Here is a 55,733-nt window from a genome sequence, read left to right on the forward strand (position 1 = left end):
GACCCAAGCAAATTCACAATCGGCCAAAGAGAAATCCCTTTGGCCTTTATCCCATACTAGCCAACGCATCGTCGGCGGTAGGTAGTCGGTGAAGTAATTGCCGCCCCAGATTATTTGCCTTGGTGCGATCTTCCGAATTTCATCGAATGTACGACGGTCAGGCCGCTCCTGATCCCACGCTGGCGCGCCGTAGGATTTCCAGCCGTTCTTGTCCGAACCGCCGGCCCCGTCGCCTTTGCCTTTCAAAAGCCCGCCATAGTTGATGCCATATGGCGGGTCGGTCACAACGCCGGCGACATTTGGCAGTTGACGCATCACCGTCAAGCAGTCGCCGAGGATCAAACGACAATTGCCTATGATCTCTTCGCGCTCGATCATTCGTTCTGGCCGATCCCCTCGCCGCCGCGCATGAACTTGCCTTCAGCGCTCAACAGCGCCCGCACTTGTTGCGCCGACAGGCCCAGGCGCCCCCTCACCTGCGCCATGCTCTGCCCCATCTCGAAGAGCAGCCGAACGCCTTCTGCCTGCATGGGCAGCGGCAGGCGGAACAGCTTGCGCGGGCAGATGCCTTCCGGCCTACCGAAGATTGCCAGCCTCTCAGACATTGACCGACCTTTCCGTTTCAGTGCTCTTCCCGTGAAACATTCCGGCGCTGTCCGGCCTCGGCGTGGCGGGCGGCGGCAGGTAGAAGGCGCGGAAGGAAAGCCTCAGCCAATCGCACACCGCAATGACCTTGGGCGCCGAGACGCTCTGGCCGTTGCAGATGCGGGAAATGTCGGAGGCGCTTACCCCGATGTCGACGGCACATACCCGCCAACCGCGACCGTCTTGCTCGAGCTTCACCCGCAAGAGCTTGCCCAATTCGTGATAGTCATAGGCAGCGAGCCTGACCATGCCTGACCTCCTTCTTGATAAACAAAGCCGGCTCCTCGCCGATCCAGGCGCAGAGCGCGAGGAACTCGTCGGCGCCCGGATCGCGACCGCGGGCGGCGCGAAAAACGGCCTCGACCTCGACATCGGCTTCCCTCGCCACGCGCGTCGGCGACTTGCCGCGATGGATGCGCCTGGCTTCGAGGAACAGCGCGAAGAGCGTGAAATCGACCGGCATCTGGCGGCTTTTCCTGCCATTTTCCGGCATTCTGACCGAGGAGGCGCGGCTCATCGCGGCGCCTCCTCGCCGCTGCCGATCCCGGCTTGGGAGGGTGCGGGACCGGCAAGGATATCGGGACCGAAGAGGTCGGGGCGCTGCGCATGGCGCGAGATGCCGGTGGCGCGCTCGATGTCGAGCACGCGTTCGGCCGGCACCCGCTTCCAGGAGTAGAAGGCCTGGTGGCGGATGCCCAGATGCGAGGCGAGCGCGCCCAATCCGCCAACCCTGGCGGCTGCGATTCTGACAATTTCGATCATGGCATGATGGTAGGTATTACCTACCTACTATGTCAACAGGCAATCGCTTGCAAAAAAGTAAGCAATAATTACTATGCTGCGGCATGATCGCGACGATACGCACCGACTCGACCACCCTCGGCCAGCGCCTGCGCCAGGCGCGGGAGGCCGCCGACCTGACTCAAAACGACGTCGCCGATCATTTCGGCATCAAGCGTGTCTCGGTCACGCAATGGGAGGCCGATACGACCCGCCCCTCGATGGAGCGGCTGCCTGAACTCGCCGCACTGCTCAAGACGAATGTCGCCTGGCTGCTCGATGCCTCAGGCGCGGCACCCGTGCCTGTCGTGCGCGAACCGAAGCCGAGGGCGGTACGCACGCCCATCATTCCCGGCGACGAGTTGGTTGGCGGCCGCGATCTGCCGATCTACGCCGCGGCGATGGGCGGCGAAGGCCACATGATCGTCACCTTCGAGGCGATCGACTGGGTGAAGCGGCCGGCGGTGCTGCAGAATGTCCGCGGCGGCTACGGCATCCTGGTGCGCGGCGAATCCATGATCCCCGCCTACTGGCCCGGCGACACCGCGCTGGTGAACCCGCATCTGCAGCCGGCGCGCGATTCCGACGCCGTGTTCTTCCACACTCCGCCCAAGGAGCGCGGTGACGAGGAAGCCATCATCAAGCGCCTGGTCGGCATGAACGATCGCGAATGGACGCTGGAGCAGTACCGGCCGGCGAAGACGTTTAGCGAGAGCCGAGTGGATTGGCCGATCTGCCATCGGGTGGTGGGAAAATATAACGCGCGGTGACCGGTATCTCCTGACTGCCCGGATCCGAAGAGACGCCGGAAACAGACGCCGGCGCAGCCACTCCAACATAGCTGCGCGCCTTCGCAAGGCGTCATCTTTTTGAAAAAAGCCAGCTATAGTGAGTCTCAGCAAGAGGGGGGCTTAGGTGGCAGAATTACTAAACCTATCATTCACCATCCAAATTGTGCTGGTTTCTGGCTTTTTCGCTTACAAGACGTCCGTAATAGGAAAAGTCAGCACTGACAGCACCGAGGATGTTCTATTCAAGGTTCTATCCTACGGTGCAGTGGGTAAAGTGATCGCGTTCATCCTGGCGGAACTCTGGAGAATTCAGGGTTTTGGATGGAGCTTAGATGGAACCAATTACGACATTGCACTCTCGGCTACGACCATGGCGTCTGCCATCTTTGCCGCGATGATGTGGCGCTTGTATGTTTCTCGGCTCTACAGCCAATTCATGCAATATTACGGCGTCTACCGGGACGATCACGAGCCAAGTGTGTGGAACTCAATTACCGGAGCTTCTGCTCTTTGGGATTGCGTTCATATCCACTTGGAAGACGGTAAAGTTTTAGAGAGCCATTTCCCTAAGTTGGATGCCAATCGTCCATTGCCGGGAGTCGTGCTGAATGAAGACGGTGTCTCGTTGTATGTGACCACCATCCACAGACCAGATGGTACATCAGCCGAATTTGAACAGGGTATTAATTCTGGCTTCGAGACGATTACTTATGTCCCTCGAGACCGAATTCAGCGGATGGAAATCTCCTGGAAGGTTCATCCCAAACGCCGAAGCTAACGGCGAACCTTGGGCGGGTTTCCACCGCTCCCGGAGCCTGTGGTAGGCGGCTTTTGCGACGCTTGTTCATGCCTGTGCGGTGTTGTCGTAATGGGCATCGCACTTTTCTGAGCGGGATCGATTGTGATTGACTTCGTGCCAACTATTTTAGGTTTATCTGTCATCGACGCTCTCCTTGTTAACCCTTGCTCTTTCGCGGATCCGCACCGTAAGTGCGTTCCTCGCGGATCTGCCCATTCGATTTATGCAATACCGCTTGGCCGAGGCCGCCAGCGTTCCGAGCCGCGTGCCCAGCCTTGATGGCCGCTGTTTCGGATGCCTTTTGCGTTTGATGGTTTGAAATAGTCTTGCCGTTCTGAGTTACCTTCCAGCCGTCCTTCGATGGCGATGAATGAAAGACGCTTCGCTTTGCCATTGAACCCTCCCCAGAACTGCCCAAAACTATACGCAACAATATAAACGCCAATTGCGGCGGGCACAATGGCCGCTGTCCCGAGGCTGCTAAGTTACAGGACCTCAACGTGACCGAAACTGTGCATACGCGTCCACAGAACTGGCCGCACAGTCGCTATGCAAGTGGCGCCTCGACTCCGTTGAACTGCGCCAAACGAGCTGCACCGTCTGGCGCCAAACGAGGCACTGCCCTCCCACTCCACTCGTGGACAGGGCGGGCGAACACGTACCCCGTAGACATCAAACGTTAGACGGCGCGATGTTACCGGCATGCGCCACTAGAGCTACAAGGTCATCGTGCGTCGTTCGTCTCCCCTCGTTCATCACACGCTCCCAATCACCATGAACGATGTCGAATACATATCTAATTTCCATATCGTTGTTTTCTTTTTCCATCAGGGACTTAAACGACGATTTACTGCTATTTGCCTCTACAAACTTTTTCAGTATGTTTTCGATATTTAACTCATATGCCCGAAACCGATTACTTCCTGCAACAAACATCGAAAGGTTGCTAGGTATAGCCTGTAGGGCGCCACGCCAGCTGGCATCCCCTTCCTTGTAATATGCAATCCCTAAAGGCAACAACAGACATAGGTCAATTGCTTGCTTATGCGGCCATGCCAAAGCTGCGTTCTCGATTAATGAAAGAACCCTTTTTATATCTCTGGCTTTTAGCTGGCAGCCAACGAAACTCACTTCCAGAAATTTCGCAACATCGCCGCCCGGTGCGCGCAATCCACGCTCAAGGATCCGTCGAGCGTGAACCGAAACGAAATTTGATATGTCAGGATCTGCCAACTTGTAAGTGCTTTCAAAGAATCGTTTTAGGTACTTGAAGCCGTCGAAGCCGGCACCGTACATTCCAGCTATGCTGTGCCTGAGTTGTTCAGAATTTGTCGCGAACACGAATGCGATGTTCGGCGCGCCAAACAAGTGTTTAATCCGCTCCAGCAATGCCACAGCATAGGAGGGTCGGCACCGGTCTAACTCGTCAACGATGACATAAAAAGGCAACGGCCTGTCACGGCCTATTGCCGCGACGGCACTTGTCAAACGCGTTTGGAATTCGTCCGCGGCTTTGCGCTTCTGGTTAAATTGATCGATCACCTTTTGGGTGCCCTGATCAATTACGCTCTCGATTTCGATCGTAACCTTCTCAGTGCCCGACTTAACAAGCTCTTGCACCAGAGTTGAGTTCTCTGTATCTCCCAAGATTGCGGGCTCATTCTTCAGAAGTTCATCAATCTCCTGACCAACATATTTCCTGACGGCAGTCTTCGCGACCCCGGATACAACTCTACCAAGAACTGGAATAGCACCCTGCTTGACGCCATTCCACGCACGCTGAATTGGACTGTCTTTGCTTATGAAAGGCGCTATCGCCTCGTCGATTGCAGCGAGTACTGCCACAAACGGGTCATCAAGGTAGTCATCCCGCCATGCATTGACCCTCGCAACAACGTGGCCGGAAAGTTGAAGTTGTTTCGCAAAGCAGTCCACGAAGAAAGTTTTCCCCGCTCCCCAATCCGCATCGATATTAATCGCAAACGAACCTCGAGCGCCTTCCTGGAGCCGGGTCCGCACCTGCCCGGCGATAAATCTTTCAAGAAAGTCAGCATCGCCGCGACGGTTGAGAAGATCGTTACGCCAGATTTCGTTCAAATCAGCCATGCCATCCCCATAATAAAGTTTCGCATCGTCCATCAACACCGGCCCCTCAGCCAGCACTTCAAAGTTCGTCTTCCACCGTTAAGTGGAAAAGAAAAAGAAGCCGCTTACGCCGTAGTCGTAGATCTCGACCTCGCTACCATTCACGGTCACCTCAAAGTGTGAACTGGATCCGTAATCGTAGCCGTCATAGTGGCCGTTCGAGCCGGGTTGCAGGTCGATGTGGCAGCTTTCTCCATAGTGGTAAAGGCTAGGTAGCGAGCCATCAATGTGACAACTGCTTGAGTAATCGTAGCCGTTCACTTGGCCGCCGCGCACCGTCACGTCTACGTTTACATATTTCGATTCGGCGTAGGAATATATCGACGTCACGTTGCGCTTGGAGAAGTCACTCAGTGCGATCGCGGCCACTGCCGCCCTTACGTGAGGTTTCAAGCTTATTCCTCCCTATCGTTTTGAGCGCCGCCAACCTGCAGCCACGGCTTCCGCCTCCGAGCAGAACCACCTCTCCCCTTTGGCCTGGTTGATGATAGTCACGCTGTAATATTTCTGCCCGGGCACATGGTAGATTCGCTCGCCGTCCGCCGAAATGTTGCCCTTGATGTTACAGCCGGCATTGCCGCCATCGAGCGCGAAAGTTGGTGTCGGCGTCGTCGGCACGTCGTCGCTGTGCTGCGCCCGCCAGTCCCAGGGCGTCTGGAAGGTGCCAACCCATAGGCCCACCTGCGCCGCCTGCGCCTTGGCCTGTTGCGCCGCATAGGCGCCGTTGCTGTATTTCGGCCAGACCAGCGCCTGCCCGTGCTCGACCATCCAGGCGGCCACATCGGCCCTGTCGGCGCGCGTGCAGGTGCCGACAAAGCGCCCGTAGCGATCCCATGTCACGAATGCGCATTGCACCGGCCTGGAAGCGGCAAGGAACTTGTCCAGCGCTTCGGCGGAGCGGCGGCCGCAGGGATATTCGAAGCCCTTTGCGTCGTCGCAATATTGCCGGCTCTCCGGCGCGTCGATGCCGTTGAAGCGAACGCGCTGTCCGTGGATCTCGATCGTATCGCCATCGATCACCGAGGCGACGCCGGCGATCGCTACCGGCCTCGGCTTGATGATGTTCTGCAGGTTGATTTCCGGCAGCGACCCGCTGTTGTGCATGACGAACTGCGTGACCAGGGCGGAGACGGCAGCGACCGTCACTAGCACGAGACGCAGCGGCACGCTGGCCCATCGAGTGGCGCGTGAGTGTTTCGCGCCAGTGCGGCGCCGCCACTGGTCAGAACGATTGTCGTAACCCGATCTGTCCAAGCCCTCTAACCCGCTGCCCTTATCTGAAGAGCTTCTTGAGGATGCTCCAGAAGCTGACCGTGGTCCGGTCATAAACCCGGTTGTAAGCGGCTCGCTTCGGATTTGTAATCCAGCCCATACCCCGCGGCGCTTTCAAGCCGAGCTGCTGCTTCACCATGCGCTTGACGGACGTTCGAGCGGCCAGGCTGCGTTTGATGCTTGGCTTCCGGATTCCGAACTTCAAAGCGTCCTACCTTTCACAGCCAATGCCGTCGTGGTCGCGATCCAGATGGTTGGGATCAGATCCGACAGGGACCGGACCCGCTACAACCGGGTTGTTCCCGGTACCGTTCTTGCAATCGAGGTCGCGTGTGCCGCCACCGCCTTGCTGCGCGGCGCCGACAAGTGGCATGCCGCGGTAGCGCTGGACAACCGCTGCCGATCGCTGCCCGTCGGCTTCGATATCCGTGTTGTTGCTGTTCGGATTGAATGGATCGACCGTCTGCAGAAGCGAATTGGTGTTGCTTGCGTCGCCGGACGCGAACGTCATCGCATCGTAATTATTCAAATAGTCGGCAGCACAGCCCGACAACAGCACCACACTCGCTGCGGCGAAATACGATCGCAAATCCACTGAGGTATCCCCCGACACCAATTGGCATAATGCTCCATTTGCATTTTGTTGTCGAATCCTCGTTGGACCGCTTGCTATTCGTGCCCCACTAAGGAAAGCTGCAACTCACATTGGGTTGGGGTTCAGCAATCAATGCGTCTTGGGCGATCAATATTACTCGCGAGTCTTGTGCTTACGGGGTGTCAGGAATTGCAGCCGGCCCAAGGGCCGATGTTGGCGCAAATTGGTTCGGTTTGTCAGCACGCTTACGGGTTCAAGCCCGGGACCGACGCCTATTCACAATGCGTTTTCCAGATCGATCAAAATCGTATCGCCAGCAATCGCGAGCAGCTTCACAGGATAAGCAAGAGCCTGTCAGACACGGGCGACAGCATGATGCAAAGCGCCACCGCAAACCGGCCGAGAATGTGCACCTCCACCCCACTCGCGGGCGGAGGCTTCATGACCAGCTGTACTTGATCGGGCAAGGACGGGCCAGCCGGTCACCGCAACAGGCCGTCGCTTTCAAAATCTTCCCAGCCACGCAATTTCGAGCCCGCCTCCTCCTCATCGCGCTTGTCGACAGCGTCCCGACCCTTCTTTTGCGCTCGCTTCAGGGCAGCCCTTGCGGCTGCGCGCTGGCGGTTCTCGGCGGCGGTGGCTGCGTCTTCCTCGCGCCAGATGGTGACCAGGTCGCGGTCGAGCACATCCTCAATGTGGCGCGGGTCGAAAACATGGAAGGTGATCTTTCTGGCGCGGCCGCGAAGCTTGACCGTTCTGGTCCCCGCGCTCTGCAGCCGACCGTCCTTCAGCCAGCGATGCCGTTCGCCGGACGAGATCGTCAGGATGTCCTCGGCTTCACGAGGGATAACCGGGAGGTTTTCGATGTCGCGCATGGCTTTGGACACGATAGCCGCTGCCGCTTGCACATCCGCATTGACGCCCTCTGGCAGGCGCAAGGTGAGCACCCGAGATTCGATGTGAAGCAGCTTCCTCAGAGGCGCGGGAAGGCGCGCGCGGATCTCGAGGAAAGTGCCCTTCGCCCGCACGGACGAGCCGAGCGTCGTCGCCGGAGACAGCGGCCACTCTGCCACCATCTTCCCAACTGGGTCTTTCTTTCGGCCGGCGGGCATCCTTCTAAATGGCGCTCCGATCGCGTTCGCTTCAAGGTAAAAACGTCAGCGAATTCCGCTTGGTTGCCACACTAGTTGAACCGACGGGCTGCCATTGCGTTGCAAGCGCAGGCAAGGCATCTACCCCTATTGGAGTTTCTCCTTCCGCGGAGGCTACGACCGAAACTCCTGGGTGCGCATGGATCACTTGCCGGTAAGCCCATCGGTGGCGGAGACCATTCAAGATGCCGGTGTCGATGTCGAGACCCGTAGCAGGGAAAAGCCGAGTGACCACGCACCCGCCTGGATCGACATCGGTTGAACCCGCTTACAATCACTCAAAAGATAAGGTGCTTCCGCCCTCGCCCGGTCTTTCTCGGGCAGGCCGCGAGAGCTTCCCGGCCCATCGGGACATCCAGGATCGTCTGCAGCTTCGCGAGTTGGTCGGGAAAGTTCTGCGCGAGGTATCTAACCACCCGCGCATTCTCCATCAGCTTATCGAGGTATGACCTTGCTGCCATAAGCTCGAGCGCCCACGTGCCATATAAGCTGGCACAGTACAGGAATTCATCATTCAGCGCGTCAAACTCGATTCCCATGGCAGCCAGCTGCTCGTCTGTAACGCCCAATAACCTCCTTCTCGGCCTGGACGGGTCCGCCAACTGCGATGCCGGGGTGAGTGTGCTGAGAAGTTGCGCATAGTGGAAGTTTGCCCGGTTCAGGGCGATCATCAGCCTTGTCGCTTTGAGCTGCCGTTCAGGAACCATCCTCCGCAACGAGGCGAAGACCTGGGGTGCCACATACCAATCCTGCAGGAGATCGAGGACCTCGGCAGAAATTCCGCTGATCAATGGCTTCGGTTCAACAGGTGGACACGGGGTGGTTTGCGAAGGTTTTTCGGCATTGATCCGCCTAGCCAGCGTCTTCGGCACTGCCGCGAGGCCTTCGGCCGACAGCAGGCGGCGGAACCGCTCCTGCTTCAACGGTTCTCGCATCGCTCCTGCTACCATCTCGAGCCGATCACGAGGGATCTGCGCCTCAGCCGTCAATTTGCGGGTTCGTTCGCATTCAACCTCATAGGTCTTGCACAGCCATGGACCGGTGAACAAGCGCGCGGGTTCGTACATCTTCTCCACTAGCGCGGCGTGCCTGGTGCGGCTGTTCTGCAGAACCTGGTAGGCGGCTTCCAGCCCCAAAATTTTGCCGCGTGCCTTCATGCAGCGCTCCCCACGGATGCCCGCTCAGCCAGCGCAACAAGTGGATCCAGGGACGGGAAAAGAAACGAATCCAACCTCATCCCATTGTTGACGTGGAAATCTCCCCGCATCTCGGCGATTTCATGCATCGGGACTATGAGGTAATCGCGAATGGCCAGATCGCCGGGATGCATTCGGATGAGAACGAAGATATCCGCCGGGACCTCTCCCAGGGCCTTCGAAGACCAGCGGGGATAGGCGCTGTGCGAGACGCGACAACGGGCGATCGCGATCACCGCGGTGAACTCGTCATTGATCCGGATGAGGCCCGTTCCTGAGTCCAGCGAGGCCTGCCCGCCCACCTCTTTGACCGCAATCAGCAGGTCTTCCATTACCTTGTGGCGGGTAGCTTCGAGGCGCTTGCGTAGATCGATGAAGTGACACTTCCTTGGCGGCAGGCAACCGACCAACCTGTATGCATTGAGCAGGCCTCCGAAACGCGATATATAGCGCCAGCTCGACGGGCATTCGGGCGCTGCCTTGATGATCGCATCAGACAACTTCCCCTCGCGTTTGTAGACACTGCGCAGGGCCGCCAGCAGTTCATCATCGCTCATGCGCGGGTATAGCAATTCTATTTTTTGCTGGGCCTTCTCAAACAATCTGCGATTTACGATCGGCTCAAAAGCGTTCTCAGCCCTTACCCATTGGTCCGGGGGATTCCACACCATCTTGCTTTTGAACTTGGTGCAGCGACGATTCCAGACGTTGTTGCCGATGTATTTCTCGTTGGTGAGGACGCGGCGCACCCCTTCTCGTTTCCATGGCCGGCCGAGGTCGTTCCAGATCCCCCGGGCATTCAGGTATCTCGCGATGTCGGCCTCATTTTTACGTGACCCGACAAAGAGGCGAAAGATCAGCTGAACAGTCGCTATCTCCTCTGGCGGCCCCGGAACGATGATGACACGGTCAGATTGTAGGTTTTTGTGTTCGTTGCGAGCGAGAACCAGCTTAGGGTTTCCGGACTGGTCGATCATCAGACGCCTCAGTCCGAGCCCCTGCAAGCCGCCGACGTGGAACCCCATCCCGGCCGCCCTCACCTGGCCCATGAAGACCCTCTGTGACAGCATCCGGCTATATTCTGCCGCCATGCTGCGCTTTATGGCCTTGAGCACGTCCGACCCGACGGTGCCGTCATTCCCGAATTGCTCGGCGCAAAACTCAATCCGAACGCCGGCCATCTGGCATCGATATTCGTAAGAGGCGCTTTCATCGATGTTTTGAAACCGGCCCCATCGGCTCACGTCGTAGACCACCACCGTTTCGAAATCGGCAAGCCCGTGCTCCACGTCAAACAGCAGCTTCTTGAGGCCGGGCCGGCTTTCCAGATGCAATCCGCTTCGGCCGGGGTCCTCATATGAGGCAACGATGGCGTAACCCATGACTTCCGCATAGCTGCGGATTGCTTCCCTCTGGTTATCAAGGGAATAAGTCTGGTGCTCGGTGGACATTCGCAGATATTGCGCCGCACGAACCACCGTCCGCCTCGCTTGAGGTTGGTTCGGGCCGCTGAAAGCTTGTCTATCGCTTCGCGTCGTCGTATCGAGCCTTGTTCCAGCGATTTTGCCACCTACCGGCTCCCTTGAAATAGGCCCGCGGGCGTGGCTGACAAGCTACGGAGACGGCATGCGCCGATACGTTGGGGTGATCCACAAAGAAAAAGACAGCGACTTCGGGCTGTCTTTACCCGACTTCCCGGGCGTGGTCACAGCCGGCCGGACGATGGCCGAAGTGCGCCGGCTCGCCGAGATGGCGCTCGCCTTTCATGTCGAAGGGCTTATTGAGGACGGCGAACCGGTTCCGGAGCCGATGCCGCTCGAGCATGCCGTGGTAGAGAGCGACGTGTTGGCCACAGTCCTGGTCCGTCTGCAGCTACGGTAAATCACCCGAGCTGAAAGCCCGCGCGTCTTTCGGCGCCCCAGAGCCTGTTCCGTCGCACTCCACGCAGCGCGCGCTAACGCCAGGACATCTACGATGATGAGTGCCCGCAGGGCAGCAATGGCCGTTGGAGCTTCGCCAGCTTGGGCAATCGAATATCATGCCGCTGCCGCCGCAGCGTTGGCACTCCGTTTCGGACAACGCGAGTTCCATGTCCCCACCCGTCGGCGACAGCGCCGCAAACCCCAACGTAAACTTCGGCTGGCCCCGCCAGCCAGCTGCAAACATTAGAATAAGGCAATTAAGGTTGTTCTAAAGCTTGCCGCGTCATTTGCCGGCATAGTTTCTCCTAAGCTGGCCGCAGCAGTATGAAAGGCATCATACGAGCTGCGTGGACGTTTGCGTTTTGGCCACCATGCTGTTCAACAGCCGGGAAACCATGACTCACTTCGTGAGCGGGCTTTGCCGCCGTTCCGCCGCAATGCGAGACCACTGCGGCCGGGTACGCCCCTGTTTCTTTTGGTCTTTGGGGCTTCGAAGGAGTTCTGGAGATGATGATCAAGAAGGTTTTCGTGGCGGTGTTGATGACCGCGGTACTTGCCGGATGCGAGACACAAACCGAGGGCCAGCAGCGGGCCACCACCGGCGCGCTGATCGGCGGCGCCGGCGGCGCCCTGGTGGGTCAGGCGATCGGCGGCAACACCAAGTCGACGGTGATCGGCGCTGCGAGCGGCGCCCTGCTCGGCGCCGTCGTCGGCAGCGCCACCACCCCGCAGCGCCGCGGCGAGCAGCTGTGCCGCTACCAGGACCGCTACGGCCGGATCTACACCGCGCCGTGCGACGACAGGTATTACAACGGCGATTATTGATCGTAGTCTGACCGGCGGGAGACCGGCGCTTCAGCGCCGGCTCCTTCGGCTTGTCATTCTTTTGCACGGTTTGCGGGATAAGAGGGTTTCGCGGCGGGCAGGAAGAGGTCGAGAATGACAAGCCTTGCCGGCGCCCTGAAAAATCGTGGAAAACATGCGGTGAAGCGGCTGATCGGATACGACAGCCGCAACTGGTTGCGCATCCGCCAGATCGAAGCTTTCACCACCTTCCTCGAAGCGGCCAACCGCAAGTCGCGCGACGTGATCGAGATCTCTCCAGGCTGGAACCGCTATTGGCGGGCGCTCTGTCCCGACTATCGCTCGGTCGACTTCCCGGAATTCGACATCTGCAAGGATCGTACCGATGAGCAATATTCCATCGTCATCGCCGACCAGGTACTGGAGCATGTCCAGCGCCCGCAAGCGGCGGCCGCCAACATCCACGCCATGACCAGGCCAGGCGGCTGGGCGATGGTGGCGGCGCCCTTCCTGTTTCGTGTGCATGCCCGCCCGCACGACTATAGCCGCTGGACGCCCGCCGGGCTGAAGCAGTTGATGGTCGAAGGCGGCTTCGCCGAGGACGACGTGCAGGCGTTCGGCTGGGGCAACAAAGCGTGCGCCAAGGCGCATATCGGCGGCCCGGTACGGGCCTACGGAGTGTGGCGAGATCTGAGCAACGACGAAGAATATCCAGTGATGGTATGGGCCTTCGCCAGAAGGCCTGGGTAACCTCGACCGGGGATAACTAGTCGAAGTCGGCCATATTGATCGTTCGCTATTAGCGAAGTTCGCGGGCCGCGGCCAACGCCATGATGCGCGTGAACTCAGCCAAATTGGCCTTGGCCGCGCTCTGTACGCATTCATCTTTAGAGTCTTCCAGACCTAGCTGCTGCCGGATATCGGCCTGGGCGGCTTCGGAAAGCGACCAGCCAAGAGGAATTGCGACATGGCAGCGCTTCAACCGAAGCTTAGCCTGCAAAACCTGCAGGCAGGCTGCTGACTTCGCCGCGCAGCCCTTGGCGCTTTGACTCACCAGTTGGTCGACGCTCTGGCGTGCTTGGTCCGCCCGCGCCTCGCGCGTGCCGCCATAGGCCCTGATCGGGGACATGAGTTCGGCAAACGAGATTGCCGGGGGTGTCGGCCCGGCGGTGGGGCCGGGACTGGGCCTCGTAACAGCCTCGCTCCCCTCGATTCGAATAAGTACGACCAGGAGCGGACTTTGCCCGGTGGCGCCTGCTCGCATGGCATCGACCAATTCCAGCGCTGTCGTAAGGCCCGAATTCTCGAAATACCCGCCATCCACTGCTCGCCATTCCCCTTCCGGGCAAGGAAGAGTAGCAGCGGGCGTAATCAGCGGGAAGCGCGCGCTGACCATCGCAGCGCCGATCAGGGTAGGGTCGCGACGGGGCGCGATGTCCGCCAGGGTCAGCAACTTGTTGCGGAGTTCCAATGGCGCGGCGGCAACGGCAGCCGGGGATAGGCAAGTCGCCGATCCTAGAGCCTGCGCGGGCCAGAAGCGCAGATGGCTTATTCCAATCCTGTGGCCGCTGGTGACATCCGTCGCCAGCAGGATCAGCGCGGGCTGGTCGCCGCTGGGTCCGGGCCATGCCGCCTTGAAACTGTCGTCCTGCAGCCAGGTTTGGGGCTGGCCGTCGTGGAGCAAACCACTGAACAAGGCCCTGTCGTGAACAGTGAAGTTCCCCTGCTCTGCCCAGACTAGGCCAAGACGCCGCTCAAGACCCGTGGTTCGATCACCCCAAGGGCGCTGGAGCGTTTCGGGCGAAGCCTTACCGCTAGTGCGCCATAGGGAACCGGGAAAAAAGCGCATTGGGAGATCGGCGAATAGGAAGCCCCGCAATGTTGGACCGAGGAGATCGGTGCCCATGGCCTGCACCGCCGGGGATCGCGCCGACGCGAAAAGAGCGATCGAGGCACAGTCGGGACCGACTGCGGGCAGAACCGGTGCGGCAGCCGAAAGTGCCGCGCCAAGACTGCCGCCGGACACGCCGATGCTCGCGAAATGATAGCGCCGAAACGCGCTGCATTGGGTGCGCAAGGCTTCTATCGCCAACGCGGTCATATAGCCGGCGCGCGCCCCGCCGCCCTCGGCGACCACGACGAACGCGACCGGGTTGTCGCGCCGCTGCGGGCTCGTCAACCATTGGCCGAATGCCTGATCGGCCGCAGGTGGAAGCGCTAGCGATGGCTCGAGGCGGTAGGCGATCTCGTGATTGTCGTCGAGATCGAACCAAGACAGCAGAAACGCCCAGCCGAGTAGGAGGGCGATCAGGGGAAGCCTGAGCAGCAGGCCGAGACGCCAGATCATAACGATCACGAATGCCACTACCACCAGCCATCCGGCTATCAGCGCGGCCGGCGGCGGCTCGACAGCAAACCCGAAGGATCCGATCGAGAACGGCACCAGCAGGAAAAGGAGGACCGGCATGCCGAGTGACCAGGCCTCTTCGGGGAGGCTGCGCGCAAGGGCTCGATCATGGCCCGAAGCAGACAGGGGCGACAGGGCATGAACGGGCATGAAGATCGCGAGCAATGCGAACGCAAGGCACATGATGATGAAAAACCAGCCGGCCCAACTCGAGGTGCCCGCCTGCCAGCATGTATAGGAGGCCGACAGCAGAGGAGCCGCGAACAGTATGCCGGGCAACCAACGCGCCCCCTGATACTGTCGCCGGAGCCCTTCGTCGATCGCGTCCATTGCCAGCGTCCGGAGCATCAGACCCAGGAAGGCGCAGGCATAACCCCATACGAGATAGGAGCCGAGCTGCAACGCCACGCCCGATTCGTTGGTCGCACGAACGGTCTCCAGGCTTTGATCCTGCTGCAGCAGGAGATGATAGACGAGCGCCACCAGGAGCGGCGCGCGCACCGTGAGCAGCAGCTTGCCGAGAGCCGGCCAAATGAAGGCGAGCAAGAGCGTCGCTCCGCAGCAGACGAGCATCCGCCCGCCGAGCGTGCCCCCGCTCGCCTTTCCGGCAATGACGGCGGCTAGGGCGAGACTTGCAAGACTGAACCAGAGTGGCCGCGACAATCGCCATCTCGACTCCTCTGGAGCCGATGCGTGGATGAGCCACAGCACAAAATCTTCGGATACCCACCGCGCACGGTCAGATAGCGACAGGAGCGGACGACGGGTCAGGATAAACACTGCGCTAAGAACCGCCCAAGGAACGCCAGCAAGTGGAAGCCAGGCGCGGATCGCTGGCGAATTAACCACGGAGGGCAAGATCAGAAGCGCCCCGAAGTATATGATTAGGGGCGGCGCCCAGAATCTCCACGACAGCGCAGACAGTTGCAGCACTACCGCGGACCGCGAGGATGGAGTTGCGCGCAGCTCAGGATGTTCACGAAGAAACTGGCGAAGGGCATTTCCGTGCAGAGTCAAGGTCTGCTCGGCCGGGCTCAGCTTCTGGGGCGAGGACCGCCCCGGATTGTCCCCGTCGTTGCGCTCATCTTTATCCATGGAGGCAAGCCTCTACACCTAAAGGTTGCCTCATCATGACGAGCATCGCCACCGCCGGGCAAGCCAATTTTGTCGAGGACGCCGAGCAACGCTTCTTTGGGCTCCGTACTCGTTGATCAAAGGCCAGAAGTGACGGATGCGGAAATGGGGCGATGACAGAGAAGACGACGGCTGAGCTTCGGCGCGACACATAAAATGAACCGACAGCGGCTTTTGAGAACCTCACTCTTCATGAATGACCGATGTGAAGGCGAAGCGTCCATAGCTGAGACTGTTTCGAACCTCAGGAGGCCATCGAAACTTCAGCCTCAAGCATCGGAACGATCCCGTTGGCATAGAGAATGACGGCATCTTCGAACTCGCCGCTTATGGGATCGCCAGTCCGGCTGAAGGCCACAACGCCGGCCGAGCAACACGCCAGTTTCTCGGCCAGTCGCAAAGCATGCTCGACATCTTGGACCTCCACCGCCTTTCCAGCGGCGATCGCTCCTTTGGGCGTGAAATCGAAACTCTGGACAACAAAATACGTCAGCAACACTGCCTCCTTCGCCGCGACAGTGTGACTCACCGGTTAGAACAAAACAAGTACAAAGCGGCACATCGATCCACAGGATCGCAGCGGCGACGCCAACCTACACAGCTTGACAATGTAGGTAGGCATCGCCTACCTTTCACTCATCGGAGTAGGCAGATGAAATCAATCCTTGATGTGCAGCAGACCTGGGGTACTCGAGCCGCTCGGGCCGTAGAGGATCAATGCCCCCGCGCAAGCGAGGTCTTCGCCCTTTCCTGCCCAGGCACCTACCGTCTCATCGACCTTGCTGCGAATGACAGCCGCGACGGTGGGGTCGCCGAGGTCGATTTTGTAGACGGCGATCATCACAGCCACTTCACCTTCGCTGATCTCCAGCTTCGAACAGATTTTCGTGCCGGCGATCGCCTGCCCGAGATAGGACATCACGGTCATCTGCTTGTCGCTGTAGGCGAGTGCCTGCCCCGCAGCGGTAAGCCAAAGAACCGCAGCAGCACACACCAGTTTCCACACGCAAATCCCCCTGCCCCTGCCTCGCGTTCGAAAAGCTACCACAGGGCCGCAACGCTCGCGAATGGGCTGCCGCACGCGGCCTTCTTCGCCGCCTTGCTGTTCTGCGCCGCCGTCACGCTGGGCGCCTTCTGACGCACCCGAAAAAGGAGACCGACCTTGCAGCAAATCAGCAGACACGCGTCCGACAAACGCCCGGCTGCCTTCCCGGAAGCATTCGTCGAAACACATCCGCGCTGCTTCGAAATGTCCGAGGCCATGCGGGACCTCTACGCCGTCAGCGGCGGCGTGAAGCCCGAAGACCTCATCCGCGCGGGTTTCACCAGCTCGGAAATAATCGAGTTCCGGGACAATGCGGCGAGGCTGGCGGTGCTGACCAGCACCAAGCAACTGACCATCCGTCCCGATCTGCTTGAGGACATGATCGAAAAGGCCAGGCATGCGGCACCGAATCGTCTGCCGCTCCCGGCGGACGCGGAACCCACGCAAGGCCTTGTCCAGGCCTGGGGCGAATACTGTGCCGCCAGGGGCGCCCTTCAGCTCGACCCTTGGGCCGGTCAGCGCGAACGCTGCATGGCAGTGCTTTCGAGCTATCTGAAGTCGCTGCCGATCCTTCCTGCAATTCGGACGAGGGTTCTGCAGGCGGTTGAGGCCGCCATGCCGAAGGTGATCCAATGATCCCGGAGCAAAAATCCCACTCAAGCAAGGCTCCCGTGATCCCGACTTTCAAGCCCGACGGATCGGCCTTCGACCTCATCGATCCCCAGCCATCCGACATCAGCTTCGGCGATATGGCCAACACGCTTTCCAAGCTTGCGCGGTTTAACGGGCTCTACCGTTGTCCCGCCTATTCGGTCGCTCAGCATTCCGTCATGGGAGCCGATGCGCTCTATCGGGAGTCCGGCGACGGCGTGGCTGCAGGCTATTTCCTCCTGCATGACGGGCATGAATATGCGCTCGGCGACATCACCAGGCCGGCGGTCGACCTCATCCAGCATCACATTGCCCGGCTGGCAGAAGAAGCTGGGGTGGAAGGTGCAGGCTTCGTCGACCGGCTGGCGCACCGGGCGCTCGCCTCGGTCAAGCGCAGCATCGATGTGGCAGTGTATCAAGCCGCCGGGCTGCCCAACATCAATACAGTGTCTCAGTATGCTCGGCAGATCCGCGAGATGGACGATCGCATGCTGGTCGCGGAGGCAACGGCTCTATTCGGCGCCAGCTCGCGCAGCACATGCCTGCCGCGCGTCTCGCTGCCTCCGCCAAAGCTGGTAGGGGCCATTGTGCCGTGGGGCGCGATGAAGGCGGAGCTCGCCTTCATCGACCGCTTGCAGCGCTATGTCGGCATTGCGGCGCGAGCTCGTTGAGGGAGACAGTGCGCAGTGCCTTTGCCGTCCAAACGAATGCTCTCGCCGGCCGAGGCCGCCGAATACTGCGGCGGCAAGTCGGTGGAATGGTTGAAGACGCATGTGAGGGTAGCGCCGACCAGGATCGGCAGCCTGGTGCGGTACGACGTGCGCGCCCTTGACAGGTGGCTGGACAGCCGGAACCAATCGGAGCCGGCAACGGGAGACGAATGGCTGGGGTTGCTCGATGAGGGTTAAGATCACAGGATTGAAGCGCTACAAGGACCGGCTCGGCATCGAGCGCGTCTATCACCGCAAAAGCGGCACGCCCATCGACCCGAAACTGACCGGCCAGGCTTTGGCCGCCGAGGTCGACCGTCTGGACAAGCTGCATGCGCCGAACGCCACCCAATCAGGAACGCTCGGCGCGCTGCTCGCAAGCTACAAGAAGTCGCCGAAATTCACCGACCTCGCTCCGCGCACGAAGTCCGACTATCAGAAATATATGGACCATCTGAAGCCGATCGCGGGTACGCCCTTGGCTTTGATCGACACCGCTTTCATGGCCAAGTTGCGGGACAAGACCGTCAAGAAGCGCCGCGGCGCCTTCACCAACCATATGATGGCTATGCTCTCCTCCGCCTTCAAACACGGCAAGGAATATGGGCTCGTGACTTCCAATCCCTGCCTGGAGCTGGAAAAGGCGAAAATCGCAAACGACCGGCGCAAAGAGAATCGCCCCTGGACTAAGATCGAGCGGGTGAACGTGCTGGCTGCCGCTCCGCTCCACTACAAGGTCCCAATCGCACTTGCTCGCTTCCTGGGCATGCGACGCGGCGACATCCTGCGCCTCCCGCGCATGGCCTATCGAAACGGCTACATCTCTTTCCGCGCGTCAAAGAACGGCAAGATCATGAAGCTGCCAGCCTTGGGTGAGTTGCGCAAGATTTTGGACGAAGCGCTGGAGACATGGCCGGTTTCAGAGATCGACGTCACGATGCTCTGCTTAAATTCGCATCGTAAGCCTTGGACAGAGATGGGTTTTTCCGCATCGATCGGCAAATTCTTCGACGACTGCGTTGCCCGGGGGCTGGCCAGCAAGGGACTTACGATGCATGGGCTTCGGCACTCGGTAGCTACCGACCTGCGCGAACAAGGCTACCGGCTTGAGGACATCAAGAATTTCCTTGGCCAGGAAACGATGGAGATGGCCGAGCATTATTCCTCGAGCGCGGACGTATCAGGGGTCTTGATCGACATGGCGAATGTGATACAAGCCGGCTCGAAACGAGAACGGGTTTTGTCTAACTCCCGCAAGAGAAGTGTCTAACCGCTTTTCGCTCGTTCGACCAAAGCCTTGAAATGAAAGGCCTTTTGGGGAATAGGTTAACGGTAGACCAGCGGACTCTGACTCCGTTAGTCCTGGTTCGAATCCAGGTTCCCCAGCCAAGCAAATCAAGCACTTGCCGAGACCAAGTGGACTTCGAAAGCTTCCAACGTCGCGTTTATGGGCGTCAAGCGCCAACTTGGCGACATAGAGTCGCCCGCGCACGGATGCCGGACCGTAGCTATGCCAGATCCGTGGCGGAGGTTGAACCCTTTTTGCGCCCTACCGCAAATAGATGAGCCCACATCTCCAATCGACAGAATGAAACACATTATCGCCGGATGCTACTTTGAGGGACGGCAACCCGGTTTTGCGGCCCTAGAAGCCAGTTGGGCTTTGGGGGTTAGACATGAGCAAAACGACTCTCATTGCTATCGCTATCCTCGCGATCAGCGTCGATTATGCCGATGCCAAGGAGCGTAAGGTCGCACCGGTTTGCACCGCGTCAAGCCGGCCCTTCGAGGTCCTGGCTGGCAAGTGTTTTCTCGTCAAAGGTTCGATGATCTATGGCGACATCGCCGATCTGTCCCAGATAATCCACTTAGGGTGGTAGTCATGGGCGACAGCGCTCGGAAAATTAGCAAAAACTTGAATTCCCTTTAAACGAGGAGCATCGTTAGGTCAGGGAAGGCCACCCGCGCGCAACAGGTGATTTTGAAGGGGTACATCATGGAATCTGTTTGCTTCGATCCCAGCGGGATGATCTGCATTCCATCGGTTTTCCTTGCCGTCACGTTCGCCTTTCTCGTCGCGACGCCGTTTGCGGCTGCGCGGCTGCTCGTTTTGAGGATGCGCGCACGCTCGGGACGATCCGGCGAAAGCTCCGTCGGCGAAGTCTTATCAGCCGGAAGGCTCCAGCCCGCTTAAGAGGGGGCCGCGGACAAACTCAATATCGGTGCCGACCCGGCGGGCAAGGCGGCGAAAGCGCAAGAGCCAAGGCCGCGGACGGTATCTGATCGACCAGGCGGTTGTTCGGGCTCGATCGTGGTCGCCGTGGCGATCTCACTTACCGTCATGGCTTTGAAGGCCGGGTGACGTGGCTGATCAATGAGCTTATATTAGCAACTTCTTGTATTAAAAGCTCGGCAAGATCATAATAGCGGCGCGCGTACGAGGGGCTTTGAGGGAGGTTCCGATGCGACCGATCCTATTGATCGCCGCCGCTGTTGTCGCGTTCTTCATCTGGGACGACTCGGCAAACAAGAGCGCCTATCGGATTGCGTTGATGAAGACGGTTGACCAGGTCGAGAACTTCCAAGGCCCTGTTCGCGTCACCTGGAATTAGAGCGTTTCACCGTTTCACGGAAACGGCGAACCGCTCTATCTCTTTGTTTTGACGCAATTCCGGACGGAAAACCGTTACATACTTTTCCTGGAATTGCTCTGGTGTTGCAAACCGCTCCGGGGAGGCCGAATGCCGCGGCTGCGACCTGCGCAGGTCGCGAAGTAAGTGTCAGCGAGCCGGGACGCTCACCGCATAAGAAGGGCTGGCGCAAGATTGCGCGCCTTATCCTAATCGCCGGCCGCGCCGGCGTGGCGCATCATGCGTAGGAAGCTCATGGAGATGTGGGCGCGCCTTATATGCCCGATCGATTCCCAGTCGCCGATCTCGGCCGCGGCCAGGACCTCCTCCATTTCGCGCCGGAACGCGGTGAACTCCTCCACGAGCCCCAGCTGCGGCATCATCTTGAGGACGACGCGCGCCACCTGGAAATACAGCCTCTCGCTGATCTCGCGCAGCGGCTGGTTCCCGGTCATGCCCGACAGTTCGGTGAAGAAATCCATGTTGAGCTGCAGGAAGGCGCGCTGATCCGGATTGAGCATGTCGGAATCGCAACGTGCGATGAGCGCCCGGATCCGATCGAGGTCCGCGGCGGTGCGCGGAATCGGCGAGAGCTTGCCGACCAGAAGCGCCAGTTCTAGGCGCAGATGATAGACCTGCTGCAATTCCTCGATGTCGACGTCGGTCACGATGGTGCCGACGCCGTGGACGGATTGAACCAGGCCTTCCGACTCGAGGCGCGCAAGTACGCGCCGGACCGGCGTGCGGCTGATCTCGAATTCCTGGGCGAGTTCCTCCTCGGAGAGCCGGCTTCCCGGCGGATAGTCGAGCAGGCAAATGCGGTCGCGCAGGATCAGGTAGATGCGTTCGAACCGTTCTCGCGCCGAAAGTGGACGCGGTGGCGACGCGGCCATGGTCGCGGGCGAGGCATCCGTATCAAACGTCATCCAGCCTCCAGGACGGCGTGCAGGAACTGCCGCGTCCGCTCATTCTTGGGCGCGCCGAAAAGCTCGCTCGGCGGCCCCTGCTCGCAGATCTTGCCCTGGTAGAAGAAGCAGACGCGATCGGAGAACTCCTTGGCGAAGCCCATCTGGTGGGTGACCATGAGCATCGTCAGATCATGCTCGCGGCCGATCTGCCTTATCACCTGCAGCACTTCGCCGACAAGTTCCGGGTCGAGCGCCGACGTCACCTCGTCGAACAGCATGATCTTGGGCCGCATCGCCAGCGCCCTGGCGATGGCGACGCGCTGCTGCTGGCCGCCGGAGAGCTGGGAGGGATAGTGATCCTTCTTCTGCGACAGCCCGACCATGTCGAGAAGCTCGGCCGCGCGCGCCTCGGCGTCCGCCCGCTTCATGCCGAGCACGGTGATCGGCGCCTCGATGCAGTTGGCCATGGCGGTCATGTGCGGGAAGAGATTGAAGGACTGGAACACCATGCCGATCTTCGCCCGGATGCGCCGGATGTGCGCGAGGTTGGCGGGCACCAGTTTTCCGTTCTGCTGCATATGCGTCAGCGGCTCGCCTTCGACCCAGATGACGCCGTCATTGATGGTTTCCAGCGTCATCAGCATGCGCAGGACAGTGGTCTTGCCGGAGCCGGACGGACCGATGACGGACACCTTCTCGCCGCGCGCAATGTCGAGGTTCAGGCCGTCGAGAACGGTCAGCGCGCCGTAGCGTTTGGAAACGTTGTCGAAGCGGACCATCGGTTGCTCGGTCATCGTACGGTCCTTCTGTTGAGCAGGCGTTCGAGGGCACGGATGAGCGCGGCCGACACGAGGCTCATCGCCAGAAAGAACAGGCCGACCAGCGTGATCGGCTCGGTGTAGCGGAATGTCTCGGAGCCGATGATCTTGGCGGTCTGCATCAGTTCCAGCACCGCGATCGCCGAAAGCAGCGGCGTTTCCTTGAACAGCGCGACGAGATAGTTGCCGAGCGCCGGCACGATCGGCGGGATCGCCTGCGGGATGATGATGTCGCGAAAGGTCGTCCAGGACGAGAGATTGAGCGCGATCGAGGCTTCCCACTGGCCGCGATGGATGTTGTCGAAGCCCGCACGATAGACCTCCGAGCAGTAGGCGGCGTAGTGGATGCCGATGGCGATGACGCCGGCGGTGAAAGCGTCGAGCACGAGGCCGAATTTCGGAAAGACGAAATAGATGAAGAAGATCTGGATGAGCAGCGGCGTCGAGCGGATCAGCTCGACCAGCACGGAGATCGTCCAAGCCGTCCACGGCACGGCGATGCGGATCACGGCCAGGACCAAGCCAAGCGTCGCCGCGATGACGAAGCCGAGAAGCGTCGCCTCGATCGACACGACGGCAGCCTGCGCCAGCACGGGCAGGATCTGGAAGGTAAAATTCCAATCCCAGATCATGCCGCCCTCCCCCGCGCCAGGCCGAGCGAGGCCCGCCTTTCGAGGAGCCGCATCCCGATGGAAATGACCAGCGACATGGCGAGGTACATCAAAAGCACGAGCGTGAAGATCGGAATGGTCTTGAACGTGTTCTGGTTCATCTGCTGCGCCTTGAAGGCAAGATCGGTGAGCGTGATCAGCGAGACCAGCGCGGTCGATTTCAAAAGCTCGATGAACAGATTGCCCCAGGGCGGGATCATGGCGATGAAGGCCTGCGGCAGGATGATCCGGCGCAGCATCTGCGACCGGCTCATATTGAGCGCGGTTCCCGCTTCCCACTGGCCGCGCGGCACCGATTGGATCGCGCCGCGCACGCATTCGGAACCATACGCGCCGACATTCAGGCCGAGCGCCAGCACGGCGACCAGGAATGCGTCGAGCGTCACGCCGAATTGCGGCAGCACGAAAAACAGCCAGAACAGCTGCACCAAAGCCGAAGTGCCGCGGAAGATCTCGACATAGACCGTCGCCAGCCATCTGAGCGGCGCCGGGCCATACATGCGCGCAAGCGCGGCAAGCACGCCCATGACGACCGCGAGCAGGCTGCCGAGCACGGCTATCTCGACGGTCAGTTGCGCGCCCTGCAGCAGCCCCGGCAGGAACAGCCTGTAAGAGGCTTGCGTCGCCAGCACGCCGATCACGGCGAGCGCGACAACCAGCATGGCGACGAGTGTGCGAATTCCCATCTGCGCTCCTAGAGCGGTTCACCGTTTCACGGAAACGGCGAACCGCTCTAACTGTTTGTTTTCACGCAATTCCGGACGGAAAACCGTCACACACTTTTCCTGGAATTGCTTTAGAGCGTTTCACCGTTTCACGGAAACGGCGTACCGCTCTAACTGTTTGTTTTCACGCAATTCCGGACGGAAAACCGTCACACACTTTTCCTGGAATTGCTCCTGAAAAAGAGGCGGCGCTTTCGCGCCGCCAGCAGTTGGGAACCTTATTCGCCCTTGCAGAGCTGCGCCGTGGTCTTGTTCGGCAGATAGTCCTTGCCGAAGCCGAGCGGCTCGACCAGGGCGATATGCTCGGGCGACCCGATGAACTTCTTCAGCTCGGCGTTGAACGCTTCCTGCAGATCGGTGTCTTCCTTGCGGAAGCCGAAGCCGCCATGGCCCTTCACCGACTTGCCGGCGACCTCGCCGAACGGCTTGGTCGATTCGACGCCATCGGCCTTCTTGGCCATCTCGGCGATCGACAGCGCGGTGAGCGCGGCCGCATCGGCGCGGCCAGACTGGACGGCCGCGACCAGGCTGGACTGGTCAGGCAAGGTGACGAGCTGCCCGGCGGCCACGCCCGCGTCCTTGGCGAAGCCGCCTTCGACGGCGCCGGCCATCACGGCGAGCTTGAGATCCGCGTTGTCCTTGAAGGTGGAAAAGTCCTTCACTCCCTTGGGATTGCCCTTCGTCACCAGCATGGCCTCGCCGATGCCGTAGGACGGCTCCGAGAAATTGATCTCGGCGCAGCGCTTCGGAGTGATGAACATGCCGGCCGCTATGATGTCGAAACGGCCGGCCTTGAGGCCCGGAATGAGCGAGCCGAACTCGGTGAGCACGCCGTCCACCTGCTTGATGCCCATCTTGGCGAGCACCGCCTTGGCGACCTCGGGCGCTTCGCCGGTCAGCTTGCCGTCGGGCGTCGCGAAACCGAACGGCGCCTCGTTGGCGAAGCCGACACGGATGTAGCCGTCCTTCTTGGCGCGCTCGAGGGTCGTCTCCGCGTGGGCCGACGTGAATGCTGTCGCGGCGAGCGCAAGGCAAGCAGCGGCCTTCACAACCGCGCGGCGGGATATCTGTGACATGAACATGCGTTCCCCTTTGCTTTCAATGATTGTTTGGCTCGAAACGACGTTTCTCCACCACCGCCCAAGCACACAAGACGTATACAACTGATCTGGACATATCGCAAGATGCGCTGTACGAATCTTGATAAATAGCCGTTTACCTTCCGGTATACGGCTGAAACATTCAACAGTTGTGCACAATTAAGGCAATTTTCCGGGGATCGCGGCGGCAAGCCGCGTCCCGCGCGGGATCGGGAGGAAAGACGGTTTTGAGCGGGTCGGGCGGGTTCACCAAGGCGGAGTACGAGCGGCGCCTGGCCGACGTGAAGCGACGCATGGACGAGGCCGGCTTCGATCTCATCATCTGCCAGGATCCCGCCAACATGTGCTGGCTGACCGGCTATGACGGCTGGTCTTTCTACGTGCCGCAATGCGTGCTGGTCCATCTGGAGGAGGACCGCCCGATCTGGTTCGGCAGGGCGCAGGACGCCAAGAGCGCCCGCATGACCACCGGCCTGCCCGAACGAAACATCGTGCCGTTCTCGGAGCGGCTGGTGCAGCATCCCGTCGAGCATCCCTATGACGAGCTCGCCGGGCTGATCAGGGCGCGCGGCTGGGACCGGGCGCGGATCGGCGTCGAGATGGATGCGCACTACTACACGGCGCGCTGCCATGCCCATCTCGTCGGCGGCCTGCCGGAGGCGCGCTTCGCCAACAATCGCGACCTCGTCAACTGGGCGCGCCTGGTGAAATCGCCGAGCGAGCTGGCGCTTATCCGCGAGGCGGGCGCGATCTGCAGCAATGCCATGAACCGCGCCATCGAAAAGATGCGGCCCGGCGTGCCGCAGAACTATGTCATCGCCGAGATCTATCACGCGCAGATCATGGGCGTGGCCGGCGCCGGCGGCGACTATACCGCCATCTGTCCGCTGATGCCGGTCGGCGAAGGCACCAGCACGCCGCATCTGACCTGGTCGGACGCGCCGCTTCCCGACACCGGCCTTGCCATCGTCGAGATCGCCGGCGTCAGGCGGCGCTACCATGCGGCGCTGACCCGGACGGTGCATTTCGGCAAGCCGCCGGCTGCGCTTTCCGATATGGCCAAGGTGATCGTCGAAGGCGTCGACGCCGGCCTCGCAATGGCGCGGCCCGGCAACACCGCGGAGCAGGTCGAAGCCGCCTGGCAGGCGGTGCTGCGCCGGAACGGGCTGAAGAAGGAAAGCCGGGTCGGCTATCCGGTCGGCCTCGCCTACCCACCGGACTGGGGCGAGCGCACCGTGAGCCTGAGGCCCGGCGACAAGACTGAGCTTCAGCCCGGCATGTGCTTCCACTTCATGGCCGGCGTCTGGCTCGACGATTTCGGCGTCGCCATTTCGGAGTCCTTCGTCGTCGCCGAAGCCGGCGGCGAGCGGCTCTGCGACGTGACGCGCGATCTCATCGTCATCGACTGACCACTAAGGCTCCACAACAGGCAATTCGAGGATACAGAATGGATCGCAATCCCTTTTCGGAAGCCGAGATCGCCGGCCGCCTGTCGAAGGTGCGCAAGACGCTGGCCGAGCGCGGGCTCGATGCCGCCGTCTTCGCCTCGCCGGAGAACACCTTCTATCTCACCGGCCTCGACCATTGGGGCTATTTCGCGCCGCATCTTCTCATCGTCCCGCTCGACCGGCAGCCGGTGCTCGTCACCCGGTCGATGGAGAAGGTGACGATCGAGAACCAGGTGAAGGCGGCGGAGTTCCGCGGCCATACCGATAGCGAGACGGCCGCGGATCTCGCCGCTCGCGTCCTTTCCGAACTCGGCCTGACGGGCAAGCGCATCGGCCTCGAACACTGGACCTCGGGCCTCAGCCACGGCCTCGCCCTCAAGCTCGAGGCGCAGGCTGACGCCAAGTGGAGCGACGTCTCCGGGCTGGTCGACGGGATGCGGCGGGTGAAGAGCGCCGAGGAACAGGCGCTGATGCGCCGCGCCGCCAAGGTCACCGATGCGGCGGCGCAAGCCGCGATCGCTGCCGTCGGCGACGGCGCCGCCGAGCAGGAGGTCGCCGCCCAATGCGTGGCGGCGATGGCGCGCGCCGGCGGCCACGCGCCCGGCTTCGGCCCGTTCATCCGCCCCGCCGCCCGGCTGGGCGAGGAACACACGACATGGGGCGACGGCGTCTATCGCCGCGGCGAGCCGGTCTTCGTCGAACTGTCCGGCTGCGTCTCGCGCTATCACGCGCCGCTCGGCCGGCTGATCCGGATCGGCACCATCAAGGACGAGGACGCCGCCATGGCCGAGGTGACGGCCAAGGCGTTCAACGCCGTCGTCAAGACGCTCAGGCCCGGCGCCAGGGCGCGCGAGGTCTACGCCGCCTGGCAAAGCGTGGCCGACGAGGCAGGCCTGTCGCACTACCGCCGGCATCATTGCGGCTATCTCGTCGGCATCGGCCAGCCGCCGTCCTGGACGGGCGGCAATTCGGTTACGGGCTTGCGGCACGATTCCGATCTCGAGATCGAGACCGGCATGAGCTTCCACATCCTGTCCTGGCTGATGGGCACCGGCCGCGGCGACGACTTCATCTCCAACACCGTGCTTCTGACCGAGACTGGCGCCGAGGTGCTGACGCGCACGCCGACCGGCCCGATCGTCCGCTAGACCATGACCATGCGCTACTCGGCGTTTTCGATTTTCCGCAACGGCCTGTCCGGCCAGAAGAACTGGCAGCGCGCCTGGCGCGCCGCCGAGCCGAAACCAACCTATGACGTGATCATCGTCGGCGGCGGCGGGCACGGGCTTTCCACCGCATTCTACCTGGCCGAGAACCACGGCATCCGCAATGTCGCGGTGCTGGAGAAAGGCTATATCGGCGGCGGCAATGTCGGCCGCAACACCACCGTCATCCGCTCCAACTACCTGCTCGACGGCAACACCCAGTTCTACGAATTTTCGGTCAAGCTGTGGGAAGGCCTGTCGCAGGCGCTGAACTTCAACGTGATGTTCTCGCAGCGCGGCCAGATCGTCACCGCCCATTCGGCCGATCAGCTCGACGCTTTCAGCCATCGCGCCAACATCATGCGGCTGAACGGCATCGACGCCGACATCCTCGACCGCGACGAGGTGCGGCGGCTCGTGCCCTATCTCGATTTTTCCGACACGGCACGGTTTCCGATCCATGGCGCGATCCTGCAGGGCCGCGCCGGCACCGCCCGCCACGACGCCGTCGCCTGGGGCTATGCGCGCGCCGCCGACGGCCATGGCGTCGACATCATCCAGAACTGCGAGGTGACCGGCTTTGTCCGCGACGGCGACAGGATCGTCGGCGTCGAGACGAGCAAGGGCCGGATCGGCGCCGGCAAGGTCGGCCTCGCGGTCGCCGGCCACACCTCGGTGCTCGGCCGCAAGGCCGGGCTGGAACTGCCGATCGAAAGCCACGTGCTGCAGGCCTTCGTCACCGAGCCGCTGAAACCGCTGGTCGACCACGTCGTGGCCTATGGCGCCGATCATTTCTATGTCAGCCAATCCGACAAGGGCGGGCTGGTCTTCGGCGGCAATCTCGACGGCTACAATTCCTATGCCCAGCGCGGCAATCTCGGCGTCGTGCGCGAGGTGGCGGAAGCGGCCATCGCGCTGATGCCCTGCATCTCGCGCGTCCGGCTGCTGCGCCATTGGGGCGGCGTCATGGACATGACGCCCGACGCAAGCCCGATCATCTGCCCGACGCCGATCGACGGGCTCTATCTCAACGGCGGCTGGTGCTATGGCGGCTTCAAGGCGACGCCTGCCTCGGGCTGGTGCTTCGCGCACACCCTGGCGACCGGCACGCCGCATCCCTTGATCACCGCCTATCGCCTTGACCGTTTCCGCACCGGCCGCACGCTCGACGAGGCCGGCGTCGGCCCTTCGGCCTGGCTGCAATAGAGGGCAAGACAAATGCTTCGCATCGAATGCCCGTGTTGCGGCCCACGCGACCATGACGAGTTCCGCTACGGCGGCGACGCTTCGGTAGCGCGCCCGGCGCATGACGACCCCGATCCGGAAGCCTGGTACCGCTATGTCTATGTGCGCAACAATCCGGCCGGACCGCACCGCGAATTCTGGCAGCACGTGTCCGGCTGCCGGCAATGGCTGATCGTCGAGCGCGACACCAGAAACCATACCATCGCGTCGGTCGGCTTTGCCCGGGAAATGGCCAGGAAAGTGCCCGCATGAACAGAAATCGCCTCGCCACCGGCGGCCGCATCGACCGCGCGCGGCCGCTGGGCTTCGTCTTCGATGGCCGCGAGCTGGCCGGCTGCCAGGGCGACACGCTCGCCTCCGCCCTATTGGCCAACGGCATCATGCTGACCGGCCGCAGCTTCAAATATCACCGGCGCCGCGGCATAGTTTCGGCCGGCCCGGAAGAGCCGAACGCGCTGGTCACGCTCGGAACCGGCGGGCGGCGCGAGCCGAACCTGCCGGCGACGACGCTCGAACTGGCGGACGGCATGACCGCCGAAAGCCAGAATCGCTGGCCCTCGCTCGCCTTCGACATGCAGAGCATCAACGGGCTGTTTTCGCCCTTCCTTTCGGCCGGCTTCTACTACAAGACGTTCATGGGGCCGACGCGGCGCGCCTGGATGTTCTATGAGCATTTCATCCGCAAGGCGGCGGGCCTGGGTCGCGCCGGCACCGAGCCGGATCCCGGCCGCTACGAGGCACGGCATGCATTTGCCGATGTCGCCGTCGTCGGCGGCGGCCCCGCCGGCCTGTCGGCGGCGCGCGCGGCCGCGGCCGCCGGCGCGAGCGTCGCTCTCATCGAGCAGGACTTTTTGCTCGGCGGCCAGCTTTTGTCCGAGCGTCCGGACGGAGAGGCGGCCGGCTGGCTGAGCGCGATCGAGGCCGAGCTGGTGGGCTTCGGAAATGTCACCCTGATGCGCAAGACGATGGCGTTCGGGACCTTCGACGGCAACACGCTGGGGCTGATCGAGCGATGCGACGATCCGGCGGCGGAAAGCGGCGCGCGCCAGGTCTTCACCATGCTTCGCGCCCGTTCCATCGTCTTCGCCACCGGGTCCATCGAACGGCCGCTGGTCTTTTCCAACAACGACCGGCCGGGCGTCATGCTGGCGTCCGCCGCCCGGACCTATCTCAACCGTTTCGCAGTCCTGCCGGGCAAGAAGATCGTCGTCGCCACCACGAATGACGGCGCCTACAGCGCCGCCTTCGACCTCGCCGCCGCCGGCGCCGAGGTGATGGTCGCGGATCAGCGCGGCGCCCCGCCCGTTAGCCTGGCTGCGGACGCGAGCCGCCTGAACGTGGCGATCCGACCCGGCACCTTGATCACCGACCTGCGCGGCGGCCATGCGGTGAAGGCCGCGCGGCTGGCCGGGCCGGACGGCAAGCTGGAAGTTGCCTGCGATCTCGTCTGCCTGTCCGGCGGTTGGTCGCCAAGCGTGCATCTTAGCTCGCATCTCGGCGTCAAACCGGTCTATCGCGGCGAGATCGACGGCTTCGTTCCGGGCGGCTTTTCGGCAGGCCAGTTCGGCGCCGGCGCGATGATGGGACGCTTCTCGACTGTCACCGCCATCGAGGACGGCCACCGCGCCGGCGCGGAAGCCGCATCGTCCTGCGGAAAATCAAAAGCCGTGCCGGCGCCGCTCAAGCTCGATCTCGGCGAGGCGGCATCCGGTCCGTTCCGCGCGATCCCGTCCGTCGGACGCGGCAAGGCCTTCGTCGACTTCCAGATGGACGTGACCACCAAGGACATCGAGCTCGCCCATCGCGAGGGTTATGAATCGGTCGAGCACCTGAAGCGCTACACCACGCTCGGCATGGGCACCGACCAGGGCAAGACCAGCAATTTCGCAGCGCTGTCGGCCATGGCGGCGCTGCGCCAGGCGACGATCCAGCAAACCGGGACCACGACCTTTCGCCCGCCCTACGCGCCCGTCGCGATCGGCGCGCTCGCCGGCCGCGCCGTCGGCCACCATTTCAAGCCGATCCGCCGCACGCCGATGCATGACCGGCATTTGGCCGATGGCGCCGAAATGCTCGAGGTCGGGCTCTGGATGCGGCCCTATTTCTACCGCGGCGCCGGGCAGGACGTGAACGAAGCCTATGTCGCCGAGATGCGCATGGTGCGCGAAGCCGCCGGGCTGATGGATATCTCCACCCTCGGCAAGATCGACGTGCAGGGGCCAGACGCCGCCGCCTTCCTCGACCGTGTCTATGCCAACGGCTTCGCCAAGCTGCCGGTCGGCCGCGCCCGCTACGGCGTCATGCTGCGCGACGACGGCATCGTCTTCGACGACGGCACGACCACGCGGCTCTCGGAAACCCGGTTCTTCATGACCACCTCGACCGCCAAGGCGGCCGAGGTGCAGTCACGGCTGGAATTCCTGCTCGACACCGCGTGGCCGGAGCTGCGTGTCGCCGTCACCTCGGTCAGCGACGAATGGGCGGCGATGTCGGTCGCCGGCCCCAAAAGCCGCGACATCCTGGCCGCCGCCTTCCCGGGGCTCGACGTCTCGAACGAGGCGCTGCCCCATATGGGCTTCATCGAGGCCGAGTTCGACGGACGCGCGCTGCGCATCATCCGCCTCAGCTATTCAGGCGAGCGCGCCTACGAGATCTATGTCGGCGCCAGCCGCGGCGAGCGGCTCTGGAGCCACCTGCTGGAAGTGGGCGCGCCGTTCGGCCTGAAACCATACGGGGTCGAAGCGCTCGGCGCGCTGCGCGTCGAGAAGGGCCACGTCGCCGGGCCGGAGATCGATGGCCGCACCACGCTCGACGATCTCGGCCTTGGCCGCATGGTCGGCAAGCGCACCGGCTTCGTCGGCGAAGTCCTGCGACATCGCCCGGCATTTCTTTCGCCCGACCGCCAGCGGCTGGTTGGATTGGAATGCATCGAGGAGGGCAAGCGACTGCGCGGCGGGGCGATATTGTTTCTGCCGGATGATGCAGTGGCCGGCCATGGACGCGGCCGGATCACCTCCGTCACTTTCAGCCCCGAGCTCGGCCGCTATATCGGACTGGCACTGCTCGCCGGCAATGTCGCGACAGAGGGAAGCGAGGTCGTCGCCGCCTATCCGATGCGGGCCGAGATTGTTCGCGCCCGCATCGTGTCGCCCGTGTTCCTCGATCCCAAGGGAGAGCGACTGCATGGCTGAGGCTCTGTCGCTGAAAGAATTCAACCTGTCGAAGGATTTCAACCTGTCGGCGGCCGATTGCCCGATGGTCCAGATCGAAGGCTGGGACGGGACGCTGGCACGATTCGAAGCAAGCGTCTCGAAAGCATTGGGCGCGCGCCTGCCCGCAGCGGTCGGCGAGACGGTCCGCCATGCCGATGTCCTGATCGTCCGCGTTGCTCCGCGCCGTTTCTGGCTGATTTTCGAAACCGGCATAAAGCCGTCGCCCCCGACCATCGATCCCGAACTGGGCTGTTCGGTTTTGCTCGACGAAGGTCGGGTGCGCCTCAGGATGGATGGAGCGCGTCTCCAGGAAATTCTCTCGAAATGTGTCGCCGTCGACTGGTCGTCGCCCGCCGCGGCTCCCGGCCACGCCTGGCACGCGGCCTTTCACCACATACCGGTGCTTCTGTTGCGCACGGCCGAAACCGCCTGCGACCTTATCGTGCCGCGAAGTTTCATGCGCAGTCTGACGGACTGGATCGCCGACAGCGCGGCAGGGTGAGTTGCCGAGCACGCCTCAGGCCAAGACTTTCGAATTGTGTCGTGAAAGGTTGCAGCCCCGCTTCCGGTGACGGCGAAAGCCACATCCGCCGGTTTTGTACGGCTTTCAGTCTTCGGATTAACGAATCGTAGACCGCGCTGTCCTATTCTGGGACAGCGCGGATCCACTACCCATCGACCGCGCAGGCGGCTCCGGCCTTCAGGCAACCCTACCCCTAGTCGGAGCCGCCACCTTCTATATACCAGCAACGGTTGAATCAACCCTTACCAAGCATCCTTACTGGTGCATTTTGCCGATCGTTAGATTTTGAAATATCGGCGACACTATTCGTGGGTACCGGAGACATCGTCATCGATCTCGGTTGCACGCGTACTGCTATGATTTGCTTCCACCGCCCCCAGCAGCATCCACGAACCTTCCTAAAATGCCTCGCTAAACATATTAGCGATCAACAATATATTAACGGCTATGGCGCAACCTTCCCGCGCCGGGGATGAGAACCGCCCCCTGATCGACGATCCGGCACCGATGTGCCGAGACGTTCGACCGATGCGGAGCAAAACGCATGAGTGTCGAAACTGCGCTGGCGCAGCTGTTGCGCATGCTTCACCGTCGAGCCTTGAATTTGGCAACCTTGCCGGACGATGAAAGAGACCCGCACTATGACCGCATCCGCCGCTCATGCTGCGGGGCCGCCGAACATATCGGCCAGAGCCCCGACAATGCCGCCATCACAGCCAACAGCATGGTCGAGTTTACACGCGCCATGGTCGGGATCATCGAGGCGAGGCACGAGTAGGACGGCGGGAGAAGAAGAGGCGATCGGAACGATACGTCCGCAGTGCGGCGGCCGGATCCAGCTAGGCTGCCCAACAATTTCGCCTTCCGGGCGGGGTGAAAGGGATGATCCCTGCCCGCCGGCTGGCCTCGCCATGATCTCGTCCGCGGCATCACTACAGCAATTTCTCCCAAGACCTGGAACCCGCAACGCTGCGACGATCGGGTCGGCAATGTTGCAGCGCCTTGTCGCTGCGCGCCTATCCATCGGAGAAAAAATCATGACGAGCACAATTTCCCCGTTTCTCGCGGCTCTCGGATCTGAAGGCCCCCCAGCAGACCGAGCGAAAGACATGGACCTCTATGGATGGTTGATCGGAAGCTGGGAGATGGACACTGTCCACCACCTCGAAGACGGCACAATCCGGAAATGGAATGGAGAATGCCATTTTGGCTGGGTACTCGAAGGTCGAGCGATTCAGGACATCTGGATCAGGCCCAAGCGCCCGGCACCCTCCACCATGTACGGCACGACTTTGCGCATCTTCGATCCCGGGATCGGTGTCTGGCACATCATCTGGAGCGATCCGCTCGACCAGGATTATTCGCGCCAGATCGGGCGGGCCGAAGGCAAGGACATCGTGCAGATCGGCGATGACTCGCGCGGCCTGCAAACGCGATGGCGGTTCACGGAGATCACGGCCGACAGCTTCCATTGGATCGGCGAGGAAAGACCTGCCGAGAGCGATCCGTGGCAAGTGACGTATGAGCATTTCGCGCGGCGAATAAATTCGTGAGCTGATCGGTGGCGACATCATTCGGGCCGGCGGCGCATTACCCGCAATTCATGGTTGCCATCGTCCTTGCTGGCCGACGGGACCGGTAATGCCAAAATGACAAGGCGCGGCCGAGACCGCGCCCTTTCCGATCCATCAGCGCCGACGCCAGCCGTCAGCGAACGCGTGAAGCCTACTCCGCCGCCTCGTACCCCGCGATGCCCTTGATCTCCAGAAAATCCTCCAGTCCGTATTCGGCGTATTCGCGGCCGTTGCCGGACTGCTTGTAGCCGCCGAAGGGGAGGCCGGCGTCCCAGGTCGGGTAGTTGATGTAGACGTTGCCGGAGCGCATGCGGGCCGCCGCTTGGCGCGCCTTCTCGATGTCCTTGGCCTGGATGTAGGAGGCAAGGCCGAAGACGGTGTCGTTGGCCTGCTCGATCGCCTGCTCGACCGTGTCGTAGGGCATGATCGACAATACCGGTCCGAAGATCTCTTCCTTGGCGATGCGCATGTCGTGCGTGATGTTGGCGAAGACCGTCGGGCGGACATAGTAGCCGCGGTTGAGCTCGGCCGGACGGCCGGGGCCGCCGGTCACCAGGGTCGCGCCTTCCTCGATGCCGCTCTGGATCAAAGCTTGGATCTTGTCGAACTGCAGTTGGCTGACCACCGGACCCAGCTTTGTTCCCGGCGCATCGGCCGGGCCGACGGTGAATTTCTCCGCCGCCGTCTTGGCGTAGCCGGCCGCCTCGTCATGGCGCTCGCGCGGCACGAACATGCGGGTCGGCGCGTTGCAGGACTGGCCGCTGTTGCCGAAGCAGCCGGCGACGCCCTTGGCGACGGCCCGTTCGAGGTCGACGTCGGGGAACAGGATGTTGGCCGACTTGCCGCCGAGTTCCTGATGCACACGCTTGACCGTGTCGGCGGCGGCCTTGGCGACCAGGATGCCGGCACGGGTCGAGCCGGTGAAGGACATCATGTCGACGTCCGGGTGGCTGGCCAAAGCCTGGCCGACGGTCGGGCCATCGCCGTTGACGAGATTGAAGACGCCCTTCGGCACGCCGGCCTCGTCGATGATCTCGGCGAAGATGATGGCGTCGAGCGGCGCGATCTCGGACGGTTTCAGAACCATGGCGCAGCCGGCGGCGAGAGCCGGGCCGACCTTGCAGGTGATCTGGTTGAGCGGCCAGTTCCACGGCGTGATCATCCCGACGACGCCGATCGGCTCCTTGACGATCAGCGACGAGCCCTTCACGTGGCGGAACTGGAAAGTCTTCAGCACCTCCGCCATCTTCTCCAGATGCGCCTGGCCGACGCCCACCTGGCTGTCCAGCGCCATCTGGCGCGGCGCGCCCATCTCGCGCGAGACGGCGAGCGCAAGGTCCTTGCTGCGCTTCTTGTAGACGTCGATGACGCGGTTGAGGATGTCGAGGCGCTCACCGACTTCGGTGAAGCCGAAAGTGGCGAAAGCGCGCTTGGCGGCCGCGACCGCCTTGTCGACATCGGCTTTGGTGCCCAGCGAGATCTGCGCGAAGACGTCCTCGTTCGACGGATCGATGACGTCGAAATTGTTCGGCACCGCAGGATCGACCCAGGCGCCGTCGATATAGAACTGCAGACTGTGTGTCATGCTTCGCTCCCTGTGGGCCGGCGGGCTTCAATCGTGGCGAGGTGATCGTCGTATATCGTCGGAGATAACGATGCGGCGACCGCCCTGTCAAAAGCAAGAGGAGGCGATTGAGCCAGTGCGCTGAATTCCCGATGCATACCGCCCAAAAATGCGCTGCGGTTTCGAGAAAACGACATGCATAAAAGACAGTCCTGACTATCCGATCGCGGATCCAATCGTTCGATTAAATCGATCATTATAACTCGAATTATTCGTTGGAAAGATTGGTTCTGGAATGGCATTTCCCCGGCGAGCACGCCCGGAGAATTCGATTGTCTTTCCTGCCCGCCACCGCGAACGATCTTCCAAATGGCTTGAATTCGGCCAATTCTGGAAGCTCCGCCCCTATCTATGCCGGCATCGTGCCGGGAATCGTGCTCGCGGCGATGATCACCAGCGTCGCCTATTCGGCGCGCAATCTCTCCGGCCTCGCGCTGTTCAGCCCGATGATCCTCGCCGTCGTCGCCGGCATGGTCTATTCCAACGTTATCGGCACGCCCGCCCATGCCAAGGCAGGCATCGCTTTCGCGCAGCGCCGGCTGCTGCGTTTCGCCATCGTGCTGCTGGGCTTCCAGCTCACGCTCGGCCAGGTGGCGGGCATCGGCCTCGGCGGCGTCGGCATCGTCGCCGCCACGCTCGGCGCGACCTTCTTGTTCACCGTCGCGCTCGGCCGGCTGATCGGCGTCGACGCCAAGCTGGCGCAACTGATCGCGGCCGGCACCTCGATCTGCGGCGCCTCGGCGATCGTCGCCACCAACATCGTCACCGACGCGCGGGACGAGGATGTGACCTACGCCGTCGCCGCAATCACGCTGTTCGGCACCGTCGCCATGCTCGGCTTTCCGCTGCTGGCGCCCTTGTTCGGCCTTGACCAGCACGCATTCGGCCTGTGGGCCGGCGCCTCGATCCATGAGGTGGCGCAGGTGATCGGCGCCGGTTTCCAGAACGGAACGCAGGCCGGCGAAACGGCGACCGTCGCCAAGCTGACGCGCGTCGCCATGCTGGCGCCGATGGTGATCGCGCTCGGCCTGCTGGCGCGCCGCGGTGAAGCTTCCGCCGCGAAGCCGCCGATGCCGTGGTTCGTGGCGGCTTTCGTCGCGGTCGTAGCGCTGAACAGCCTGATCGTGATCCCGGCACAGATTCATTCGGCGATCGCCTTGGCCGCGCAAGTCGTGCTGACCATGGGGCTCGCCGCCATGGGCCTCCAGGCCGACATCTCGCAGTTGCGCTCGCGCGGCCTGCGCCCGCTGATGCTGGCCTTCTCGGCCTTCCTGTTCATCTCGGTGTTCAGCTTGACGCTGGTGAAGTTCGTCTAATCGTCAAACGAACTCGCCGCGACATAGATCGCGGCCAGCTTCTCGATGCCGGCCTGGTCGTCCTTGTCGAAGCGGCCGGGCAGCGGGCTGTCGAGGTCGAGCACGCCGAACACGCCGTCGGCGTCGCGCAGCAGCACGACCAGTTCCGAGCGCGAGTCGGCATCGCAGGCGATGTGGCCAGGAAAATCGTGCACGTCCTTGATCAGCATCGACATGCCGAGATCGACCGCCGTGCCGCAGACGCCTTTGCCGACCTTGATGCGCACGCAGGCGGGCTTGCCCTGGAAGGGGCCGAGCACCAGCTCTTCGTCGGACTGCAGGAAATAGAAACCCGCCCAGTTGAGGTCGGGCACCATCTGATAGATCAGCGCCGAGGTGTTGGCCGCGTTGGCGATCGAGTCGGCCTCGCCTTCCAGCAGCGCTTTCAATTGCGTGGCCAGCTCGTCGTAGAAGGCCGGCTTGTTGCTCGTGTCGATAGCCGTTGCCGCAAACATCCTGGTCGTTTCTCCGTTGCCGTTGGCAGCCCGGCTTCCGCGTCACCTGGAAGCGACGGTCTGGGCATGGCGGGCGAACGATGCCCGCAGCCGATCAGTCGGCTGTGGGGGACCGTCGATGGCAGCAAAGAAAGCAATGTCGACAGGCCGCAGAGTGGTGCGCCCGCTGCGCTCCTCGATCTCTCGAATTTCATCATGGAAAGCTTCCATGTTTCTGCTCTCCTTGCGTGTTTCTATGTACGTCGACGCGACGTAGAAGTTAAGAAGCTGGACCGCGTGTGAATTGCGGTTGCCGCGAACATCCTGGTCGCTTCTCCGTTGCAAGGGCGCTGACGCGCCCGCTACAGTCCCGCCCTCTCTGCCACCAAAGCCGCCGCCGGGGAACAGCCTATCGTGACTTCCAGCCATGCCAAGACCGCCCTGGCAAGAACGATCCGGATCGCCGCCGCCGTGATCCGGGACGACAACGGCAAGCTGCTTCTGGTGCGCAAGCGCGGCACCAACACCTTCATGCAGGCCGGCGGCAAGATCGAGCCGGGCGAGGCGCCTGCCGCCGCTCTTGCGCGCGAACTGCGGGAGGAATTGGGCATCGTCGTCGACCCTGCCGCGGCTTCGCATCTGGGCTCCTTCTCGGCGCCCGCCGCCAACGAGCCGGATGCCCGCGTCGAGGCCGAACTCTTCGAACTGGCGATCGCCGGCGAGCCGATCCCGGCGGCCGAGATCGAGGAGATGATCTGGCTGAGCCCGGAGCTCGCAAGCGGCATGAAGCTGGCGCCGCTCACCGCCGACATAGTGCTGCCGCGCTACGGCCGCCAGCCATGAGCCAGGCAAAGCCATCGCCAGGCGATGCTCCCCTCACCTTCGCCGTGCTGATCTTTCCCGGCTTTCCGATGATGGCGTTTTCCTCGGTCATCGAGCCGCTGCGCGCCGCCAACATTCTTGCCAGGCGCGACTGCTACCGCTGGGTGATCGTCGGCGCCGATGAAGGCACGGTCGAAGCTTCGAACGGCGTCGTCATCCAGCCCGGCTTCTCGGCCGCCGATGCGCCGAAGGTCGACCGCATCGTGGTGTGCTCCGGCGGCGATGCCGACCATGTCGTGGCCGACGAGGCGATGGGCTGGATCCGGAAGAGCCTGCGCGGCGGCGCGCATATTGGCGCGGTGGCGGATGCGGCGTTCTTCCTCGCCCGTGCGGGACTGCTCGACGGCCATGCCTGCACGTTGCACTGGACCAGCCAGGCCGCCTTCACTGAGGCTTTCCCGGATATCGATCTCAGGCGCGACCTCTTCGTCATCGACCGCAAGCGCTTCACCTCGGCCGGCGGCGTCGGCAGCCTCGATATGATGCTGGAGATCATCACGCGCGACTACGGCGCCGAGCTTGCGGCGGGCGTGGCGGAATGGTTCGTGCACTCGCCTTTGCGATCGAGTGTCGACCGCAAGCTGATGCCGCTGCGCCTGCGCACAGGCGTGCAGAACGAGCTGGTGCTGTCGGCCATCGCCATCATGGAGGACGCGGTCGAGGAACGGCTTGGCATGGCGGAATTGGCGGAGCGTCTGGGCGTCTCGCCCGACAAGCTCGAGCGCAATTTCCGCACCGAGCTGGGTATTTCGCCCAACGGCTATTACCGGCGGCTCAGGCTGAAACGCGCCGCCGATCTCTTGGCGCATTCGACGCTGATGGTGCGCGATGTGGCGCTGGCGTGTGGCTTTGCTTCGATGTCGAGCTTTGCAAGGGCGTTTCGCGAGGAGCATGGGCGCGCGCCTAAGGCGATGCGGCGGCATTAGCCCTTCACTGTGCTGAAACACTGAGACGCTGGCGATCGCGACGCTTCTCGTTTCCCGTCGACACGACTGCGGCATCCAGCACAACAATCGCGGAATGCCGCACAAGCTCAACGTCCTGCCCGGCTATGTTCGCCAAGAACAGGAGGCCTCCATGAGCATCGTCGTTTTCGATCCGGACAGCACCGAGGATGTGGATTTCAAGGACCGCATGCGCCATCCGGCGGCGGCCGATCCCGCCGGCGGCATGTGGCTTTCCGACACCGAGCCGTCCTTCATCGACGCCGACGCGCTGCGCAAGGGGCGGCTGGCCAGGCTGCGCGCCTGGATGCGCGAGGCGGGCTATGGCGGCGTCGTTTTGTTCGATCCCTACAACCAGCGCTACGCCACCGGCTCGCGCAACATGTTCGGCTATTTCCTGCGCAACTCGACCCGCTATTTCTTCGTGCCCACCGAAGGGCCGATCGTGCTGTTCGAATATCCGCAGAGCTACCATGTCTCGATGGTGCTCGACACGATCGACGAGGCGCGGCCGTCGAAGCTGGTCTGGTCGTCGGTGTCCGGACGCGACGACGAGACCGCCGGACCGTTCGCCGACGAGATCACCGAGCTATTGAAGAAGCATGGCGGCGGCTCGATGAAGCTCGGCCTCGACCGCTGCAGCCATCTGCAGGCGCTGGCGCTGGAAAAGCGCGGCTGCGAGGTGAAGGACTGCCAGGGCGAGATCCTGGCCGTGCGTGCGGTGAAGACGCCTGAAGAAGTGAAATGCCTGCAGGCTTCGATGGCTGGCGCTGAAGCCGCGGTGGCTGCGGTACGCGAGGCGATCAAGCCTGGCGTCTCCGAGAACGAGCTGTTCGCCATCATGTATCACGAGGTGATCCGCCAGGGCGGCGAGTTCATCGAGACCCGGCTGCTCACTTCCGGGCAGCGCACCAACCCTTGGTTCAACGAAGCCAGCGGCCGCAAGATCAGGCCGGGCGAGCTGGTCGCGCTCGATACCGACACGATCGGCTGCTACGGCTACTATTCCGACTTCTCGCGCACCTTCCGCTGCGGCCCTGGCAAGCCGACGCCCTACCAGAAGTCGCTCTACCGCATGGCGCACGACCAGGTGCAGCACAACATTTCGATCGTGAAGCCCGGCATGGCTTTCCGCGAGATCGCCGAGAAGGCTTGGAAGATCCCGGACCGCTTCGTCGACCAGCGCTATACCTCGGTCATGCACGGCGTCGGCATGCATGGCGAGACGCCCTTCATCGCGCATGCGATGGATTACGAGACCTATGGCCGCGACGGCATCATCCAACCCGGCATGGTGGTCAGCGTCGAAAGCTATATCGGCGAGAAAGGCGGCCGCGAGGGCGTCAAGCTCGAGGACGAGATCTTGATCACCGAGACTGGCACCGAGCTGCTCTCGCGTTTCCCCTATGAAGACGAGTTTTTGGAATGAGCAGTTTGAAGCTGGATGTTCATCCTGGTGAAGTGTCGCTAACCTCTTGGAATAGCTGCGGCGCTCATCGTTTTCGTCATCCTAGGGCGGAGCGAGGAGCGCCGCGACGCAGCGCAGACCCTAGGATCCATGCCGTGATATCAAGGCGACACAACGCTAACAGAATTCTGCTCCGCTGCACTCCTCGGCCGAGGTCACGGCATGGATCCCAGGGTCTCCGCGACGGAGCTTCGCTCCTGCTCCGCCCTGGGACGGCGGAAACGTTTCAGCCAATCCCCGCTACCTGCGAACCAGTCACATCTGCATGAAAACACCCATCTCCATTCGGCGCGGCACGGTGGCCGCGGTGTTCGTCGATCTCCAGGAAGAGCATCGCAAGGACAAACGCTATCTGGTCGAGGGTTTTGCCGAGCTCCTCGCCAACGTCCAGCGGCTGCAGCAGGCGGCGCGGCGCAATTTCGTGCCGCTCTACCACTGGGCCTATATCGTCGATCTCGCCGAAGCGCGGCCGTTCCATCCGGTGGACGACAGCGGCAAGTCGGTCTTCTCCGACAAGGACGACCCGCTGACGGCGATCTGCCATGAAGTGGCGCCGCAAGATGGCGAAGCAATGCTCATCAAGGCGCAGGCGAGCGTCTTCGGCAAGGGCGATTTCGCCATCAAGCTCCAGGCTGCCGGCATCGAATGGCTGATCATTGTCGGCGTGTGGACCGAAGCCTGCATCGACGCCACGATCAAGGACGCCATAGCGCTCGGCTTCCGCGTGCTCCTGGTCAAGGACGCCTGCGGAAGCGCTACCGCGGCCATGCACCAGACCGGCATCCTCAACCTTGCCAACCGGCTCTATGGCGGCGCCGTCACCAACACGCTCGACGTTTGCCGGCTGATGGCCGGCGACACGGTGAGCGTTTGGCAGGTCGAGGGCTCGGTGCCGCTGCGCTTCACCTTCGAGAACGCGGCGCAACTCTACGCCGAGCTCTGACGGCGATGGCCAGCAACCCAGCTGATCGGGGCAGCCGCGGCAAATATGCCGACCGGCTCGATCCGGAGTTCTGGGACTATATCGACCGGGTCAACAGCTGGTACCCGCCGGAGATCGTCGCCGCACCCGTTGTCGAGCAGCGCGCGGTCTACAACCGGATGTGCGTGGCGTTTCACCAAGGGCGTCCCGAAGGCGTGACCACCAGTGACGGCGGCGTCGCCACGGCTTCGCATGCCATCCCGGTCCGGCGTTACCGCATGGAGAAAGGGGCCACAGCGGCGATCGTCGTCTATTATCACGGCGGCGGCTTCGTGCTCGGCGATCTCGACAGCCATGACGACATCTGCGCCGAAATCTGCGCCGGCACCGGCTTCGAGGTGGTCTCGGCCGACTATCGCCTTGCGCCGGAGCATCTCCATCCGGCCTCCTTCGACGATGCATTTGCCGTGTTCGAATGGGTCGCCGCGACGAGCACGCTGCCGATCGTGCTTTGCGGCGAAAGCGCCGGCGGCAATCTCGCCGCCGCGGTGGCGCAGGCGACGCGGCGCCATGCCCGGCGCGCCATCGGGCAGATGCTGATCTATCCTAGCCTCGGCGGTGACGAGACCGGCCGCTCTTATGTCGAGCACGCCAAGGCGCCGCTGCTCACGCTCGCCGATATGGACTTCTACCGCCGTATCCGCTCGACGCCGGGGCAGTCGGTGGACGATCCGACCTTCTCGCCGCTCAAGGATCGCGATTTCTCCGGCCTGCCGCCGACGGTCATCGTCACCGCCGAATGCGATCCGCTGTCGTCCGACGGCGAGACCTATCGCGACAAGATCCTCGCCGCCGGCGGGCAGGCCGTGTGGCGAGAGGAGCCGCGGCTGGTGCACTCCTTCCTGAGAGCGAGGCCGACGGTGCCGCGCGCGGCAAAGGCGTTCGCGAGGATCATTAACGACATCGCCAGACTGGGTGCCGGCGATCGAGTGCTAATCTCTCCCCTTGTGGGGGAGATGGCCGGCAGGCCAGAGGGGGGCGCGAAGGATCGCGACCTTTCGGAATTCTGATCATCTGAACAGTTTGGGAACGCCATTGTGATTGGCTGAGACGCTGGCGGGACAGCGCCCCCTCTGCCCTACCGGGCATCTCCCCCACGAGGGGGAGATCAGCTGTTTCCACGCCCTGCGGAACAGCGCACAAGAACTGCGGAAAATCAAACATTTCGCTGCGGAAAGCGGACCTATCATCGCCCGGCAGGCAATGGCGCTCCGGCGGTTGCATCCCCCCACGCCCGACGGCAACTGGGGCGCGCACCGACTTTTCGTGCAAGTCGTTGCCCCAAAACCGCCGCGCGGGACGACATGCGCCAACAACAGAGGGAACGACGATGAAACTCATGCTGACCGCCAGAAAACTGCACCCGCAGGCCAGGCCGACCGCCGACGATTTCAGGAAAGGCGCGATCAGCCGGCGCGAATATCTTGCGCTGATGGCCGGCCTCGGCGTCAGCGCCGCCGGCGCGCTGGCGCTGGGCGGGCTTACCCCCTCGCCTGCCCGCGCCGACGAGCCGAAGAAGGGCGGCGTGCTGCGCGTGGCCATGAACGTCAAAGGCTTCAAGGACCCGCGCACCTTCGACGGCGTCGAGATGTCGAACGTCGCGCGCCACTGCAATGAATATCTGGTGCGCTGGAAAACCGACTTCACCTTCGAACCGTGGCTGCTCGAAAGCTGGGAGACCAGCGACGATGCCAAGATGATCACGCTGCATGTGCGCAAGGGCATCACCTGGTCGAACGGCGACACTTTCAACGCCGACGACGTGATCCACAATCTCAACCGCTGGTGCGATGCTTCGGTCGCCGGCAATTCGGTCGCGGCGCGGATGGGCGCGCTGGTCAACGCCGACACCAAGAAGCCGGTCGACGGCGGCATCCAGAAGGTCGACGACTACACCGTCAAGCTCAACCTGCCCAAGCCCGACATCTCGCTGATCGCCGGCATGGCCGACTATCCGGCGCTGATCATGCACCGCTCCTATGAGGGCGATGGCGACCCGAAGAAGGCTTTGGCCATCACCACCGGCCCCTGCGAGCTGGTGAGTTGGGATGCCGAGACGGGCGCCGAGGTGAAGCGCAAGGACAAGCCCTGGTGGAAGGGCGAGTTCTATCTCGACGGCATCAAATGGGTCGATTACGGCTCCGATCCCAATGCCATGCTGTCGGCTTTCGAATCCGGCGAGATCGACACCGATCACGAGACCGCTTCCGATGCGGTGTCGCAGACCGACCAGATGGGCTTGCAGAACTCCGAGATCGCCACCGGCTCGACGATCGTCGCGCGCTTCAATGTCGGCAACGCGCCCTATGACGACGTCAAGGTGCGCCGCGCCGCCCAGCTCGCAGTCGACAATGCGGCCGTGCTGAAGCTCGGCCTCGACGGCAGAGGCAAGCCCGCCGACAACCACCATGTCGGCCCCATGCACCCGGAGTTCGCCGATATCGGACCTGCGAAGCGCGATGTCGAGGCGGCGAAGAAGCTGCTCGCCGAAGCCGGCAAGGCCGACCACGAATATGAGCTGATCTCGGTCGACATCGAATGGCAGAAGAGCACCGCCGACGCGATCGCCGCCCAGATCCGCGAGGCCGGCCTCAAGATCAAGCGCACCGTGCTGCCGGCCGCGACCTTCTGGAACGACTGGAGCAAGTTCCCCTATTCCTGCACCGAATGGCTCGGCCGTCCCCTCGGCGTCCAGGTGCTGGCGCTCGCCTATAAATCGGGCGCGGCCTGGAACGAAAGCGCCTATTCCAACAAGGAGTTCGACGAGCTTCTCGACAAGGCGCTGGCAACGCCCGACGCCGCGGCGCGCAAGGAGATCATGGCCAAGATCGAGCAGAATTTGCGCGACTCCGGCGTCATCATCCAGCCCTACTGGCGTTCGGTCTACCGCACCTACCGCAAGGGCGTGCATGGCTGCGAACAGCACCAGGCGCTCGAGCAGCATTTCGAGACGGTCTGGCTGGAGGGCTGATCATCGCGTAGTCTGTCTGGGTGCCGCTTACAGCAGGACCCGGACAGATCACGCGGCCAGCAACAGGCGGCGCGGCGCGGCGAGACCAAGGACCTATCGGTCTGCAGGCAAAACTTGCCGTGGGTGTGCCGATTACCTCGTCACGCCTGTGCCGGACGATTGTGCAGGCACACCATGCTGTTGTCATTGAGCAGACGACCGCCGCCCACATCCGCGGACGGCGGCTCGAGCCATTCCCTACGAGAAGATCTTCGCCAGTTCGTCGATGCTGGTGCCTTCCTTGACCTGGCGCAGCTCGACATAGCTGACCGCCGTGGCAACGGAGAGCACCATGGACACCACGGCCTGAACCAGCGCGGCTCCCAGTTCGGCGAGGATCCCGCCAAAGAGGAGCAGCACCACCAGGATCCCCCACTGGATGACCATCGCGATGATGAGCAGGATCAGGAAGAGCCCGAACAGCGACCAACGATTGCCCTTGGTCAGCGCACGGCTGCGCGACATCGAGCCGAACACGCCCAGCCGTTCCTGGATGAGGACCGGAACCGACATGGACCAGCCGAGCCACAGGATGATGCCGGGAACGATCAGCGCGATCATCGCAAGCGCGGAGCCAATGCCGACGAGCAGGCCGATCGCGAGCGTCGGCAGCAGGAAGCGGATGGCAATCTGGATACAATCGCCGAAAGATGGCCGCCTTCCGTTCAGATCCTCGATCGTTGCCCGCACCAGCGACGACTGGAGCAGCAGCGTGAAGACGAAGGAAATCAGGCCCGCGAGGATGCTGAGATAGGAGTTGCGGAGCACCAGGTTGGGATCCGCCACCGCACTCGGATCGCCATTCATCACCGCTTCCATCTGCGGCTGGGTCCACAATCTGATCAGCAGCGTCGGCACGCCGGCAAACAAAAGCCCAAGCCCGACGCAGAGTCCTATGTTACGCGTAATAACGGCAAAGGTGCTGTTGAACACCTTGCCAATCTCGAATCTGCCCGGTCGTCCCAATGTCGCAGTGGTCATGTTAGTTTCCCCCGAGCCGCCGTCGCATCCAATTCGGCAACTTCAAGGTAAATTTGCCAAGATTGATGGGGCGCGTCCAGTGCACTTGCAATTGTTTGGGCATATTGCCAGTGTCGATGTCGAACCGCAGGTTGCAGGGGGAACGCGCGGGTGACAGAACCGGGCACGGCCGACGCCGAATGGCTGGCCAGGATGCACAAGCAACTGCTGGCGGACGATTCGATCCAGTTCGACCTGCCGGCGCTGGTGCGGCCGGAACCGCCGGAATGGCTGAGGCCCCTGATCGAGGCCCTGGCGAAGCTCGGCCCCTATATGATCTATCTGTTCTGGGGCGCCGTGATCACCGGCGTCGCCATCATCGCATTCCTGCTCGTCCTCGAGGCGAAAGGTGTCGCCTGGCGGCTGCCATGGCGGCGCGCGCGCAAGGAAGATGAGACGAAGGAGGAATGGCGCCCGGATGCCGGCGCGGCGCAGATCCTGCTCTCCGAGGCCGACGCGCTCGCCGCGCGCGGCGACTATGACGAGGCGGTGCATCTTCTTTTGCGTCGCAGCGTCGCCGACATCGCCACCCGCCTGCCTGACTTCCTGCGCCCGTCGCTGACGGCGCGCGACATCGCCGCCGCAAGCTCCATCCCGTCCCGTCCCCGCGCAGCCTTCAGCGAGATCGCGCGCATCGTCGAGGCGGCGCTGTTTGCCCGCCGCCCGGTCGGCGCCGAGGGCTGGCGGCAGGCGCGCGGCGCCTATGAGCGCTTTGCCTTCCGGGATGCATGGGCATGAGCGCGGAAGGAACGGAGGCAGCCGAGGCGCCGTTCAGCCGCGGGACGCTGTTCTGGGGCATCTTCGCCAGCCTGCTGGCCGCCGCCGGATTTTTTCTCCTGTCCACCTACGCTCCCGACTTCCGCCAGCCCGAGGGTGGCGGCACGCCTTTCTCCAAGGGCGGCACTGGCTACGCCGGGCTAGTCGAATGGCTGAAGCTCACCAACGGGCAGGCGCCGCCCATGGCGCGCGGCGAGAAAGACCTGGAATCCCCGTCGGCATCGACCTTCCTGCTGATCGTCACCATCGCGCCCGGCAGCGACCCGGCAGCGCTGCAGCGCATCGTCAAGCTCCGCTCGGGTAAGGACACGCTGTTCGTGCTGCCCAAATGGGTCACCATTCCGCAAGGCGGCCATGAGGGCTGGGAGACGAAGGTCGAGCGGCTGCCCAGCACGGTGGTCAACGACTGGCTCGGCCGCCTCGCCAAGGCGAAGCTCGGCGAAGACAAGCCAACGGTCGACAAGATCGATGTCGACGGCCGCAAGATCGCCGTGCCCGACGAGTTGCAATGGGTAGCCGACGATCATCCGCTGATCTCGGCGGGTGACGGCAAGGCCGTTCTGACCGAGCTCGACAACGAGCCGTTCTACATCCTGACCGATCCCGATCTCATTAACAACGCGGCGCTGAAGGACGAGCAGAAGGCGGCCGCGGCGCTCGACATGATCGCCATGCTGGAGCCCGCCAAGGGCGCGGTGATGTTCGACCTGACGCTGCACGGCATCGGCCAGAAATACGATCTCGGCAAGCTCCTGGTCGAGCCGCCTTTCCTGGCGCTGACGCTGTCGGTGCTGGTGGCGGCGGCACTTGCCTTCCTGCACGGGCTTGGCCGCTTCGGCCCGCCGCGCGCCGAGGGCCGCGCCATTGCCTTCGGCAAGCGGGCGCTGGTCGACACCACGGCGATGCTCCTGAAGCGCGCCGGGCGACTGCAAGAACTTGGCGACCGCTACGCGGCGCTGGTGCGCCAGCGCGCCGCCACGCTGCTCGGCGCGCCGCACGGGCTGCAGGGCGAGGCCCTCGACCGCTGGCTGGATTCCCGCGACAAAAGCGAGGCGCATGGCTTCACCCAACGGTTCAAAACTGTAAACGATTCCAAAACATTGGCCGGAATGCATGAAGCGGCGGAAGAGCTGCATGACTGGACGGCAAGGAGGCTTGGTGAACGTCGATGAAGTGAAGGCCCTGGCAACAGCGATCAGGGAAGAAGTGGCGAAGGCGATCACCGGGCAGCGCGACACGGTCGATCTGATGCTGACGGCGCTGTTTGCCGGCGGGCACATATTGCTCGAAGGCCCGCCGGGCACGGCAAAGACCATGACCGCGCGCTGCTTCGCGCAGGCGCTTGGCGTCTCCTACGGGCGCATCCAGTTCACGCCCGACCTGATGCCCGGCGATATCGTCGGCGCCAACATCTACAATTTCCAGACGGGCCAGTTCACGCTGACGCGCGGCCCGATCTTCTGCGACCTCTTGCTTGCCGACGAAATCAACCGCACGCCGCCGAAGACGCAGGCCGCGCTTCTCGAAGCCATGCAGGAGCATGCCGTCACCTTCGACGGCACGACGCATTCACTTGGCCGCACCTTCATGGTGGTGGCGACGCAGAACCCGATCGAGCATCAGGGCGTCTATCCACTGCCCGAGGCACAGCTCGACCGCTTCCTGTTCAAGCATCGGGTCAGCTATCCGGACGCGCAGGAAGAGCGCGCCATTATCATCCACCATGGCGGCGGCGCGGACTCGCATGACATCAAACAATACGGCATCACGGCCCAGACCGACCGCGCCACGCTCGAGGCGGCCTTGGCTACGGTCGGCGGCGTCATGTTGGTCGAGGACGTCGTCGGCTATATCGCGGCCCTTGTGCGCGGCACGCGCGAGAGCCCGGATCTGGAGGTGGGTGCGAGCCCCCGCGCGGGCGCCATGCTGGCACGGGCCGCGCGCGCCAGGGCGGCGCTTGACGGCCGCAGCTACGTCATCCCCGACGACGTCAAGGCTTTGGCCGTGCCGGCGCTACGCCACCGCGTCATCCTCTCGCCGGCGGCGCAGATCGATGGGCGCCTGGTCGAGCAGATCGTCTCCGACCTCGTCGACCAGACGGAAGCGCCGCGGTGATCTATCCAAGCGGCCGAGCGGTGTGGGCAGCGGCGGCGGGGGCGATCCCCGCCTTCCTGATAGCGCTCGCGCTGCCGCATGTCTGGTATCTCGGGCTTTTATGGATCTGCGCATTGCTCGCCTTCCTGGCGGTCGACGCGGCGGCCGGGCGCGGGCGCTCTTCCCTCGGCGCCACACTGACCGCGCCGCCGCAGGTCGGCGTCGGCGGGCGTTTCACGCTCCACATTGCGGCCGGCCTCGGCGCCCGGACGCGCCGCCTGCAAGCGCGCGTCCAGCATGACCAGCGGCTGGCGCCGGTCAACGGCACTGGCGGCGCGCTGCCGGCGAATGGCGGCACACTCGATCTCGAATTCGATGCGGTCAGACGCGGCATCGCCAGCTTCGATCGGCTCTGGCTGCGCTGGCAGGGACCGTTCGGGCTGGTCTGGAACCAGGCCGTGCTGCCGATGGACCGCAAGGTGGCGGTGCTGCCGGACGTCAGCCGCGCGCGCGACGAGGCGATCACGCTCTTGCAGCGCTCAGCGCTTGCCGACGGCCATGCGCAAAAGCGCGCCGGCCAGGGCCGCGAGTTCGAGGCGCTGAAGGACTATCAGCCCGGCATGGGCCGGCGCATGATCGACTGGAAGCGGAGCGCCCGCCACGGCAAGCTTCTGGCGCGCGAGTTCCGCATCGAGGAGAACAACAACATCGTTCTAGCAATCGACAGCGGCCGGCTGATGTGCGAGCCGGTCGACGGCGTGCCGAAGGTCGACCGGGCGGTGACGGCGGCGCTGCTCTCGGCCTTCATCGCGCTGAAGGGCGGCGACCTCGTCAGCTTGTTTTCCTTCGACGCCCGGCCGCGCGTCTCCAGCGGCGCCGTGCGCGGCTCGGCGAGCTTCACCATGATCCAGAAGCGCGCCGCCGAGATCGACTATTCGACCGAGGAGACCAATTTCACCCTGGCGCTGACGACGCTTGCGGCGAAGCTCGACCGGCGCTCGCTGGTCATCGTCTTCACCGATTTCGTCGATCCGATCAGCGCCGAACTGATGCTGCGCACCGTCGGCCGGCTGACCGAGCGGCATCTGGTGCTGTTCATGCTGATGAAGGACGTCGAGCTGGAGACGCTGGCCGACATGGCGCCGGCGGCGCCGGAGGATGTCGCCCGCGCGGTCACCGCGGGCGACCTGCTCAGGCAGCGGCAGGTGGTGATCGGGCGGCTCAGGCTGCTCGGCGCCCATGTCATCGAAGCCGACCACCAGCGGCTCGGCCCCGCACTGGTCGAGCGCTATATCCAGCTCAAGGAGGAAAACCTCTTATGACGCTGCCCGCCGGCACGGATGCCGTCCGCCAGTCCCTGGCGAGCTTCCGCCAGGAGCGCGAGGCCGACTGGAAGGCGTTCGAGGCGCTGCTTGCGCGCGTCGAAAAGCGCGCGCCGCGCGCGCTGTCGGAAGACGAGCTCTTGTCGCTTCCCCTGCTCTACCGCTCGGCGCTGTCCTCGCTCTCGGTGGCGCGCGCGACCTCGCTCGACAGCGCCTTGATCGCCTATCTCGAAGCGCTCTGCCTACGCGGCTATTTCTACCTCTATGGCGCGCGGCGATCTCTGAGGACGCGCATCGGCGACTTTTTCCTGCACGACTGGCCGACGGCCATCCGCGACCTGTGGCGGGAGGTCTGGACGTCGGTCGCCCTCACGGTGATCGGCGCCATTGCCGGCTACTGGCTGGTCGCCTCCGACAAGCGCTGGTACGACGCTATCATCGCGCCGAGCCTCGCAGGCGGGCGCAATCCGGATTCGTCCGCCGAGATGCTGCGCAGCGTGCTCTACGGCGGCGGCGACCACTTCCTGTCGGGTTTCGCCGCCTATCTCTTCACCCACAACACGCAGGTGTCGATCCTGGCCTTCGCGCTCGGCTTCGCTTTCGCGGTGCCGAGCGTGCTGATCATCCTGATGAATGGCTGCATGCTGGGCGCCATCTTCCAGATCTATGCCGCCAAGGGGCTCGGCTTCCAGCTCGGCGGCTGGCTGTCGATCCACGGCACGACCGAGCTGTTCGCGATCGCGATCGCGGGCGCGGCCGGCATGCGCATCGGCACCAGCATCGCCTTTCCCGGCGAGCTGACGCGCATGGCCGCGGCCGCCCGAGCCGGACGGATTGCGGCGACCGCCATGGTCGGCGTCGCCGTGATGCTTTTGTTTGCCGGCCTGCTCGAGGGCATCGGCCGGCAGACGATCACCAGCGACGTCGCCCGCTATTCCATCGGCGGCGGCATGCTGGCGCTGTGGATCTGCTATTTCTACCTGTTGCGGATGGTGCGGCATGGCGACCGCTAGGAATCCCGCCGCCCTCGTGCGCCCGCTGGTCACGCCGGAGGGCGTGGACCTGCGCGTGAGACTGGCGGATGCCGGCACACGGGCTTCGGGATTCCTGCTCGACGTGGTGATCATCATTATCGCCGCGATCGTTGTCAGCATCGTCGCGCTGTTCGGCCTGAGCGGCCTCGGCATGAAGGACGCCGAACCGCTGTTCATCGTCTGGATTATCTTCGTCTTCCTGCTGCGCAACGTCTATTTCATCGCCTTCGAGGCGGGCCGGCGGGCGGCGACGCCGGGCAAGCGGATGGTTGGCGTCCGCGTTGCCTCGCGCAGCGGCGCCGGCCTTAGCCTCGACCAGGTCATCGCGCGCAATCTGATGCGCGAGATCGAGGTGTTCCTGCCGCTCTCGATCCTCGCCGCGCGCGGCAGCGCCGGCGTGGCCGACACGCTGTCGACCATCTTCGGCCTGGTGTGGGCGCTGCTGTTCTCGCTGTTTCCGCTCTTCAACCGCGACCGCTTAAGGATCGGCGACCTGCTTGCCGGAACCTGGGTGGTCGAGGCGCCGAAGGTTGCCTTGCTCGAGGACCTGTCGCAGCGCAAGGACCCGGTCGCGGCTCGCTTCCAATTCAGCCCTGCGCAGCTCGACGCCTACGGCATCGCCGAGCTGCACAAGCTGGAGGAAGTGCTGCGCCGCGACGACTATTTCGCGCTGAAGGCGGTGGCGGAAACGATCGGCCGCAAGATCGGCGCCAGGGTCGAGCCCGCCGATTCCAAGGCCTTCCTCACCGCCTATTACGGCGAGCTACGCGCGCATTTGGAACGCAAGCTGCTGCTCGGGAATCGGAAGGCGGATAAGTACGCGCGGTGAGCCTGGCGATAGCTGAAAAACGTCGGCGCTGCCCCTCATTGCCCTGCCGGGCATTTCTCCCCGTATAGAGACGGGGAGAAAGATGCTGTCGCTGGCGATTTCGCCAATCTCAAACGTTGCGAGAAGGGCGGCGAGGTCGGGGCCATCTCCTTCTCCCCGTCACTATACGGGGAGAAGGAGCCGGCAGGCGGATGAGGGGCGGCGCCAGCCTACGAAATAAGGCTACGCGCCGGGCGGCTTCCGCCTACCCCACCCACTTCTCGTAATCCGACACCAGGAGGTGCAGCGGCGCCACATCCTCCTCGACATTCGAGAAGCGGCCGATCGGATCGCGGAAGACGTTGTCGGTGAGATCGTCATTGACGGTCGAGACCTCGCCGATCAGCACGTCCCTGCCTTCGGCCCAGAAGGCGTGCCAGACGCCGGGCAGCAGCGTGACGCTCTGGCCCGGATCGAGCTTCAGGAGCCCGCCCGCCGGCAACCTGGTGATGGTGCCGTCTACCGGCACCGACACTTCGGCCTTCGGATCGATGCCGCCGTCGCGGTCATGCATGAACAGTTCCAGCACCAGCCTGCCGCCGCCGCGGTTGATGATGTCCTCGGCCTTGATGTTGTGGCGGTGCATCGGCGACAGCTGGTCCTTGCGCGAGATCATGATTTTTTCGGCATAGAGCATGCCCATGCCGAGCTTCATGTCCGCGTAGCGGCCGTTGCGCACGGTGAACAGAAAGAGGCCCAGCTCGTCGAACTTCTCCTGGCCGTAGTCGGTGATGTCCCAGCCGAGACGCGAGCTGAAGATGGCCGCGGAGTCCGCCTTGTGCACCTTCATCTCTTCCGGGCTCCAGTAGGCGAAGGGCGGCATGATGTAGCCGAACGAGCGGATGAAGGCGTCGGCGTCGCGGATAATGTCGTTGATGGTCGAGCGTTTCATGGGTCTTTTCCTCCGGCCGCTGCCTGCTGAAATCTGCCAATCCGAATAGCCCAATGCCGGTCCGCTGTCGACGCAAACTGACGGCTCTGGCCCGGTGACAATCGGCCGGATCGGGACCATAAACCCAACCGGTCTTTTGATTGCGCATGTCTTTGTCCCGAAACCGCTCCACTTTCGGGAGACATGCTTTTGAACGGTGATTTTCATGCCAAGCATAGACGACCTCGACACGCCGGCGATCCTGATCGACGCGGCCCGCGCCGAAGCCAACATCATAAAGGCGCAGGCGCATGCCGACCGCCACGGGCTGAAGCTCCGGCCGCATATCAAGACGCACAAATTGCCTTACTGGGCGAAGAAGCAGGTCGCGGCAGGCGCCGTCGGCATCACCTGCCAGAAGATCGGCGAGGCCGAAGTGATGGCCGATGCCGGGCTCACCGATATTTTCGTCCCCTACAACATCCTCGGCCGCGCCAAGCTGGAGCGGCTGAGGGCATTGCATGGCCGCGTCACGCTGTCGGTGACGGCGGACAGCCATGAGACGCTGGAGGGGCTCGCCGCCACCTTCACCGATACCGGCCATCCGCTGACGGTGCTGGTCGAGTGCGACACCGGCATGGGCCGCTGCGGCGTGCAGAGCCCGGCCGAAGCGCTGGCGCTGGCGAAAGTGATCGACGGGGCCAAGGGGCTCACCTTCGGCGGGCTGATGACCTACCCGGCCGCCGGTCGCGCCGCCGAAGCGGAGGAATGGTTGAGGAAGGCTCGCAACGCACTTGCAGTGGACGGGCTTGAGTGCCGGCGCATCTCCAGCGGCGGCACGCCGGACATGTGGCGCTCGGGCGAGGACAGCGTCGTCACCGAATACAGGCCCGGCACCTACATCTATCTCGACCGCTACCAGGTCGCCAAAGGCGTCGGCACGCTCGACGATTGCGCGCTGACGGTGCTCGCCAGCGTGGTCAGCCACCCGACGCCGACCCGCGCTATCCTCGACAGCGGCAGCAAGGCGCTGTCCTCCGACACACTGGGGCTGCCCGATTTCGGCGAACTGCTCGGCGTGCCCGGCGCCCGCGTTACGAGCTTGAGCGAGGAGCATGGCAATGTCACGCTTTCGGACGGCGCGGCCTTGCGCATCGGCGAGCGCGTGCGCGTCGTGCCCGATCATTGCTGCGTGGTGACGAACCTGTTCGACCAGGTGCACCTGATCGACGGCGACAAGGTGCTGGAAACGCTGCCGGTGACGGCGCGGGGGAAGATGGGGTGAGGAGCGCCCTTACCTTCTCCCCTTGTGGGAGAAGGTGGATCGGCGCGCAGCGCCGAGACGGATGAGGGGTGCTCCAGCGGAGTGAGACGCTGGCGTTCCCTGGAACACCCCTCATCCGGCCCTTCGCTGGCTCAGGGCGTTCGAAGCTCGAAAAGCCAAGCAATTGGCTTTTCGTCCGCTACGCGGACCGCTTCTCACCCCACAAGGGGAGAAGGGGGAGCCCGTTCCGCCTGCCTTGCCGCAACCCTGCGCATCGCACTCACGCGCCGCCTGAAAATCTCCGTGCGGATCGCCATCAGGTGCAACGCGAAGAACAGCACGGTGAAGCCGAGCGCCATGACGGCTAAAGGCCGCAGCATCGAAGGATCGATGGTCGGGCCGCCGAGGCGGAAGACGGAGGCCGGCTGGTGCAGCGTGTTCCACCAGTCGACCGAGAATTTGATGATCGGGATGTTGATGAAGCCGACCAGCGTGATGATGGCGGCGGCCCAGGCGGCGCGGCCGGCGTCATCCAGCGCGCGGGTCAGCGCGATGATGCCGAGATACATCAGAAAAAGCACGAAGACCGAGGTCAGCCGCGCGTCCCATACCCACCAGGTGCCCCACATCGGCTTGCCCCAGATCGAGCCGGTGATCAGCGCCAGCGCCGTGAAGACGGCGCCGATCGGAGCCGCCGATTTCAGCGCCACGTCGGCCAGCGGATGGCGCCAGACAAGCGTGCCGAGCGCCGAGATCGCCATGATCGTGTAGCACATCATGGCGAGCCAGGCGAAAGGCACGTGGATATACATGATGCGCACGGTGATCCCCTGCTGGAAATCTTCCGGCGCGGTGAAGCTCATATAGAGGCCGACGCCGAGCAGGATGGCGGCAATCGCCGCCAGCCACGGAATGACCTTGTCGGCCAGCCCGACGAAGCGCGTCGGGTTGGCGAGGTCGATCCAGCCGGCGAGGCGTGAAGTGGTGTCGCTCATGCCGACCTAAATAGACCGGCGTGAAGTTTGGGGCAATTGGACGGTTGTCGCAGGCGGGAGCACCCTTCCCTGGATCGGCGCGCAGCGCCGAGACGGATATTGGAAGGAATGAGGCATCGGCGATCCGACGCGGTCCCGTCTGAAAAAGGGGCGCCGCCAAGCTGGAGCACCCCTCATCCGGCCGCTTCGCGGCCACCGCCCGGCCCTTCGCAGGCTCAGGGCGTTCGAAGCTCGAAAAGCCAAGCAATTGGCTTTTCGTCCGCTAGCGCGGACCGCTTCTCACCCCACAAGGGGAGAAGGGAAGAACTTACGCCGCTTCGGTCACCGGACGGCTGAGGCGACGGACTTCCTCGTCGTTGAGCAGGCCGCCGGCGCGCAGCAGGGCTGCAAAGCGGCCGTTGCGCAGCGACAGCTCGGTGAAGCCGCCGTATTCGACCACCTTGCCCTTGTCCATGAAGACGACCAGATCGGCGTCGCGCACGGTGGTGAGGCGGTGGGCGATGATGAAGGTGGTGCGGTCGCGGCGCAGCTCGTCGATCGCTTCCTTGACGCGGTCCTCAGTCTCGACGTCGAGCGCGCTGGTCGCCTCGTCGAGCACCAGGATCGGCGCATCCTTCAGCACCGCGCGGGCAATGGCGATGCGCTGGCGCTCGCCGCCCGACAGCTGGCCGCCGCGCTCGCCG

Annotated in this window: 61 protein-coding genes and 1 tRNA gene (2 of these 62 cut by a window edge); 34 read left to right on the forward strand and 28 right to left on the reverse strand. The window is 63.1% G+C overall.

The genetic code is table 11. The annotated features are described in order from the left end of the window. The 5 genes in view from QAZ22_RS22595 to QAZ22_RS22615 are tightly spaced (each overlapping or abutting the next) and all read right to left on the reverse strand, a layout consistent with a single transcriptional unit that may run on beyond the window. On the reverse strand, positions 1-378 hold the 5' portion of the coding sequence (locus QAZ22_RS22595; RefSeq protein WP_278202911.1) for a DNA methyltransferase. 318 nt of this gene lie to the left of the window's left edge; 378 of the gene's 696 nt are visible here — the first part of the coding sequence; it begins with the start codon at positions 376-378; its stop codon lies beyond the left edge, outside the window. Beyond that, entirely contained in the window at positions 375-605 is a 231-nt protein-coding gene (locus QAZ22_RS22600) for a hypothetical protein (protein ID WP_278202912.1), read from the reverse strand. Before QAZ22_RS22600 ends, QAZ22_RS22595 begins: the two co-directional genes overlap by 4 nt. Next, positions 598-894, reverse strand: a complete 297-nt coding sequence (locus QAZ22_RS22605; protein WP_278202913.1) for a hypothetical protein — start codon at positions 892-894, stop codon at positions 598-600. Before QAZ22_RS22605 ends, QAZ22_RS22600 begins: the two co-directional genes overlap by 8 nt. Beyond that, positions 872-1,162 (reverse strand): hypothetical protein, encoded by a 291-nt coding sequence (locus QAZ22_RS22610; protein WP_278202914.1) that lies wholly within the window; start codon positions 1,160-1,162, stop codon positions 872-874. The genes QAZ22_RS22605 and QAZ22_RS22610 overlap by 23 nt, the downstream gene beginning before the upstream one ends. Next, complete coding sequence (locus QAZ22_RS22615; RefSeq protein WP_278202915.1) at positions 1,159-1,407, reverse strand: Cro/CI family transcriptional regulator; 249 nt, start codon at positions 1,405-1,407, stop codon at positions 1,159-1,161. The genes QAZ22_RS22610 and QAZ22_RS22615 overlap by 4 nt, the downstream gene beginning before the upstream one ends. A gap of 83 nt (positions 1,408-1,490) precedes the next feature. On the opposite strand from QAZ22_RS22615, the gene QAZ22_RS22620 reads away from it, so the two are divergent. Together QAZ22_RS22620 and QAZ22_RS22625 are read left to right on the forward strand one after the other, a co-directional pair. After that, complete coding sequence (locus tag QAZ22_RS22620; protein ID WP_278202916.1) at positions 1,491-2,195, forward strand: helix-turn-helix domain-containing protein; 705 nt, start codon at positions 1,491-1,493, stop codon at positions 2,193-2,195. A 145-nt stretch (positions 2,196-2,340) separates the two neighbouring features. Then, a complete protein-coding gene (locus QAZ22_RS22625) occupies positions 2,341-2,994 on the forward strand; it encodes a hypothetical protein (protein WP_278202917.1) in 654 nt (217 codons plus the stop codon). A gap of 178 nt (positions 2,995-3,172) precedes the next feature. Here QAZ22_RS22625 and QAZ22_RS22630 read toward each other — a convergent pair whose 3' ends face one another. From QAZ22_RS22630 to QAZ22_RS22665, 8 genes are all read right to left on the reverse strand, one after another. Further along, on the reverse strand, positions 3,173-3,409 hold the full coding sequence (locus tag QAZ22_RS22630; RefSeq protein ID WP_278202918.1) for a DUF2188 domain-containing protein: 237 nt from the start codon (positions 3,407-3,409) through the stop codon (positions 3,173-3,175). Between the two features lie 278 nt (positions 3,410-3,687). Next, positions 3,688-5,154, reverse strand: coding sequence for a P-loop NTPase fold protein (locus QAZ22_RS22635; protein ID WP_278202919.1), 1,467 nt, complete (start codon positions 5,152-5,154; stop codon positions 3,688-3,690). Positions 5,155-5,199: 45 nt separating this feature from the next. Continuing rightward, entirely contained in the window at positions 5,200-5,553 is a 354-nt protein-coding gene (locus tag QAZ22_RS22640) for a hypothetical protein (RefSeq protein WP_278202920.1), read from the reverse strand. A 12-nt stretch (positions 5,554-5,565) separates the two neighbouring features. Beyond that, a complete protein-coding gene (locus QAZ22_RS22645; protein ID WP_278202921.1) occupies positions 5,566-6,327 on the reverse strand; it encodes a thermonuclease family protein in 762 nt (253 codons plus the stop codon). A gap of 316 nt (positions 6,328-6,643) precedes the next feature. Further along, positions 6,644-7,027, reverse strand: coding sequence for an excalibur calcium-binding domain-containing protein (locus QAZ22_RS22650; protein ID WP_278202922.1), 384 nt, complete (start codon positions 7,025-7,027; stop codon positions 6,644-6,646). Between the two features lie 482 nt (positions 7,028-7,509). After that, positions 7,510-8,103 (reverse strand): hypothetical protein, encoded by a 594-nt coding sequence (locus tag QAZ22_RS22655; protein ID WP_278202923.1) that lies wholly within the window; start codon positions 8,101-8,103, stop codon positions 7,510-7,512. A 353-nt stretch (positions 8,104-8,456) separates the two neighbouring features. After that, complete coding sequence (locus QAZ22_RS22660; RefSeq protein ID WP_278202924.1) at positions 8,457-9,335, reverse strand: plasmid partitioning protein RepB C-terminal domain-containing protein; 879 nt, start codon at positions 9,333-9,335, stop codon at positions 8,457-8,459. Beyond that, entirely contained in the window at positions 9,332-10,825 is a 1,494-nt protein-coding gene (locus QAZ22_RS22665) for a recombinase family protein (protein WP_278202925.1), read from the reverse strand. Before QAZ22_RS22665 ends, QAZ22_RS22660 begins: the two co-directional genes overlap by 4 nt. Before the next feature lie 175 nt (positions 10,826-11,000). Between QAZ22_RS22665 and QAZ22_RS22670 the strand changes: the two genes are divergently transcribed. The 3 genes from QAZ22_RS22670 (at position 11,001) to QAZ22_RS22680 (ending at position 12,850) form a co-directional block, all read left to right on the forward strand. Next, positions 11,001-11,255, forward strand: a complete 255-nt coding sequence (locus tag QAZ22_RS22670) for a type II toxin-antitoxin system HicB family antitoxin (protein WP_347566919.1) — start codon at positions 11,001-11,003, stop codon at positions 11,253-11,255. Between the two features lie 548 nt (positions 11,256-11,803). Beyond that, complete coding sequence (locus QAZ22_RS22675) at positions 11,804-12,121, forward strand: YMGG-like glycine zipper-containing protein (RefSeq protein ID WP_278202926.1); 318 nt, start codon at positions 11,804-11,806, stop codon at positions 12,119-12,121. Positions 12,122-12,235: 114 nt separating this feature from the next. Next, entirely contained in the window at positions 12,236-12,850 is a 615-nt protein-coding gene (locus tag QAZ22_RS22680; protein ID WP_278202927.1) for a methyltransferase domain-containing protein, read from the forward strand. Between the two features lie 49 nt (positions 12,851-12,899). Here QAZ22_RS22680 and QAZ22_RS22685 read toward each other — a convergent pair whose 3' ends face one another. The 3 genes from QAZ22_RS22685 to QAZ22_RS22695 form a co-directional block, all read right to left on the reverse strand. Then, positions 12,900-15,053 (reverse strand): hypothetical protein, encoded by a 2,154-nt coding sequence (locus tag QAZ22_RS22685; protein ID WP_278202928.1) that lies wholly within the window; start codon positions 15,051-15,053, stop codon positions 12,900-12,902. 832 nt (positions 15,054-15,885) lie between these two features. Continuing rightward, positions 15,886-16,137, reverse strand: coding sequence for a hypothetical protein (locus tag QAZ22_RS22690; protein WP_278202930.1), 252 nt, complete (start codon positions 16,135-16,137; stop codon positions 15,886-15,888). A 162-nt stretch (positions 16,138-16,299) separates the two neighbouring features. Continuing rightward, positions 16,300-16,647, reverse strand: a complete 348-nt coding sequence (locus QAZ22_RS22695; protein WP_278202931.1) for a hypothetical protein — start codon at positions 16,645-16,647, stop codon at positions 16,300-16,302. A gap of 156 nt (positions 16,648-16,803) precedes the next feature. On the opposite strand from QAZ22_RS22695, the gene QAZ22_RS22700 reads away from it, so the two are divergent. From QAZ22_RS22700 to QAZ22_RS22730, 7 genes are all read left to right on the forward strand, one after another. After that, complete coding sequence (locus tag QAZ22_RS22700; protein ID WP_278202932.1) at positions 16,804-17,322, forward strand: hypothetical protein; 519 nt, start codon at positions 16,804-16,806, stop codon at positions 17,320-17,322. Further along, the gene (locus QAZ22_RS22705) at positions 17,319-18,008 is read left to right on the forward strand and encodes a hypothetical protein (RefSeq protein ID WP_278202933.1); all 690 of its coding nucleotides are present in this window, start codon (positions 17,319-17,321) and stop codon (positions 18,006-18,008) included. Before QAZ22_RS22700 ends, QAZ22_RS22705 begins: the two co-directional genes overlap by 4 nt. A 15-nt stretch (positions 18,009-18,023) precedes the next feature. Then, positions 18,024-18,245 carry a hypothetical protein gene (locus QAZ22_RS22710; RefSeq protein WP_278202934.1) on the forward strand — a complete coding sequence of 74 codons (222 nt, stop codon included), beginning with the start codon at positions 18,024-18,026 and terminating at the stop codon, positions 18,243-18,245. Positions 18,246-18,255: 10 nt separating this feature from the next. After that, complete coding sequence (locus QAZ22_RS22715) at positions 18,256-19,317, forward strand: tyrosine-type recombinase/integrase (protein WP_278202935.1); 1,062 nt, start codon at positions 18,256-18,258, stop codon at positions 19,315-19,317. A gap of 45 nt (positions 19,318-19,362) precedes the next feature. After that, positions 19,363-19,436: transfer RNA gene (locus tag QAZ22_RS22720), tRNA-Gln, on the forward strand. Positions 19,437-19,723: 287 nt separating this feature from the next. Then, entirely contained in the window at positions 19,724-19,927 is a 204-nt protein-coding gene (locus QAZ22_RS22725) for a hypothetical protein (protein WP_278202936.1), read from the forward strand. 582 nt (positions 19,928-20,509) lie between these two features. Beyond that, the gene (locus QAZ22_RS22730; RefSeq protein WP_278202937.1) at positions 20,510-20,659 is read left to right on the forward strand and encodes a hypothetical protein; all 150 of its coding nucleotides are present in this window, start codon (positions 20,510-20,512) and stop codon (positions 20,657-20,659) included. 227 nt (positions 20,660-20,886) lie between these two features. Here QAZ22_RS22730 and QAZ22_RS22735 read toward each other — a convergent pair whose 3' ends face one another. The 5 genes from QAZ22_RS22735 to ehuB form a co-directional block, all read right to left on the reverse strand. After that, complete coding sequence (locus QAZ22_RS22735) at positions 20,887-21,603, reverse strand: GntR family transcriptional regulator (RefSeq protein ID WP_278202938.1); 717 nt, start codon at positions 21,601-21,603, stop codon at positions 20,887-20,889. Further along, positions 21,600-22,379, reverse strand: a complete 780-nt coding sequence (gene ehuA / locus QAZ22_RS22740; RefSeq protein WP_278202940.1) for an ectoine/hydroxyectoine ABC transporter ATP-binding protein EhuA — start codon at positions 22,377-22,379, stop codon at positions 21,600-21,602. Before ehuA ends, QAZ22_RS22735 begins: the two co-directional genes overlap by 4 nt. Further along, entirely contained in the window at positions 22,376-23,035 is a 660-nt protein-coding gene (gene ehuD, locus QAZ22_RS22745) for an ectoine/hydroxyectoine ABC transporter permease subunit EhuD (RefSeq protein ID WP_278202941.1), read from the reverse strand. Before ehuD ends, ehuA begins: the two co-directional genes overlap by 4 nt. Beyond that, positions 23,032-23,760, reverse strand: a complete 729-nt coding sequence (gene ehuC / locus QAZ22_RS22750) for an ectoine/hydroxyectoine ABC transporter permease subunit EhuC (RefSeq protein ID WP_278202942.1) — start codon at positions 23,758-23,760, stop codon at positions 23,032-23,034. Before ehuC ends, ehuD begins: the two co-directional genes overlap by 4 nt. A gap of 257 nt (positions 23,761-24,017) precedes the next feature. Beyond that, the gene (gene ehuB, locus QAZ22_RS22755) at positions 24,018-24,875 is read right to left on the reverse strand and encodes an ectoine/hydroxyectoine ABC transporter substrate-binding protein EhuB (protein ID WP_278202944.1); all 858 of its coding nucleotides are present in this window, start codon (positions 24,873-24,875) and stop codon (positions 24,018-24,020) included. Between the two features lie 251 nt (positions 24,876-25,126). Between ehuB and QAZ22_RS22760 the strand changes: the two genes are divergently transcribed. From QAZ22_RS22760 to QAZ22_RS22795, 8 genes are all read left to right on the forward strand, one after another. Next, complete coding sequence (locus QAZ22_RS22760; RefSeq protein WP_278202945.1) at positions 25,127-26,308, forward strand: M24 family metallopeptidase; 1,182 nt, start codon at positions 25,127-25,129, stop codon at positions 26,306-26,308. A gap of 38 nt (positions 26,309-26,346) precedes the next feature. After that, on the forward strand, positions 26,347-27,495 hold the full coding sequence (locus QAZ22_RS22765; RefSeq protein ID WP_278202946.1) for a Xaa-Pro peptidase family protein: 1,149 nt from the start codon (positions 26,347-26,349) through the stop codon (positions 27,493-27,495). 9 nt (positions 27,496-27,504) lie between these two features. Beyond that, positions 27,505-28,758, forward strand: coding sequence for a sarcosine oxidase subunit beta family protein (locus QAZ22_RS22770; RefSeq protein ID WP_278207909.1), 1,254 nt, complete (start codon positions 27,505-27,507; stop codon positions 28,756-28,758). Between the two features lie 12 nt (positions 28,759-28,770). Further along, positions 28,771-29,049 (forward strand): sarcosine oxidase subunit delta, encoded by a 279-nt coding sequence (locus QAZ22_RS22775; RefSeq protein ID WP_278202947.1) that lies wholly within the window; start codon positions 28,771-28,773, stop codon positions 29,047-29,049. Beyond that, positions 29,046-31,988 carry a sarcosine oxidase subunit alpha family protein gene (locus QAZ22_RS22780; protein WP_278202948.1) on the forward strand — a complete coding sequence of 981 codons (2,943 nt, stop codon included), beginning with the start codon at positions 29,046-29,048 and terminating at the stop codon, positions 31,986-31,988. The genes QAZ22_RS22775 and QAZ22_RS22780 overlap by 4 nt, the downstream gene beginning before the upstream one ends. Then, positions 31,981-32,511, forward strand: a complete 531-nt coding sequence (locus QAZ22_RS22785; RefSeq protein ID WP_278202949.1) for a sarcosine oxidase subunit gamma family protein — start codon at positions 31,981-31,983, stop codon at positions 32,509-32,511. Before QAZ22_RS22780 ends, QAZ22_RS22785 begins: the two co-directional genes overlap by 8 nt. A gap of 565 nt (positions 32,512-33,076) precedes the next feature. Further along, a complete protein-coding gene (locus tag QAZ22_RS22790; RefSeq protein ID WP_278202950.1) occupies positions 33,077-33,310 on the forward strand; it encodes a hypothetical protein in 234 nt (77 codons plus the stop codon). A gap of 331 nt (positions 33,311-33,641) precedes the next feature. After that, positions 33,642-34,085 carry a hypothetical protein gene (locus tag QAZ22_RS22795; RefSeq protein ID WP_278202952.1) on the forward strand — a complete coding sequence of 148 codons (444 nt, stop codon included), beginning with the start codon at positions 33,642-33,644 and terminating at the stop codon, positions 34,083-34,085. A gap of 172 nt (positions 34,086-34,257) precedes the next feature. On the opposite strand, the gene QAZ22_RS22800 is transcribed toward QAZ22_RS22795, so the two are convergent. Further along, positions 34,258-35,691, reverse strand: a complete 1,434-nt coding sequence (locus tag QAZ22_RS22800; RefSeq protein WP_278202953.1) for an aldehyde dehydrogenase family protein — start codon at positions 35,689-35,691, stop codon at positions 34,258-34,260. 425 nt (positions 35,692-36,116) lie between these two features. Here QAZ22_RS22800 and QAZ22_RS22805 point away from each other — a divergent pair, with 425 nt between their 5' ends. Beyond that, positions 36,117-37,046, forward strand: coding sequence for a YeiH family protein (locus tag QAZ22_RS22805; RefSeq protein WP_278207910.1), 930 nt, complete (start codon positions 36,117-36,119; stop codon positions 37,044-37,046). Here the strand turns inward: QAZ22_RS22805 and QAZ22_RS22810 are convergent. Then, on the reverse strand, positions 37,043-37,540 hold the full coding sequence (locus QAZ22_RS22810) for a GAF domain-containing protein (RefSeq protein ID WP_278202954.1): 498 nt from the start codon (positions 37,538-37,540) through the stop codon (positions 37,043-37,045). The genes QAZ22_RS22805 and QAZ22_RS22810 overlap by 4 nt on opposite strands. Positions 37,541-37,582: 42 nt before the next feature. After that, positions 37,583-37,750 (reverse strand): hypothetical protein, encoded by a 168-nt coding sequence (locus QAZ22_RS22815; RefSeq protein WP_278202956.1) that lies wholly within the window; start codon positions 37,748-37,750, stop codon positions 37,583-37,585. Positions 37,751-37,933: 183 nt separating this feature from the next. Between QAZ22_RS22815 and QAZ22_RS22820 the strand changes: the two genes are divergently transcribed. The 6 genes from QAZ22_RS22820 to QAZ22_RS22845 all read left to right on the forward strand — a co-directional run bounded on the left by QAZ22_RS22820 (position 37,934) and on the right by QAZ22_RS22845 (position 44,766). Further along, the gene (locus QAZ22_RS22820; protein ID WP_278202958.1) at positions 37,934-38,362 is read left to right on the forward strand and encodes an NUDIX domain-containing protein; all 429 of its coding nucleotides are present in this window, start codon (positions 37,934-37,936) and stop codon (positions 38,360-38,362) included. Then, complete coding sequence (locus tag QAZ22_RS22825) at positions 38,359-39,327, forward strand: GlxA family transcriptional regulator (protein WP_278202959.1); 969 nt, start codon at positions 38,359-38,361, stop codon at positions 39,325-39,327. Before QAZ22_RS22820 ends, QAZ22_RS22825 begins: the two co-directional genes overlap by 4 nt. A 151-nt stretch (positions 39,328-39,478) precedes the next feature. Further along, positions 39,479-40,774: a Xaa-Pro peptidase family protein gene (locus QAZ22_RS22830; RefSeq protein WP_278202960.1), complete on the forward strand. Its 1,296-nt coding sequence runs from the start codon at positions 39,479-39,481 to the stop codon at positions 40,772-40,774. A gap of 304 nt (positions 40,775-41,078) precedes the next feature. Further along, positions 41,079-41,756, forward strand: a complete 678-nt coding sequence (locus QAZ22_RS22835) for an isochorismatase family protein (protein ID WP_278202961.1) — start codon at positions 41,079-41,081, stop codon at positions 41,754-41,756. 5 nt (positions 41,757-41,761) lie between these two features. Then, positions 41,762-42,805 (forward strand): alpha/beta hydrolase, encoded by a 1,044-nt coding sequence (locus tag QAZ22_RS22840; RefSeq protein WP_278202962.1) that lies wholly within the window; start codon positions 41,762-41,764, stop codon positions 42,803-42,805. A 320-nt stretch (positions 42,806-43,125) separates the two neighbouring features. After that, positions 43,126-44,766 (forward strand): ABC transporter substrate-binding protein, encoded by a 1,641-nt coding sequence (locus QAZ22_RS22845; RefSeq protein ID WP_278202963.1) that lies wholly within the window; start codon positions 43,126-43,128, stop codon positions 44,764-44,766. A gap of 237 nt (positions 44,767-45,003) precedes the next feature. Here the strand turns inward: QAZ22_RS22845 and QAZ22_RS22850 are convergent, their stop codons facing one another. Then, the gene (locus tag QAZ22_RS22850; protein ID WP_278202964.1) at positions 45,004-45,786 is read right to left on the reverse strand and encodes a hypothetical protein; all 783 of its coding nucleotides are present in this window, start codon (positions 45,784-45,786) and stop codon (positions 45,004-45,006) included. A gap of 150 nt (positions 45,787-45,936) precedes the next feature. On the opposite strand from QAZ22_RS22850, the gene QAZ22_RS22855 reads away from it, so the two are divergent. From QAZ22_RS22855 to QAZ22_RS22880, 6 genes are read left to right on the forward strand one after another with little or no spacing between them, the layout of a single operon-like run. Beyond that, positions 45,937-46,563 (forward strand): DUF4129 domain-containing protein, encoded by a 627-nt coding sequence (locus tag QAZ22_RS22855; RefSeq protein WP_278202965.1) that lies wholly within the window; start codon positions 45,937-45,939, stop codon positions 46,561-46,563. Next, positions 46,560-47,774, forward strand: a complete 1,215-nt coding sequence (locus QAZ22_RS22860; RefSeq protein WP_278202966.1) for a DUF4350 domain-containing protein — start codon at positions 46,560-46,562, stop codon at positions 47,772-47,774. Before QAZ22_RS22855 ends, QAZ22_RS22860 begins: the two co-directional genes overlap by 4 nt. Further along, positions 47,761-48,717 (forward strand): MoxR family ATPase, encoded by a 957-nt coding sequence (locus tag QAZ22_RS22865; RefSeq protein WP_278202967.1) that lies wholly within the window; start codon positions 47,761-47,763, stop codon positions 48,715-48,717. The genes QAZ22_RS22860 and QAZ22_RS22865 overlap by 14 nt, the downstream gene beginning before the upstream one ends. Further along, positions 48,714-50,018 carry a DUF58 domain-containing protein gene (locus QAZ22_RS22870; RefSeq protein ID WP_278202968.1) on the forward strand — a complete coding sequence of 435 codons (1,305 nt, stop codon included), beginning with the start codon at positions 48,714-48,716 and terminating at the stop codon, positions 50,016-50,018. Before QAZ22_RS22865 ends, QAZ22_RS22870 begins: the two co-directional genes overlap by 4 nt. Then, a complete protein-coding gene (locus QAZ22_RS22875; RefSeq protein WP_278202969.1) occupies positions 50,015-51,031 on the forward strand; it encodes a stage II sporulation protein M in 1,017 nt (338 codons plus the stop codon). The genes QAZ22_RS22870 and QAZ22_RS22875 overlap by 4 nt, the downstream gene beginning before the upstream one ends. After that, entirely contained in the window at positions 51,018-51,881 is an 864-nt protein-coding gene (locus tag QAZ22_RS22880; RefSeq protein WP_278202970.1) for an RDD family protein, read from the forward strand. The genes QAZ22_RS22875 and QAZ22_RS22880 overlap by 14 nt, the downstream gene beginning before the upstream one ends. 244 nt (positions 51,882-52,125) lie before the next feature. Here the strand turns inward: QAZ22_RS22880 and QAZ22_RS22885 are convergent, their stop codons facing one another. Continuing rightward, the gene (locus tag QAZ22_RS22885; RefSeq protein ID WP_278202971.1) at positions 52,126-52,812 is read right to left on the reverse strand and encodes a D-lyxose/D-mannose family sugar isomerase; all 687 of its coding nucleotides are present in this window, start codon (positions 52,810-52,812) and stop codon (positions 52,126-52,128) included. Positions 52,813-53,017: 205 nt separating this feature from the next. On the opposite strand from QAZ22_RS22885, the gene QAZ22_RS22890 reads away from it, so the two are divergent. Next, entirely contained in the window at positions 53,018-54,076 is a 1,059-nt protein-coding gene (locus QAZ22_RS22890) for a D-TA family PLP-dependent enzyme (protein ID WP_278202972.1), read from the forward strand. A gap of 194 nt (positions 54,077-54,270) precedes the next feature. On the opposite strand, the gene QAZ22_RS22895 is transcribed toward QAZ22_RS22890, so the two are convergent. Continuing rightward, complete coding sequence (locus tag QAZ22_RS22895) at positions 54,271-55,050, reverse strand: heme ABC transporter permease (RefSeq protein ID WP_278202973.1); 780 nt, start codon at positions 55,048-55,050, stop codon at positions 54,271-54,273. A 307-nt stretch (positions 55,051-55,357) separates the two neighbouring features. Continuing rightward, on the reverse strand, positions 55,358-55,733 hold the 3' end of the coding sequence (locus QAZ22_RS22900; RefSeq protein WP_278202975.1) for a glucan ABC transporter ATP-binding protein/ permease. It continues 1,394 nt past the right edge of the window; 376 of the gene's 1,770 nt are visible here — the last part of the coding sequence; the start codon falls outside the window, past its right edge; its stop codon occupies positions 55,358-55,360.

This window comes from Mesorhizobium sp. WSM4906, from assembly GCF_029674625.1.
In the GTDB taxonomy this organism is placed as follows: domain Bacteria; phylum Pseudomonadota; class Alphaproteobacteria; order Rhizobiales; family Rhizobiaceae; genus Mesorhizobium.

Coding starts and splice junctions, on each gene's coding strand:
- QAZ22_RS22830 (WP_278202960.1), top strand. CDS start 39,479: ATGAGCATCGTCGTTTTCGATCCGGACAGCACCGAGGATGTGGATTTC.
- QAZ22_RS22630 (WP_278202918.1), bottom strand. CDS start 3,409: ATGGCAAAGCGAAGCGTCTTTCATTCATCGCCATCGAAGGACGGCTGG.
- QAZ22_RS22780 (WP_278202948.1), top strand. CDS start 29,046: ATGAACAGAAATCGCCTCGCCACCGGCGGCCGCATCGACCGCGCGCGG.
- QAZ22_RS22765 (WP_278202946.1), top strand. CDS start 26,347: ATGGATCGCAATCCCTTTTCGGAAGCCGAGATCGCCGGCCGCCTGTCG.
- QAZ22_RS22835 (WP_278202961.1), top strand. CDS start 41,079: ATGAAAACACCCATCTCCATTCGGCGCGGCACGGTGGCCGCGGTGTTC.
- QAZ22_RS22795 (WP_278202952.1), top strand. CDS start 33,642: ATGGACCTCTATGGATGGTTGATCGGAAGCTGGGAGATGGACACTGTC.
- QAZ22_RS22800 (WP_278202953.1), bottom strand. CDS start 35,691: ATGACACACAGTCTGCAGTTCTATATCGACGGCGCCTGGGTCGATCCT.
- QAZ22_RS22730 (WP_278202937.1), top strand. CDS start 20,510: ATGCGACCGATCCTATTGATCGCCGCCGCTGTTGTCGCGTTCTTCATC.
- QAZ22_RS22860 (WP_278202966.1), top strand. CDS start 46,560: ATGAGCGCGGAAGGAACGGAGGCAGCCGAGGCGCCGTTCAGCCGCGGG.
- QAZ22_RS22815 (WP_278202956.1), bottom strand. CDS start 37,750: ATGGAAGCTTTCCATGATGAAATTCGAGAGATCGAGGAGCGCAGCGGG.
- QAZ22_RS22770 (WP_278207909.1), top strand. CDS start 27,505: ATGCGCTACTCGGCGTTTTCGATTTTCCGCAACGGCCTGTCCGGCCAG.
- ehuD (WP_278202941.1), bottom strand. CDS start 23,035: ATGATCTGGGATTGGAATTTTACCTTCCAGATCCTGCCCGTGCTGGCG.
- QAZ22_RS22880 (WP_278202970.1), top strand. CDS start 51,018: ATGGCGACCGCTAGGAATCCCGCCGCCCTCGTGCGCCCGCTGGTCACG.
- QAZ22_RS22790 (WP_278202950.1), top strand. CDS start 33,077: ATGAGTGTCGAAACTGCGCTGGCGCAGCTGTTGCGCATGCTTCACCGT.
- ehuC (WP_278202942.1), bottom strand. CDS start 23,760: ATGGGAATTCGCACACTCGTCGCCATGCTGGTTGTCGCGCTCGCCGTG.
- QAZ22_RS22875 (WP_278202969.1), top strand. CDS start 50,015: ATGACGCTGCCCGCCGGCACGGATGCCGTCCGCCAGTCCCTGGCGAGC.
- QAZ22_RS22810 (WP_278202954.1), bottom strand. CDS start 37,540: ATGTTTGCGGCAACGGCTATCGACACGAGCAACAAGCCGGCCTTCTAC.
- QAZ22_RS22610 (WP_278202914.1), bottom strand. CDS start 1,162: ATGAGCCGCGCCTCCTCGGTCAGAATGCCGGAAAATGGCAGGAAAAGC.
- QAZ22_RS22655 (WP_278202923.1), bottom strand. CDS start 8,103: ATGGTGGCAGAGTGGCCGCTGTCTCCGGCGACGACGCTCGGCTCGTCC.
- QAZ22_RS22615 (WP_278202915.1), bottom strand. CDS start 1,407: ATGATCGAAATTGTCAGAATCGCAGCCGCCAGGGTTGGCGGATTGGGC.
- ehuB (WP_278202944.1), bottom strand. CDS start 24,875: ATGTCACAGATATCCCGCCGCGCGGTTGTGAAGGCCGCTGCTTGCCTT.
- QAZ22_RS22605 (WP_278202913.1), bottom strand. CDS start 894: ATGGTCAGGCTCGCTGCCTATGACTATCACGAATTGGGCAAGCTCTTG.
- QAZ22_RS22600 (WP_278202912.1), bottom strand. CDS start 605: ATGTCTGAGAGGCTGGCAATCTTCGGTAGGCCGGAAGGCATCTGCCCG.
- QAZ22_RS22775 (WP_278202947.1), top strand. CDS start 28,771: ATGCTTCGCATCGAATGCCCGTGTTGCGGCCCACGCGACCATGACGAG.
- QAZ22_RS22620 (WP_278202916.1), top strand. CDS start 1,491: ATGATCGCGACGATACGCACCGACTCGACCACCCTCGGCCAGCGCCTG.
- QAZ22_RS22840 (WP_278202962.1), top strand. CDS start 41,762: ATGGCCAGCAACCCAGCTGATCGGGGCAGCCGCGGCAAATATGCCGAC.
- ehuA (WP_278202940.1), bottom strand. CDS start 22,379: ATGACCGAGCAACCGATGGTCCGCTTCGACAACGTTTCCAAACGCTAC.
- QAZ22_RS22665 (WP_278202925.1), bottom strand. CDS start 10,825: ATGTCCACCGAGCACCAGACTTATTCCCTTGATAACCAGAGGGAAGCA.
- QAZ22_RS22680 (WP_278202927.1), top strand. CDS start 12,236: ATGACAAGCCTTGCCGGCGCCCTGAAAAATCGTGGAAAACATGCGGTG.
- QAZ22_RS22785 (WP_278202949.1), top strand. CDS start 31,981: ATGGCTGAGGCTCTGTCGCTGAAAGAATTCAACCTGTCGAAGGATTTC.
- QAZ22_RS22845 (WP_278202963.1), top strand. CDS start 43,126: ATGAAACTCATGCTGACCGCCAGAAAACTGCACCCGCAGGCCAGGCCG.
- QAZ22_RS22805 (WP_278207910.1), top strand. CDS start 36,117: ATGATCACCAGCGTCGCCTATTCGGCGCGCAATCTCTCCGGCCTCGCG.
- QAZ22_RS22850 (WP_278202964.1), bottom strand. CDS start 45,786: ATGACCACTGCGACATTGGGACGACCGGGCAGATTCGAGATTGGCAAG.
- QAZ22_RS22675 (WP_278202926.1), top strand. CDS start 11,804: ATGATGATCAAGAAGGTTTTCGTGGCGGTGTTGATGACCGCGGTACTT.
- QAZ22_RS22735 (WP_278202938.1), bottom strand. CDS start 21,603: ATGACGTTTGATACGGATGCCTCGCCCGCGACCATGGCCGCGTCGCCA.
- QAZ22_RS22635 (WP_278202919.1), bottom strand. CDS start 5,154: ATGGACGATGCGAAACTTTATTATGGGGATGGCATGGCTGATTTGAAC.
- QAZ22_RS22885 (WP_278202971.1), bottom strand. CDS start 52,812: ATGAAACGCTCGACCATCAACGACATTATCCGCGACGCCGACGCCTTC.
- QAZ22_RS22895 (WP_278202973.1), bottom strand. CDS start 55,050: ATGAGCGACACCACTTCACGCCTCGCCGGCTGGATCGACCTCGCCAAC.
- QAZ22_RS22725 (WP_278202936.1), top strand. CDS start 19,724: ATGAGCAAAACGACTCTCATTGCTATCGCTATCCTCGCGATCAGCGTC.
- QAZ22_RS22825 (WP_278202959.1), top strand. CDS start 38,359: ATGAGCCAGGCAAAGCCATCGCCAGGCGATGCTCCCCTCACCTTCGCC.
- QAZ22_RS22890 (WP_278202972.1), top strand. CDS start 53,018: ATGCCAAGCATAGACGACCTCGACACGCCGGCGATCCTGATCGACGCG.
- QAZ22_RS22660 (WP_278202924.1), bottom strand. CDS start 9,335: ATGAAGGCACGCGGCAAAATTTTGGGGCTGGAAGCCGCCTACCAGGTT.
- QAZ22_RS22670 (WP_347566919.1), top strand. CDS start 11,001: ATGCGCCGATACGTTGGGGTGATCCACAAAGAAAAAGACAGCGACTTC.
- QAZ22_RS22705 (WP_278202933.1), top strand. CDS start 17,319: ATGATCCCGGAGCAAAAATCCCACTCAAGCAAGGCTCCCGTGATCCCG.